General features: G+C 65.3%; 53 protein-coding genes and 1 tRNA gene (2 of these 54 only partly in view). 25 read left to right on the forward strand and 29 right to left on the reverse strand.

The window, feature by feature from the left end:
- The 3 genes from ACODTA_RS01355 to ACODTA_RS01365 form a co-directional block, all read right to left on the reverse strand.
- Positions 1-949, reverse strand: partial view of an alpha/beta fold hydrolase gene (locus ACODTA_RS01355; RefSeq protein WP_489064005.1) — the 5' portion only. It extends 188 nt beyond the left edge of the window; only the first 949 of its 1,137 coding nucleotides appear in the window; its start codon is at positions 947-949; its stop codon lies off the left edge, out of view.
- A gap of 130 nt (positions 950-1,079) precedes the next feature.
- Positions 1,080-1,919, reverse strand: a complete 840-nt coding sequence (locus tag ACODTA_RS01360; RefSeq protein ID WP_489064007.1) for a hypothetical protein — start codon at positions 1,917-1,919, stop codon at positions 1,080-1,082.
- 94 nt (positions 1,920-2,013) lie between these two features.
- Positions 2,014-3,219 carry a S8 family serine peptidase gene (locus tag ACODTA_RS01365; RefSeq protein WP_489064009.1) on the reverse strand — a complete coding sequence of 402 codons (1,206 nt, stop codon included), beginning with the start codon at positions 3,217-3,219 and terminating at the stop codon, positions 2,014-2,016.
- Between the two features lie 187 nt (positions 3,220-3,406).
- Between ACODTA_RS01365 and ACODTA_RS01370 the strand changes: the two genes are divergently transcribed.
- Positions 3,407-3,895: an RNA polymerase sigma factor gene (locus tag ACODTA_RS01370; RefSeq protein ID WP_489064010.1), complete on the forward strand. Its 489-nt coding sequence runs from the start codon at positions 3,407-3,409 to the stop codon at positions 3,893-3,895.
- Positions 3,892-4,590 carry an anti-sigma factor family protein gene (locus ACODTA_RS01375; protein ID WP_489064011.1) on the forward strand — a complete coding sequence of 233 codons (699 nt, stop codon included), beginning with the start codon at positions 3,892-3,894 and terminating at the stop codon, positions 4,588-4,590. Before ACODTA_RS01370 ends, ACODTA_RS01375 begins: the two co-directional genes overlap by 4 nt.
- Before the next feature lie 6 nt (positions 4,591-4,596).
- On the opposite strand, the gene ACODTA_RS01380 is transcribed toward ACODTA_RS01375, so the two are convergent.
- The 6 genes from ACODTA_RS01380 to ACODTA_RS01405 form a co-directional block, all read right to left on the reverse strand.
- Positions 4,597-4,998 carry a DoxX family protein gene (locus ACODTA_RS01380; protein ID WP_489064012.1) on the reverse strand — a complete coding sequence of 134 codons (402 nt, stop codon included), beginning with the start codon at positions 4,996-4,998 and terminating at the stop codon, positions 4,597-4,599.
- Positions 4,995-5,426 carry a VOC family protein gene (locus ACODTA_RS01385; protein ID WP_489064013.1) on the reverse strand — a complete coding sequence of 144 codons (432 nt, stop codon included), beginning with the start codon at positions 5,424-5,426 and terminating at the stop codon, positions 4,995-4,997. The genes ACODTA_RS01380 and ACODTA_RS01385 overlap by 4 nt, the downstream gene beginning before the upstream one ends.
- Before the next feature lie 15 nt (positions 5,427-5,441).
- Positions 5,442-5,930, reverse strand: coding sequence for an SRPBCC family protein (locus ACODTA_RS01390; protein WP_489064014.1), 489 nt, complete (start codon positions 5,928-5,930; stop codon positions 5,442-5,444).
- Entirely contained in the window at positions 5,914-6,261 is a 348-nt protein-coding gene (locus tag ACODTA_RS01395; protein ID WP_489064015.1) for an ArsR/SmtB family transcription factor, read from the reverse strand. The genes ACODTA_RS01390 and ACODTA_RS01395 overlap by 17 nt, the downstream gene beginning before the upstream one ends.
- A 134-nt stretch (positions 6,262-6,395) precedes the next feature.
- Positions 6,396-6,929, reverse strand: a complete 534-nt coding sequence (locus ACODTA_RS01400; RefSeq protein ID WP_489064016.1) for a hypothetical protein — start codon at positions 6,927-6,929, stop codon at positions 6,396-6,398.
- A 136-nt stretch (positions 6,930-7,065) separates the two neighbouring features.
- Positions 7,066-8,508: a sigma-54-dependent transcriptional regulator gene (locus ACODTA_RS01405; RefSeq protein WP_489064017.1), complete on the reverse strand. Its 1,443-nt coding sequence runs from the start codon at positions 8,506-8,508 to the stop codon at positions 7,066-7,068.
- A 282-nt stretch (positions 8,509-8,790) separates the two neighbouring features.
- Between ACODTA_RS01405 and ACODTA_RS01410 the strand changes: the two genes are divergently transcribed.
- The 6 genes from ACODTA_RS01410 (at position 8,791) to ppk2 (ending at position 13,852) form a co-directional block, all read left to right on the forward strand.
- Entirely contained in the window at positions 8,791-8,916 is a 126-nt protein-coding gene (locus ACODTA_RS01410; protein ID WP_222988015.1) for an aa3-type cytochrome c oxidase subunit IV, read from the forward strand.
- 10 nt (positions 8,917-8,926) lie between these two features.
- Entirely contained in the window at positions 8,927-10,054 is a 1,128-nt protein-coding gene (locus ACODTA_RS01415; RefSeq protein ID WP_489064018.1) for an NAD(P) transhydrogenase subunit alpha, read from the forward strand.
- Positions 10,051-10,839 carry a hypothetical protein gene (locus ACODTA_RS01420; protein ID WP_489064019.1) on the forward strand — a complete coding sequence of 263 codons (789 nt, stop codon included), beginning with the start codon at positions 10,051-10,053 and terminating at the stop codon, positions 10,837-10,839. The genes ACODTA_RS01415 and ACODTA_RS01420 overlap by 4 nt, the downstream gene beginning before the upstream one ends.
- 180 nt (positions 10,840-11,019) lie before the next feature.
- Positions 11,020-11,301 carry a proton-translocating transhydrogenase family protein gene (locus ACODTA_RS01425; protein ID WP_489064020.1) on the forward strand — a complete coding sequence of 94 codons (282 nt, stop codon included), beginning with the start codon at positions 11,020-11,022 and terminating at the stop codon, positions 11,299-11,301.
- A gap of 4 nt (positions 11,302-11,305) precedes the next feature.
- Positions 11,306-12,763: an NAD(P)(+) transhydrogenase (Re/Si-specific) subunit beta gene (locus ACODTA_RS01430; protein WP_489064021.1), complete on the forward strand. Its 1,458-nt coding sequence runs from the start codon at positions 11,306-11,308 to the stop codon at positions 12,761-12,763.
- Positions 12,764-12,913: 150 nt separating this feature from the next.
- Entirely contained in the window at positions 12,914-13,852 is a 939-nt protein-coding gene (gene ppk2 / locus ACODTA_RS01435; RefSeq protein WP_489064022.1) for a polyphosphate kinase 2, read from the forward strand.
- Positions 13,853-13,912: 60 nt separating this feature from the next.
- Here ppk2 and ACODTA_RS01440 read toward each other — a convergent pair whose 3' ends face one another.
- Positions 13,913-15,517 carry an inorganic phosphate transporter gene (locus ACODTA_RS01440; RefSeq protein WP_489064023.1) on the reverse strand — a complete coding sequence of 535 codons (1,605 nt, stop codon included), beginning with the start codon at positions 15,515-15,517 and terminating at the stop codon, positions 13,913-13,915.
- A gap of 191 nt (positions 15,518-15,708) precedes the next feature.
- Between ACODTA_RS01440 and ACODTA_RS01445 the strand changes: the two genes are divergently transcribed.
- The gene (locus ACODTA_RS01445; protein WP_489064024.1) at positions 15,709-15,861 is read left to right on the forward strand and encodes a hypothetical protein; all 153 of its coding nucleotides are present in this window, start codon (positions 15,709-15,711) and stop codon (positions 15,859-15,861) included.
- A 231-nt stretch (positions 15,862-16,092) separates the two neighbouring features.
- Positions 16,093-17,016 carry a hypothetical protein gene (locus ACODTA_RS01450; RefSeq protein WP_489064025.1) on the forward strand — a complete coding sequence of 308 codons (924 nt, stop codon included), beginning with the start codon at positions 16,093-16,095 and terminating at the stop codon, positions 17,014-17,016.
- A 13-nt stretch (positions 17,017-17,029) separates the two neighbouring features.
- On the opposite strand, the gene ACODTA_RS01455 is transcribed toward ACODTA_RS01450, so the two are convergent.
- From ACODTA_RS01455 to ACODTA_RS01475, 5 genes are all read right to left on the reverse strand, one after another.
- A tRNA-Val gene (locus tag ACODTA_RS01455) sits at positions 17,030-17,105 on the reverse strand.
- A gap of 141 nt (positions 17,106-17,246) precedes the next feature.
- Complete coding sequence (locus ACODTA_RS01460; RefSeq protein WP_489064026.1) at positions 17,247-17,927, reverse strand: murein L,D-transpeptidase catalytic domain family protein; 681 nt, start codon at positions 17,925-17,927, stop codon at positions 17,247-17,249.
- Between the two features lie 103 nt (positions 17,928-18,030).
- Positions 18,031-18,333, reverse strand: a complete 303-nt coding sequence (locus tag ACODTA_RS01465; protein WP_489064027.1) for a hypothetical protein — start codon at positions 18,331-18,333, stop codon at positions 18,031-18,033.
- A 2-nt stretch (positions 18,334-18,335) separates the two neighbouring features.
- Positions 18,336-19,817 carry a L,D-transpeptidase family protein gene (locus ACODTA_RS01470; RefSeq protein ID WP_489064028.1) on the reverse strand — a complete coding sequence of 494 codons (1,482 nt, stop codon included), beginning with the start codon at positions 19,815-19,817 and terminating at the stop codon, positions 18,336-18,338.
- A 109-nt stretch (positions 19,818-19,926) separates the two neighbouring features.
- Entirely contained in the window at positions 19,927-22,032 is a 2,106-nt protein-coding gene (locus ACODTA_RS01475; protein WP_489064029.1) for a TonB-dependent receptor plug domain-containing protein, read from the reverse strand.
- A gap of 111 nt (positions 22,033-22,143) precedes the next feature.
- On the opposite strand from ACODTA_RS01475, the gene ACODTA_RS01480 reads away from it, so the two are divergent.
- Both ACODTA_RS01480 and ACODTA_RS01485 read left to right on the forward strand, forming a co-directional pair.
- Positions 22,144-22,662, forward strand: coding sequence for a homogentisate 1,2-dioxygenase (locus tag ACODTA_RS01480; protein ID WP_489064030.1), 519 nt, complete (start codon positions 22,144-22,146; stop codon positions 22,660-22,662).
- 8 nt (positions 22,663-22,670) lie between these two features.
- A complete protein-coding gene (locus ACODTA_RS01485; RefSeq protein ID WP_489064031.1) occupies positions 22,671-23,681 on the forward strand; it encodes a cytochrome-c peroxidase in 1,011 nt (336 codons plus the stop codon).
- Here the strand turns inward: ACODTA_RS01485 and ACODTA_RS01490 are convergent.
- Positions 23,654-24,052, reverse strand: a complete 399-nt coding sequence (locus ACODTA_RS01490; RefSeq protein WP_489064032.1) for a winged helix-turn-helix domain-containing protein — start codon at positions 24,050-24,052, stop codon at positions 23,654-23,656. The two genes, ACODTA_RS01485 and ACODTA_RS01490, sit on opposite strands and share 28 nt — an antisense overlap.
- Positions 24,053-24,134: 82 nt before the next feature.
- Positions 24,135-24,767, reverse strand: coding sequence for a TetR/AcrR family transcriptional regulator (locus ACODTA_RS01495; RefSeq protein ID WP_489064033.1), 633 nt, complete (start codon positions 24,765-24,767; stop codon positions 24,135-24,137).
- A gap of 110 nt (positions 24,768-24,877) precedes the next feature.
- On the opposite strand from ACODTA_RS01495, the gene ACODTA_RS01500 reads away from it, so the two are divergent.
- Both ACODTA_RS01500 and ACODTA_RS01505 read left to right on the forward strand, forming a co-directional pair.
- Positions 24,878-27,079: a TonB-dependent receptor gene (locus ACODTA_RS01500; RefSeq protein WP_489064034.1), complete on the forward strand. Its 2,202-nt coding sequence runs from the start codon at positions 24,878-24,880 to the stop codon at positions 27,077-27,079.
- Positions 27,080-27,098: 19 nt separating this feature from the next.
- A complete protein-coding gene (locus ACODTA_RS01505; protein WP_489064035.1) occupies positions 27,099-28,427 on the forward strand; it encodes a sulfatase family protein in 1,329 nt (442 codons plus the stop codon).
- Positions 28,428-28,432: 5 nt separating this feature from the next.
- On the opposite strand, the gene ACODTA_RS01510 is transcribed toward ACODTA_RS01505, so the two are convergent.
- The 5 genes from ACODTA_RS01510 to ACODTA_RS01530 form a co-directional block, all read right to left on the reverse strand.
- Positions 28,433-29,755 (reverse strand): MFS transporter, encoded by a 1,323-nt coding sequence (locus ACODTA_RS01510; protein WP_489064036.1) that lies wholly within the window; start codon positions 29,753-29,755, stop codon positions 28,433-28,435.
- Complete coding sequence (locus tag ACODTA_RS01515; RefSeq protein WP_489064037.1) at positions 29,752-30,597, reverse strand: polysaccharide deacetylase family protein; 846 nt, start codon at positions 30,595-30,597, stop codon at positions 29,752-29,754. The genes ACODTA_RS01510 and ACODTA_RS01515 overlap by 4 nt, the downstream gene beginning before the upstream one ends.
- Positions 30,594-31,868: a family 4 glycosyl hydrolase gene (locus ACODTA_RS01520; protein ID WP_489064038.1), complete on the reverse strand. Its 1,275-nt coding sequence runs from the start codon at positions 31,866-31,868 to the stop codon at positions 30,594-30,596. Before ACODTA_RS01520 ends, ACODTA_RS01515 begins: the two co-directional genes overlap by 4 nt.
- Positions 31,865-32,833 carry a BadF/BadG/BcrA/BcrD ATPase family protein gene (locus ACODTA_RS01525; protein WP_489064039.1) on the reverse strand — a complete coding sequence of 323 codons (969 nt, stop codon included), beginning with the start codon at positions 32,831-32,833 and terminating at the stop codon, positions 31,865-31,867. Before ACODTA_RS01525 ends, ACODTA_RS01520 begins: the two co-directional genes overlap by 4 nt.
- Before the next feature lie 179 nt (positions 32,834-33,012).
- Positions 33,013-33,807: an alpha/beta fold hydrolase gene (locus ACODTA_RS01530; RefSeq protein ID WP_489064040.1), complete on the reverse strand. Its 795-nt coding sequence runs from the start codon at positions 33,805-33,807 to the stop codon at positions 33,013-33,015.
- A 140-nt stretch (positions 33,808-33,947) separates the two neighbouring features.
- On the opposite strand from ACODTA_RS01530, the gene ACODTA_RS01535 reads away from it, so the two are divergent.
- Positions 33,948-35,432: a CRTAC1 family protein gene (locus ACODTA_RS01535; RefSeq protein WP_489064041.1), complete on the forward strand. Its 1,485-nt coding sequence runs from the start codon at positions 33,948-33,950 to the stop codon at positions 35,430-35,432.
- Between the two features lie 20 nt (positions 35,433-35,452).
- Here the strand turns inward: ACODTA_RS01535 and ACODTA_RS01540 are convergent, their stop codons facing one another.
- The 3 genes from ACODTA_RS01540 to pal are packed head-to-tail and all read right to left on the reverse strand — an operon-like array spanning position 35,453 to position 36,442.
- Positions 35,453-35,755 carry a hypothetical protein gene (locus tag ACODTA_RS01540; protein ID WP_489064042.1) on the reverse strand — a complete coding sequence of 101 codons (303 nt, stop codon included), beginning with the start codon at positions 35,753-35,755 and terminating at the stop codon, positions 35,453-35,455.
- Positions 35,752-35,928: a hypothetical protein gene (locus tag ACODTA_RS01545; protein WP_489064043.1), complete on the reverse strand. Its 177-nt coding sequence runs from the start codon at positions 35,926-35,928 to the stop codon at positions 35,752-35,754. Before ACODTA_RS01545 ends, ACODTA_RS01540 begins: the two co-directional genes overlap by 4 nt.
- A 1-nt stretch (position 35,929) precedes the next feature.
- On the reverse strand, positions 35,930-36,442 hold the full coding sequence (gene pal / locus ACODTA_RS01550) for a peptidoglycan-associated lipoprotein Pal (protein ID WP_489064044.1): 513 nt from the start codon (positions 36,440-36,442) through the stop codon (positions 35,930-35,932).
- Positions 36,443-36,737: 295 nt separating this feature from the next.
- Here pal and ACODTA_RS01555 point away from each other — a divergent pair, with 295 nt between their 5' ends.
- From ACODTA_RS01555 to ACODTA_RS01575, 5 genes are all read left to right on the forward strand, one after another.
- Positions 36,738-38,279: a sensor histidine kinase gene (locus tag ACODTA_RS01555; RefSeq protein WP_489064045.1), complete on the forward strand. Its 1,542-nt coding sequence runs from the start codon at positions 36,738-36,740 to the stop codon at positions 38,277-38,279.
- On the forward strand, positions 38,276-38,956 hold the full coding sequence (locus tag ACODTA_RS01560; protein WP_489064046.1) for a response regulator transcription factor: 681 nt from the start codon (positions 38,276-38,278) through the stop codon (positions 38,954-38,956). The genes ACODTA_RS01555 and ACODTA_RS01560 overlap by 4 nt, the downstream gene beginning before the upstream one ends.
- Before the next feature lie 79 nt (positions 38,957-39,035).
- Positions 39,036-41,138: a PA5441 family protein gene (locus ACODTA_RS01565; protein ID WP_489064047.1), complete on the forward strand. Its 2,103-nt coding sequence runs from the start codon at positions 39,036-39,038 to the stop codon at positions 41,136-41,138.
- 19 nt (positions 41,139-41,157) lie between these two features.
- Positions 41,158-41,847 (forward strand): DUF3142 domain-containing protein, encoded by a 690-nt coding sequence (locus ACODTA_RS01570; protein WP_489064048.1) that lies wholly within the window; start codon positions 41,158-41,160, stop codon positions 41,845-41,847.
- A gap of 123 nt (positions 41,848-41,970) precedes the next feature.
- Complete coding sequence (locus ACODTA_RS01575) at positions 41,971-42,666, forward strand: hypothetical protein (RefSeq protein ID WP_489064049.1); 696 nt, start codon at positions 41,971-41,973, stop codon at positions 42,664-42,666.
- A gap of 6 nt (positions 42,667-42,672) precedes the next feature.
- Here ACODTA_RS01575 and ACODTA_RS01580 read toward each other — a convergent pair whose 3' ends face one another.
- A complete protein-coding gene (locus tag ACODTA_RS01580) occupies positions 42,673-43,698 on the reverse strand; it encodes a CapA family protein (RefSeq protein ID WP_489064050.1) in 1,026 nt (341 codons plus the stop codon).
- Between the two features lie 170 nt (positions 43,699-43,868).
- On the opposite strand from ACODTA_RS01580, the gene ACODTA_RS01585 reads away from it, so the two are divergent.
- The 4 genes from ACODTA_RS01585 to ACODTA_RS01600 are packed head-to-tail and all read left to right on the forward strand — an operon-like array spanning position 43,869 to position 51,087.
- Positions 43,869-46,757 carry a TonB-dependent receptor gene (locus ACODTA_RS01585; RefSeq protein WP_489064051.1) on the forward strand — a complete coding sequence of 963 codons (2,889 nt, stop codon included), beginning with the start codon at positions 43,869-43,871 and terminating at the stop codon, positions 46,755-46,757.
- Between the two features lie 29 nt (positions 46,758-46,786).
- Positions 46,787-48,340, forward strand: a complete 1,554-nt coding sequence (locus ACODTA_RS01590; protein WP_489064052.1) for an AbgT family transporter — start codon at positions 46,787-46,789, stop codon at positions 48,338-48,340.
- A gap of 2 nt (positions 48,341-48,342) precedes the next feature.
- Entirely contained in the window at positions 48,343-50,160 is a 1,818-nt protein-coding gene (locus ACODTA_RS01595; protein WP_489064053.1) for a CocE/NonD family hydrolase, read from the forward strand.
- A 9-nt stretch (positions 50,161-50,169) separates the two neighbouring features.
- A complete protein-coding gene (locus ACODTA_RS01600; RefSeq protein WP_489064054.1) occupies positions 50,170-51,087 on the forward strand; it encodes a LysR family transcriptional regulator in 918 nt (305 codons plus the stop codon).
- 3 nt (positions 51,088-51,090) lie between these two features.
- Here the strand turns inward: ACODTA_RS01600 and ACODTA_RS01605 are convergent, their stop codons facing one another.
- The 3 genes from ACODTA_RS01605 to ACODTA_RS01615 all read right to left on the reverse strand — a co-directional run bounded on the left by ACODTA_RS01605 (position 51,091) and on the right by ACODTA_RS01615 (position 55,932).
- Complete coding sequence (locus ACODTA_RS01605) at positions 51,091-52,323, reverse strand: aminotransferase class V-fold PLP-dependent enzyme (protein ID WP_489064055.1); 1,233 nt, start codon at positions 52,321-52,323, stop codon at positions 51,091-51,093.
- A gap of 75 nt (positions 52,324-52,398) precedes the next feature.
- On the reverse strand, positions 52,399-54,261 hold the full coding sequence (gene mdoH, locus ACODTA_RS01610) for a glucans biosynthesis glucosyltransferase MdoH (protein ID WP_489064056.1): 1,863 nt from the start codon (positions 54,259-54,261) through the stop codon (positions 52,399-52,401).
- 162 nt (positions 54,262-54,423) lie between these two features.
- Positions 54,424-55,932 (reverse strand): OpgD/OpgG family glucan biosynthesis protein, encoded by a 1,509-nt coding sequence (locus ACODTA_RS01615; RefSeq protein ID WP_489064057.1) that lies wholly within the window; start codon positions 55,930-55,932, stop codon positions 54,424-54,426.
- A 167-nt stretch (positions 55,933-56,099) separates the two neighbouring features.
- Between ACODTA_RS01615 and ACODTA_RS01620 the strand changes: the two genes are divergently transcribed.
- Positions 56,100-57,085, forward strand: partial view of a putative bifunctional diguanylate cyclase/phosphodiesterase gene (locus ACODTA_RS01620; RefSeq protein WP_489064058.1) — the 5' portion only. Its footprint extends 769 nt past the window's final position; 986 of the gene's 1,755 nt are visible here — the first part of the coding sequence; it begins with the start codon at positions 56,100-56,102; its stop codon lies off the right edge, out of view.

The following is a 57,085-nucleotide window of genomic DNA, read 5'->3' on the forward strand; positions in this document are numbered from 1 at the left end:
TTGAAGGCGTCGTGTAGTCCTGGCGGCCGAGCAGCATCAGCACGGGCACGTCCAGCCGATCGAGCTTCGCGAAGCTGACGTCTGCAAGCTGCGGAAACATGGTCGTGATCGTGAAGGCGCTGCCATCGTCCCAGGCCTTGCGATCGGCGGGCGTATATTCGGGCGAGAGGCGTGGCGCGCGGAAATAGAAATCGGCATTGTCGCGACCGGCGGCGAGCGCGCCATAATGGACGGACCATTTGCGCTCGGTCGTCATCTTCGCGATGTCGAATGCGCCGGGGCCGGGATAGGGGCGGATCGCCTCGAGCTCGCGCACCGCCTCGGTATTGCCCGTTTCCCTGGCGCGCTTGAGCGTCCATTCGTAGCCGACGCGTTCATTCTCGCGGAAATCGATCACCTGGCCCATGCCGATATAGGCGTGGAGCAGGTCGGGCCGCTTCACCGCGACGCTCAGGCCGACGATGGAGCCCCAGCTATGCCCCATCAGGAAGACCTTGCGTTGGCCATATTTGCGCAGCAGCAGTTCGATCAGCTCGATCGTATCGTCGCGATAGCGATCGGGCTTGAGCGTTGGCGCGATCGCCTTGGGATCGTTGAGCGGGAAGGAGCGGCCGGCGCCGCGCTGGTCCCATTGCACCACGGTGAAGAAGTCCTCCCATGGCCGCTGGAACGACCAGGCGATCGGCATCTCGACCGCGCCGGGGCCGCCATGGACGAACAGCAGGATCGGATTCGCCCGATCGGCGCCGCGCACATTCACCACCTGGCGCGCGCCGCCCAGCACGGCTTCGAAGGTCTCCTGCACGCCATTGGGCGTGACGATCCGGTTGATATCGGCAACCACGGCGCGGCCGGGGGCATAGATATCGTCGGTGGGTGCCGTTGGTGTCTGCGCCGTCGCGGAAGCGGCGGCGGCGAGAAGCGGGAACGCTGTCAGGAAACGGAACATCAGCGCCAATCTCCGGCGATTTCATCGTGATGCCGGGTCCATAGCGGGAAGGGGCGCGACCGCACATAACCAATCGGGCCGAGCTCAAGAAAACCCGACCCGATCGGCCCATGGGATAAGCCTGCCGCGATTATTCGCTGGATTGTTCGCCACCCCCAGCGTTCGGCGCCGCGCCTTCCTGGCGTTTCGCTTCGGACTTCACCTCGCCCTTCGACATGGCGGAGACCAGCGCATCGCCCGATGCCGTGAAATTGCCCGCGGGCAGCGCGACGCTGCGGTCGCCCACGGTCATCAGCAGAGCTGTCGCCGTGCCGTCGGCGCTGGTGCGAAGTGACTGGACGGTGCCGATCGCGCGGCCCCTCGCATCCTCCACCATCATGCCGGGCTGGACGGCGAAATTGCCTGCGCCATTGGCCGCGCCGCTGCCCGCCGCGGTGAGCTGGCCCAGGCCGCCCTGTGCGCTGCCGGCCAGCGATCCGGCTGCATTTGCGCTGCCGCCGATCGCATTTGCGCTGCTTCCCGCCGAAGCTGCCGTCGCGGACGCCGCGTTGCGCGCGCCGCCGGCGGTGTCGCGCACCAGGCCGACCGTCGGCTGCACGGCGCCGCGGACCGCATCGGTGCCGATCGCTTGCGCGGTGATGTCGGTATCGGCCGAGCCGCTGCCGCTTCCCGATGCCGATCCGCCGATCGTCCGGCCGATCACATCGGTACGGCCGTTGGCGTTGCCATCTGCCGACTGACGCGTCGAGGCACGCGTGCTCGCGCGGCCTGAGCGGCGATCGACACTGCGATCGAGCCGGGTTTCCCCGCTGCGGCCGATTGTTCCACCCATGGTGGAGCCCAATCCACCAGACAGCCCGCCAGAAAGGCCGCCGATGGTCTGGCCAAGGCCGCTGCCGCCGAGCAATTGCGCCGAGGCCGGCGTGGCCAGTGCGAGGACTGCCGTGCTCGCGATCAGGAGAATCTTCATGATGATGTCCTTCCCTTCAGTCCGGCGGTCAGGCCGCCGTCACTGGGAGAACGGAGCGCGCATCGGATTTAATCCCGGACGGCGCTTTTTTCTTTCAGCGAACCCGGCAGGTGCCGCAGATCAGCCCCTGGCCATAGAGTTTGTCCGAGCCTTTGGTGCCCAAATCGATCGCTTCACGGGCGAGCGCGCGATAGGCTGCGTCGCGTCGCGCGGGATCGGGGCTGGGATAATGCGTGAGCAGCGATGCGGCGACGAGCGGCGCGGCGAACGATGTGCCGCGAACCGCGCCCATGCCACCCCGGCCATCGGCGGCGCGCATGTCCGCGCCGGGGGCGGCGAAATCGAGGTGAAGCGCGCGGCCCGCTTCGATCAATGCGCGATTGCGCCCATCGACGCCGGTGACCGCGATCACCCCATCATAGGATGCGGGATAGGCGGGCGGCGCGGCGGGGCCGTCATTGCCGACCGCAGCCACGATCATCATGCCGCGCGCTTGCGCCGCGCGAACGACGCGCTCGAGCAGCGGATTGCGCGGGCCGACCAGGCTGATCGTGACTATCGGCACCTGTTGAACTGAGAGCCAGCCCAGCGCCCGGGCGATCGCGGCGGCGTTGCCGCCGGCCGGATTGCCGCCATAGACGTCTGCCACGAACAGCCGCGATCCCGCAGCGGGACTCCGCATCGGTGCGCCGCCGACAAGCAGCGATGCGATCGCGGTGCCGTGATCGCTTGGTTTGGGCGGTCCGGCAAAGCCGCGCTGTTCGATCGATCCGCTAAGCGCGGGATGTCGTGCGACACCCGCATCGATCATGCCGATCGATGTGGCGGGCCGGGGGGAGGCGGATTGGCCGACCATGGCGAACAGGGGCATGGGCGCCGACGCGCCGCTGTGGAAGTGAAGCTGGTCCGCGCTGACCGCCGCATCACCGGCAATGGCGCGCAGTCTTTTCTCCGCGCGAGCAAGCTTCATGCCCTTGGGCGTGGCGAGGCGGGTGTAGACGATGTCGAGACCATCGATGCGTTCTTCGCCGATCAGGGTGAATCCTGCCTCCGCCGCTCGCCGCAGCATATCCGGCGCGGCATCGACGAGCATCAATTCGCCGCGCACGGCCGGATCCCCGTCGGCGTCGAGTTCGAGCGCGTCGGGATGCGTGGAAACAAGGTCGCGCAATCGCCTTGTCCTGTCGCCGATCAATGTTCGCGCCGCCGTCGTGACGGGTTCGACCCGATCGAGCGTGCCGGCGATCGTGCGATCGATCGCATCGGGCAGGCGTTCCACCACCGGGGGAAGCGCGGTCACGAGTTGCGCGTGCAGGGGGGCGGCCGTGACGGCAATGACGCATGACAGGATCATGGGGGATATGCGCCGCATTTTGAGCATTCTAGCCGCTGGCGTTGGAATTCGTGTGATCTTTTTCGTCATGATAGGATGAAACGCGCGAGTTCGACCGTTTCATCCCTGAAGGACATGACATGGTGATGCGTTGATGGCGTTCGAAAGCGACTTGCTCACGCTGCTGCCGCGGCTGCGGCGCTTCGCCTTGAGCCTGTCGCGCGATGCGATCGATGGTGACGATCTGTGCCAGATGGCGGTGGAGCGCGCTCTGAGGTCGCGCGACCAATGGCAACCGGGCACGCGACTGGATAGCTGGATGTTTCGGATCATGCGCAATCTGTGGATCGACGAGGTGAGGATGCGCGGCCGCCGCGACCGGACCTTCGCGCCCGAAGAAGCCGGGGCGATGGTGGGCGACGATGGCGACCGGCGCATCGAGATGGCGGTCGAGGTCACCGATGTCGGCCGTGCGATGGACCGGTTGCCGCCCGAACAGCGTGAAGCCATCGCGCTGGTGCTGGTGGAGGGCTTCGCCTATCGCGAGGCGGCCGAGATCCTCGACATACCGATGGGCACGCTGACGTCGCGACTGGTGCGCGGGCGCGAGGCATTGATGCGCGAGTTGGGGGAAGCGGCATGACGATCGATCGCGAGACGCTGATGGCCTATGCCGATGGCGAATTGGACGAACTCACGCGCCGCCGCGTCGAACAGGCGATCGCGGCCGATCCGGCGCTCGCCGCCCAGGTCGATGCGGATCGTGCGCTGCGCGCCCGTATCTCTGGTCATTATGCCGGAACGATAGACCAGCCGGTTCCCGACCGGCTCAGGGCTTTGCTCGACACCAGTGTCACAGACATCGCGGAAGCGCGTGCGCGACGCGCGCCCATCCGGCAATGGTTCATGAACGCAGCGGCGATCGCGGCGACGCTGGTGATCGGCGTGTTCGCTGGCCGGATGGCGAACGACCCCGGGCCCGTGCATATGAGTGACGGTGTCGTGGTCGCCCAAGGGGCGCTGGCCGATGCGCTTGACACCCAACTCGCATCGGCCCAGCCCGCTGATGCCGCCACACGGATCGGGATCAGCTTCCGCAGCGTCGACGGGGTTTATTGTCGAACCTTCCAGACCGAACGGATCGACGGGCTCGCCTGCCGATCGGGTGAAAACTGGACGCTGCACAACATGGTGAGCGCAGCCAGGAAGGCGGCAACCGAGTATCGGCAGGCGGGCTCGATGGATCCGGCGGTCCTGGTGGCCGCGCAGGCGATGATGACGGGCGACCCGCTCGACACCGCCGGTGAGGCGGTTGCGCGGGATCGCAATTGGCGTTGATCCGACTCAGCCTCTCCGCATCGGAAACAGCGCGCGCAGCGCCGGATCGCGCAGCCACAGGCCGCCCCACATGAAAAGCCCAAGGTAGAGGCTGAACAGGATGTGGCTGAATAACGGGCTGCCGGCGCGGATCTGTGTCGCCATTGCGCCGCCGAGCAACGCCATCATCAGTACCGCGCCCAGCACACTCGTGCGCGGCACCAGATACAGGATCAGGCAGGCCAGTTCGATCAGGCCGATCGAAAAGGCGTAACCGGGAGGCCAGCCGAGCGCGGCCATCGTCTCCTCCGCCACCGGCATCCCCAACAATTTGGGTGTCACCGATGCGCCGATCATGAATAGCGCGAACAGGCCGGTCAGCGCTCGACCGGTCCAGAGCATCGCGTTGCCGCCGCTTTTGGTGCTCATGGCTGGCCCGGAGTCCAGCCTTCGGCCGGGATTGTGTTGATCATCCACGGCACGCCGAACCGATCGGTCAGCATGCCGAAGGCTGGCGACCAGAAGGTGGGGCCGAATGGCATCTCCACGCTGCCACCATCGGCCAGAGCATCGAATATGGCGCGGTTCCTGGCGGCGTCCTCGTCATGATAGGACACGCTGAAGCCGCCCATTTCCTGTGCGTAATCGGCCGGGGCATCGCAGCCCATGATCGCCTGCTCGCCGATCTGCAGCCAGGCATGCATGATCAGACCGCGATCCTTCTCGTCGATCGGGACGTCTTCCGGCGCGTCGGCAAACGCGAACATTGCGGTGATCCCTCCGCCCAATATCTCGGCGTAGCGCTCGAACGCTTCCCGGCAATTGCCCTTGAAGACGAGATTGTTGATGAGTTTCACAGCCGATTCTCCCTTTTATCGAAGCCTCGCGTTCCCATTGGCCAGCCATTGGTCGAGCCGGCCGAAGCTGCTGGTCCAGCCATGGCGATGGCCTGCTGCGCTCTGTGTCGATTTGAGCCCCTGATGCATGAAATCCATGCGCGTGCGCCCGTCTGGCAGTTCGCTGAGCGCGATGGTGACGAGGGTATCGACGGGCGGGCCGTCTTCGTGATCGCCCTCCCATTTGAAGGTGAAGGCCAGCCGGGCAGGTGGATCGATCTCACGATAGACGCCGCGCTGCCACAGCAATGCGCCCGTCTCCGGCGATTTGAGGCAGGCGCTCCAGGCGCCGCCGACGCGCAAATCCTGCTCGGCGTGGATCGCGGGAAATTCTTCGGGGCCCAGCCAGGCGATCAACATTTCCGCTTTCGTCCAGGCAAGCCAGATCAGCTCGCGCGGCGCGTCGAATTCGCGGACGAGATGAAGTGTCTCTCGCGCGGAGAGGCCATCAGCTTGGTCGGACATCGCCGTCTCCCGACTGTATGCGCTTCAGATAGGCGTCGAGTCGATCGAAGCTCGCATCCCAGAAACGGCGATACTGATCGAGCCAGTCGCTGACGGGCTTCATCGCCATCGGCTCCAGCCGGGCGGGGCGCCATTGCGCGGCCTTGCCCCGGCTGATCAGACCTGATCGTTCCAGAACCTTCAGATGCTTGGAGATCGCCGGCAGGCTCATTTCGAACGGGGCGGCGAGATCATTCACCGACGCTTCCCCCTCGCTCAACCGGGCAAGGATGGCGCGGCGGGTGGGGTCGGCAAGCGCCGCGAAGGTCGCGCTGAGAGGGTCGGTCTGCATGACGGTAGGCTTGTATTTAACTTATCGGTTAAATTCAAGCCTGGATATGCTCGTGCGGCAATCGCACACATCGCGATTGAACGTATGATGTTGGAAGAAAGTGTATCGGTGGAGCGAAACCCTCGGCGGGCGCGTCAGGGTGTGACGCTCAGCGAATCCAGCACGCGCGTCGCGATCGGATCGAGGGTCGACGCGCGCGATATCGGGTAGCGCACCATGGCGCTGACCATCGCGCCCTTGGTTGTCTTGAGCAGGCGGATACGGATACGGTCGCCCTCCGCCGTGGCCGAGCCGCGATATTCGCGTTCGCCTATCATCGCGCCTTCGGGATTGGTGGTGCCGTCTCGCAAGGCCTCGATCGCCTGCTGGAAATCCGTATCTCCTTCATTGTCGGCGCCATAGGCGCGGAGATCGGCGTCCACCGTCTTGTCTTCGAAGATGCTGCCGTCCTCGTTGGCCGCTGCGGTCAGTTGCTTCCACCCCTCCGGAATCATGACGGAGAAGCCGTATTTGCTGTTGGCATAGGTGCCCACAGGTTCGTCCGGTTCGCCTTCCAGCGCCACGGGTTCGCTATCGACCGGAGTCACCTTCTGCGCGGCTTCGGTATTGCCATTGCCGGGCGTTGTGGCCTGGTCGCAGGCTGCCAGGCCGACGATGGCTGCCAGCAAGCAGATGGATGAAAGTGCCCGGTCCCGCATGGTCGATTTTCTGACATGCCGAATCAGCGGCGGTCAATCGGCTGGATCCTCTGCTTCCGGAAAAATGACGAAAATCGCGGGTTGTATGGCGATGCCAGGGGTGGCGTCAGGCCGCGTCGCCGATCCCGAGTTCGCCCAGCTTGCGATAGAGCGTCGAACGGCCGATCCCAAGGCGACGTGCGACCTCGGTCATGCGGCCGCGATAATGGCCGATGGCGAGGCGGATCACATCGGCCTCGATCTCCTCGAGCGGGCGGAGATTGCCGTCGGCCCGGTAGAGCGCGACACCTGCGCCGTCGGCTGCGGCGGTCAGGCGATTGCCCGCCATGCGCTCGGCAAGCGGACGGGGATCGGCTGCCTGACGGGCGATCTCCGGAAAATCGGCGCGGGTCAGCGCATCGCCGTCGCACAGCACGGCGGCGCGGAACAGCGCGTTCTGAAGCTGGCGGACATTGCCCGGCCAGTCATAGGACGTCAGCAACGCCAGTCCTTCATCGGTGATGCCGAGACTGCGCAGGCCCGGCTGCTGCGCGATGCGCGTCAGCATATGGCGGGCAAGCGCAGGAATATCCTCGCGGCGTTCGCGCAAGGGCGGGATCGTCACCTGGACGACGTTGAGGCGATAATAGAGGTCTTCGCGAAAATGTCCGGCGGCCACTTCGTCGATCAATGTCTTGTTGGTCGCGGCGATCACGCGCACGTCGACATCGGCGACCGCGCGACCGCCGATCGGCTGGATCTCTCCCGACTGGAGCACGCGCAGCAGCTTCACCTGCGCGTCCAGGGGCAGCTCGCCGACTTCGTCGAGGAACAATGTGCCGCCATCGGCTTCCTGGAACTTGCCGGTATGGCGTTCGAACGCGCCGGTGAAGGCGCCGCGTTCATGCCCGAACAGTGCCGATTCGACGAGGTTGCCTGGAATGGCCCCGCAATTGACCGCGATCATCCGCTTGCGCGCGCGTGGCGACGCCGCATGGATCGCTTCCGCCACCACCTCCTTGCCGACGCCGCTTTCGCCCTCGATCAAAACCGGAACGCGCGCGCGCGCGGCTTTGGCTGCGATGGCGAGCGCTGCGCGGAAATCGGGGGCCGAGCCGACGATCTCCGCGAATGCTAGCGGCTGGCTGATCTTTTCGGTGAGCGGGCGCAGTTCGCCGGCCGACGCGCCGCTGCCGACCGCGGCGTCGAGTGCCGCTAACAGCCGATCGGGCGCAATCGGTTTCACGAGGAAGTCGGTGGCGCCTGCGCGCATCGCTTCGACCGCGGTCGAAACCGAGGTGACCGCGGTGAGCATGAGGATGGGCAACGCCGGGCGGCGCGCGCGGATCTCGGCGATCAGATTGCCGGCGTCGCCATCGGGAACCCAGTGATCGAGCAGGATGGCGTCGAGCATCATGCCGTCCTGCGTGCCGAGCATGGCGATCGCGGTTTCGGAATCACCCGCGAAGACGGTGCGCCAGCCGGCGCGAGACGCGAGAGCCGAGACCAACCGGCGCTGCGCCGGCTCGTCGTCGATCAGCATCAATACGCGTACCCCGTTCGGCGTCATTTCTGCTCCATCCGTCCCGTAAGGGGACGATATGCCATGCGGGTGGTAAAGACAGGTTTAAAGCCGGCGGTCGATCGACCGCTTTGGTTCCCTGACCAACATCGCGCTGGAAATGGCATGAACCATATTGAGCGCCGGTTCGGGATGCATCGGCTTCATTGGGACGAAATATGGCTTCTGAAGAGAAGATGACCTCGCAAAGTTGCCATCAGCAGGGCTTGAGGCGGCCGACTTTGCTGGCTAAGGCACCCCGGACTAAAATGTTGGCAGGGGAACATGAGCATGGCTGGCAATGGCGACATGAAGGCGCATCAGCAGACCTATGACGGCTTTATCGGCCTGTTCAAATGGGGAACCGTCGCGAGCGCGCTTGTCGTGATGCTCGTCGTCTATCTCCTCGCTAGCTGACGCTAAGCACATGAAAATCGCGGTCCTTAAGGAGGACGCGGCCGGCGAGCGTCGTGTTTCGGCGACGCCGGAGACGGTGAAGAAATTCATCGCACTGGGAGCCACGCTGGCGGTCGAATCGGGCGCCGGCGGCGACGCTTCGATCTCTGACGCCGATTATACGGCGGCGGGCGCGAGCGTGGGAACACGCGCGGCCGCCTTGAAGGATGCCGATATATTGCTCGGCGTCCAGGGGCCGTCGCCTGCCAGTCTGAAGGGCGCCAAGCCTGGGGCATGGTTGGTCGCGGGGCTCAATCCGTTTGGTGAGCGCGCGCGCGTCGACGATTATGCCAAAGCAGGCGTCGAAGCGCTGGCGATGGAATTCATGCCGCGCATTACGCGTGCGCAGTCGATGGATATCCTGTCCAGCCAGTCCAACCTTTCGGGCTACAAAGCCGTGCTCGATGCGGCGGGCGAATATGGCCGTGCTTTTCCGATGATGATGACGGCGGCGGGGACAGTTTCGGCCGCGAAGCTGTTCGTCATGGGCGTCGGCGTCGCCGGGCTCCAGGCGATCGCGACCGGCCGGCGGCTGGGTGCGCAGGTCTCCGCGACCGACGTCCGGTCGGCGACCAAGGAGCAGATCCTGTCGCTCGGCGCCAAGCCGATCTTCGTCGAGAATGTCGCGGGGATCGAGGGCGAAGGCTCCGGCGGCTATGCCACCGAGATGTCGGAGGAATATCAGAAGGCGCAGGCCGAACTGGTGTCCGCGCATATCGCCAAGCAGGATATCGTGATCACCACGGCGTTGATCCCCGGCCGCGCTGCGCCCCGGCTGATCAGCGATGCACAGATCGCGACGATGCGGCCAGGCAGCGTGATCGTCGATCTCGCAGTCGAGCAAGGCGGCAATGTCGAGGGTGCGGTCGCCGGCGAGATCGTGGTGAAGCACGGCGTCAAGATCGTCGGCCATCGCAACGTGCCGAGCCGGCTGGCGGCCGATACCTCGGCACTGTTCGCGCGCAATCTGTTCAATTTCCTCAGCGCCTTCTGGGACAAGGAAGCGGGACGACCCGTCCTCCCCGACGACGATGAGATCACCCAGGCGATCCGGCTGACCAAGGACGGCGCGGTCGTGAACCAGAGGCTGCTGGGGTGAGGCTTCGGCCTTTCTTTGTAGTTATAGCGCTCGTTTTTGCTTCTGGCGCGGCGCAGGCGGAAAAGCTCTATTCCTATTGGACATTGGAGTCAGTGGGGCCGATAGGCGAGTTGCAGGTTACAGCCGATGTGCCATTTCTGGAGCAGCGGCTGCTTCCGCTTCGCTTGGTTCGGCTGGTTGAGCCCGCGCAGATTAGCCAGTCAAAACGGCTCGCTGCGGAGGCTTATCTATTTCTGGTATATCAACCAGATGGCAATACTGCCTTCTGCACGATCAAGGATCAGTCCGATAGCAGTGCCGCCAAGTCGCTGTTCATTCCGATGTTGGATAAGCGCCCTTGTCTGATCGACAAGGACCGTGATGGCTCCTTCGATTCGACGTTTTCGGTTTTCGATGGATACGGCAGCGCTCTCACGCCGAGCGGGAATCCGAGTTCCGCGAAGCCGCTCATCGCACCGGCTAGGTACGTCAATGTCTCGCCAGCAGAGTTTCCGGTGGTTCGCCGCCTGTCGTATGCGCTGACGTCACTTGGAGATGTTCAAAAGCGTAAGCTTTCGGTCGAATATGACAATGGGCGTGGTTTTGTCCCGTGGGTCAACGAATCACCGCTGAGCCCTGCCGCTCCGACTGCACTGAACGTTCGTGCCGAGATCGTTCAGGTTGACGGCAATCAGGCGCGCATTCGCGTCTTCATGGATTCAAGTAAAGGGATAGTTGGAAATAGTTCCGGGGTATTTAAAATCGCTGACCCGCCTTCTAATATTGATAATTTCATTTCAAATTGATGTATTTATTGGTTTGCGGTTGCCTTCGTATTTTTGAGTTTTCAATAAATTACTCGAATTAAATGTCGTGAGTAATGGGTGGGTGTGCTGGATTGTCCTGTGTGGATTGCCGTTTTTTGAGTGAATGGCGTACTATTTTATTGTTGATATTTTTTGCGGATTTCTAAAGGGGGGTTTCCGATGGACTTCATCAGCATCCTGTCGATCTTCGTGATGGCGTGCTTCGTCGGCTATTATGTCGTCTGGTCGGTCACGCCGGCGCTGCACACGCCGCTGATGGCGGTGACCAACGCGATTTCCTCCGTCATCATCGTCGGTGCGCTGATCGCATCGGCGGCGCTCGGATCCGCCAGCGCGACATGGCTGGGGCTGGTCGGTGTGGTGCTTGCCAGCATCAACATCTTCGGTGGCTTCGCAGTGACGGCGCGCATGCTCGCCATGTACAAGAAGAAGGAGCGCTGAGACCATGCACGAGGCTGCTCCCGTAAACCCCTGGGTCGCGCTTGCCTATCTGGTGGCCGGCATCTGTTTCATCCTGGCGCTGCGCGGGCTTTCCAGCCCTGCGAGCAGCCGGCGCGGCAATCGTTTCGGCATGTTCGGCATGGCGCTGGCGGTTGTCACCACGCTGGCGACGCATCTGCCGGGCACGGCGCTGGCCGATGGCACCGGCTTCGCCATCGACTGGAAGGCCTTCGGGCTGGTGCTTGGCGCGATCGCGCTGGGCGCGGTGATTGGCATCACGACAGCGCGCAAGATCGCGATGACCGCGATGCCGCAGCTTGTCGCCGCCTTCCACTCGCTGGTCGGTCTTGCCGCGGTGCTCGTTGCCGCCGCCGCCTATCTCAACCCGGAAGCTTTCCATATCGTCGATGCGGCGGGCGAGATCTTCCCCGTCAGCCGGATCGAGATGGGCCTGGGTATCGCGATTGGCGCGATCACCTTCTCGGGATCGGTCATCGCCTTCCTGAAGTTGAACGGGAATATGTCGGGCGCACCGATCATGTTGCCCGCGCGCCACGTGATCAATCTGGGCACGCTGGCCGCGATCCTGGGCCTGATCGCCTATTTCGTGACCGACCAGAGCCCCTGGGTATTCTGGACTGTCACCGCGCTCAGCTTCCTGATCGGTTTCCTGCTGATCATCCCGATCGGCGGAGCGGACATGCCCGTCGTCGTCTCGATGCTCAACAGCTATTCGGGCTGGGCCGCCGCGGCGATGGGCTTCACGCTGGGCAACAGCGCGATGATCATCACCGGCGCGCTGGTGGGCTCGTCGGGTGCGATCCTGTCCTACATCATGTGCAAGGCGATGAATCGCAGCTTCATCTCGGTCATCGCCGGCGGTTTCGGCGCCGCGCCCGAAGCATCGGGCGGCGCGGCCAAGGTCGACCGCCCGTGGAAGCGCGGTTCCGCCGAGGACGCCGCGTTCCTGATGGGGCAGGCCGAACAGGTGATCATCGTCCCCGGCTACGGCATGGCGGTCGCCCAGGCTCAGCATGCGCTGCGCGAGATGGGAGATATGCTCAAGGCGCAGGGCGTGCGTGTGAAATATGCGATCCACCCGGTCGCCGGCCGCATGCCCGGCCATATGAACGTGTTGTTGGCCGAAGCGAATGTGCCCTATGACGAGGTGTTCGAACTGGAGGACATCAACTCCGAATTCGCGCAGACCGACGTCGCCTTCGTCATCGGCGCCAACGATGTGACCAATCCGGCGGCCAAGACCGACAAGACCAGCCCGATCTATGGCATGCCCGTGCTCGACGTCGAAAAGGCGAAGACCGTGCTGTTCGTGAAGCGTTCGATGGGCGGCGTCGGCTATGCCGGTGTCGACAACGATGTCTTCTACATGGACAATACCATGATGCTCCTCGCGGACGCGAAGAAGATGGTCGAGGAAATCGTCAAGTCTCTGGGGCACTAGGACCTATTCCCCGTCCGTCATGCCAGCCTGCGCTGGCATGACGGACGGGAGTCTGTTTGCGGTGTGAACAGCTCCGCTTCGGCGACAAGCACCGTCACACCGCCGTCACCATCCGTCGCGATGATGATGCGTCACTGCAGGACGCATCGCATGTTTGGCCCTTCCGACCGCTCATCTTCACCCGAACTCGACAGGATCAAGGCGGAGATCGCCGACAGCTTCGACGAGGAGCTGGAAATGGAGATCGACGAGAGCCGGCTTGAGGCGCTGCTTGGCGATCTTTCCGACCATCCCGACCGTGAGCAGCTCGAACGGCGCGTTTATTTCCGCGAGCTCTTCAGGCTGCAGCATGAACTGGTGCGATTGCAGGACTGGGTTCAGCACAAGGGGCTGAAGGTGGTCGTGATCTTCGAGGGGCGGGATTCAGCGGGCAAGGGTGGAGCGATCAAGCGGATCACCCAGCGCCTGAATCCCCGCGTCTGCCGTGTCGCCGCCTTGCCCGCGCCCAATGAGCGCGAGCGGAGCCAGTGGTATTTTCAGCGTTATGTCGCGCACCTGCCCGCCGCAGGCGAGATCGTGCTGTTCGATCGCAGCTGGTACAATCGCGCCGGCGTAGAGCGAGTGATGGGCTTCTGCGCAGAGGATGAATATGAAGAGTTTTTCCGCTCCGTTCCAGAATTCGAGCGGATGCTGGTGCGATCTGGGATCGTCCTGTTGAAATACTGGTTCTCGATCACCGATGAGGAACAGCAATTCCGCTTCAACATGCGGATCCACGATCCGCTGAAGCAGTGGAAACTCTCCCCAATGGACGTTGAATCTCGCCGTCGCTGGGAGGATTATACCCGCGCCAAGGAAACCATGCTGGAGCGCACCCATATTGCCGAGGCACCGTGGTGGGTGGTGGAGGCGGTCGACAAGAAGCGTGCGCGACTCAATTGCATCGCACACCTGCTTGACCAGATTCCCTATGAGGACGTGCCCAAGCCCGTCGTGACCCTGCCCGATCGGATGCGCCACGACGACTATATCCGGCATCCGGTACCGACGGAGATGTACGTTCCCGATCGCTATCCCGGAACGGTTTGAGATATCCGGGGCGGATCCCGGACATCCCGATCTCGCTCGGGCAGAGCGTGCCGATCGGTTCTAGATGATCAGCGAGAAGATCATGTAGAGCCCGCCCGCGAGCATGATCGACATGGGCAGCGTCAGCACCCAGGCCATCAGCATGTTGCGGATCGTGCTCATCTGCAGGCCTGATCCGTTCGCCGCCATGGTGCCTGCGACGCCCGATGAAAGGACGTGGGTAGTGGATACGGGGAGGCCCAGCATGTCGGCGCTGGCAATCGTGCCCATCGCGACCAACTCGGCGGACGCGCCCTGCGCGTACGTCAGGTGCGATTTGCCGATCTTCTCGCCGACGGTGACGACGATCCGCTTCCAGCCGACCATCGTGCCCAGGCCGAGCGCGAAGGCGACGGCGATCTTCACCCAGGTCGGGATGAAACGCGTGCCCGCGTCGAGCGAAGCCTTGTAGGTTGAGAGCGTCTTGACGCCGGCCTCGGGCACCACTGCCGTCTTTTCCTTGCCCAGCCGCTTGATGGCTTCGGAGGCGAGATACATGTCGTTGCGGATATTGCCGACCGCAGCCGCCGGGATACGCGTGAAGGAACCGTGATCCATGACCTGCTTGTCGACATCGCCGATCAGCGTGGCCAGCGCGGGGATCGTGTCGGGGCTCAGCGTCTTTTCCGAGATATAGCTGGTCACCATCCGTCGCGCTTCGGCCGGTGCCGGCGCATCGACGGGGCGACCGCCAAGCGCGCTCGCGGCCGCGACCGAATTGCTGTGGAATTCCGCGGTATATTGCGCCGGCACCGCGCGATTGAGCGCGTAGGCGGTGGGCACGGTACCGATCAGGATCAGCATGATCAGGCCCATGCCCTTCTGCCCGTCATTCGATCCGTGCGCGAAGCTGACGCCGGTGCAGGTGAAGATCAGCAGCGCGCGGATCCAAAGCGGCGGTGGGACGCCATCCTTAGGCTCCTGATACAGCGCCGCATTACGGATCAGCAGCTTCATCGCGATGAAGAGCAGCGCGGCGACGCCGAAGCCGATGAGCGGCGACAATAGCAGCGCCTGGCCGATCTCGGTCGCCTTGGTCCAGTCGACGCCCGAAGTTCCGCTTTTGCCGTGCAGCATGGCGTTGGCGACCCCGACGCCGATGATCGAACCGATCAGCGTGTGGGAACTGGATGACGGGATACCTAGCCACCAAGTCGCGAGATTCCAGACGATCGCGGCGATCAACAGCGCGAACACCATCGCGAAGCCGGCATTGGAGCCGACCTGCAAGATCAGTTCGACGGGCAGCAGCGAGACGATACCGAACGCGACAGCGCCGGTGGACAGCAGCACGCCCAGGAAATTGAAGAATCCGGACCAGACCACGGCGACATTGGCGGGCATGGCATTGGTGTAGATCACCGTCGCGACCGCATTGGCGGTGTCATGAAAGCCGTTCACGAACTCAAAGCCCAGCGCGATGAGCAGTGCGACGAACAGCAGGATGAAGGGGAGATACGTGGTGGCGTGCACGCCGACCGCGCTGGCATCGGCATAGATGCTATAGGCGACATAGAGAAGCGCGGCGATAATCGCCGCGCCGAAACCGATATTGCCGATCTGCCCCAGCCCCTTGTCGAGATTGGGCCGTGCGAAATGTCCGTCTGCGGTCGTGCTGGCATTCATCGGTGCCGGGCCCCTTCTTGGTCGAGGATGACGGCCTAGGCGCGTTATGTGACAGGTGCGTGGCGACAGGAGATTGATCCGGAATGGAGCGGGTGGCTTCACTCCGCGCGGCATGGGCTTAAATGCGGGATATGAAGCGATCCGGAATATCCGTTGCGGGCGAGCCGCGTGCCTATTCAGCCGCGGAGGGCGTGGCCTGGCTGTCTTCGGCACGAGGGCCGCTGACGCGGGCGCTGAGCCTGAGCGAAATCCTCGATTTCCGGGGCGATCTGCCTCAGCGGATCGCTGCCGCCCTGGTCGAACTCGATGCGCTGGAGCAACGCCTGCGCGAGCATGGACTGTAGCCGCGCAAGCCAATATATCCGTTCCGGAGGAATTGCGGGTGAGCCATGTGCCGGCCGTGGCCAGCACCGGTCCCGCCTGGAACAGTGACGATGAGCGGGGGATATCGGGGAACTGGTTCCATTCGCTCCATTTTGGAGGTTTCGCGGCTTTGATCCATCCGGTTCGGCTGCGATTTGCGATATGGGGCGAACCGGGCAAACCGGACCCTCGGGGGTCGACAGGAGGACGATTTGAGCGACGGGGGTGCCGGCTCGGCCGCGTATGAGGTGCGGGCCAATGTGCTGATCCTGGGCGAGAATGCGCTCGCGACCGCGGCGGCCTTGGCGGCCGTGCACGCGGCCGGATATCATGCCGATGGTCCGCTCGACCATGAACGGGGTTCCGCGTTGATCGCGGAGGGCGGGCAGCGCCTGATCGTGCTGGCGGCCGCGGCTGAAGATGGTCCCGCGCTCGATGTCCTGCTTGCGGAAATGGATCAGGCGGGGGCGCATGGGCGTTGCCGTGGGCTCGTCATACTGGCGCCGGATATGATCGATCGTGTCGCGGCGGCGATCTCGCATCCTGCGATCGAACTGCTCTGTGATCCGACGCCGGTCGAGATCGCGGGCGCGCTCGCGCTCCATCTGGCGCGGCCGCGCCGGGTCGCCGATCTGTCGGGAGACGATACTAGGCGGCTGCGCGATCTGAGCGAGGAGGTGGGGCGGATCGCCCAGGCGCTTGCTTCACTGTCGGAAGAGACGCAGGCCGGGCAGGGGTTGCGTGAGCGCCAGCGCGGCTATGAGGTGGAACCGCTATCATATGAAGGCGGCATGGTGACGGCGGACGATGTCCGCCGCCTCATCCGCGCCCGACGGATGCGCGCGCGCTTCTTCGATAGCGAGCTGTTCGCCGATCCGGCCTGGGACATGCTTCTCGATCTGGCTGCGGCGCGACTGGAGGGTGGATCGGTTGCGGTATCGAGCCTGTGCATCGCGGCGGCGGTGCCGCCAACCACGGCATTGCGCTGGATCCGGATGATGAGCGACCAGGGAATATTCGTGCGGTCGGCTGATCCGATGGATGGCCGCCGTGTCTTCATCGGGCTTTCCGATCGTGTGGCCCGCGCCATGAACGCCTATTTTTCCGCCGTGAAGGAAGCGGGCCTGCTGGCGTGAATGCGGGAAATCCTGGTGGGCGCTGACGGGCTCGAACCGCCGACCCTCTCGGTGTAAACGAGATGCTCTACCAACTGAGCTAAGCGCCCCAGGGATTTTCCCCATGCCAGCGGCATGGCTGCGGAGCAAGCCATCGCTCCCGGATAAGTCGTTCTTTTTGGCCTAGGGCGATCTGTAGCTCGAAGGAATCATCGCGTGGCTCGCAAATCGCGGCAAACCGACGGTATGTTCTAGACCTTGTCGGCGTAGAGGAGCCGGCCCGGCCCCAGCATGCCCAGAACCTGCGGCAGCATGTGCGGCGCGACGGCGAAACACCCTTCGCTGCGGCCGAGTTTGCCCCAGGTCGCGATCTGGTTTTCGCTTACATAATCGGCGCCATGGATCACGATCGCGCGGGACTCAGCGTTGTTGTTGCGCGAATCGAGCCCGATGAGCCGCATCGCGGCACCATGGACGCCATGATAGATTTCACCGGTCTTGTAAGCGCCATCGGATGTCGCGAGCGATCCGGGCTCGTTCGAGAAGCTGCGGAGCCAGCCCGAATGTTCGGGGTCCGAGCCGCGACCATGGGCGACCAGGTAAGAATTGGCTTGGCCGCTGACGAGGTCGACAATGTGAAAGCGCAACGTGCGCGAGGCCATGCTGAAATCTGCGATCGCGACGCGATCGCGCAATGCGAAGGTGTCGGCATGCGTGTCTAGCATCGCACGCGCGCGGTCGAGCAGGCGGGCATAGGGCTTGTCGGCAACGCCCGGTGTGCGCACCGAGGGCGGCGCCCATGACGAGAGCGGCGCGGGTTGCGTGCCCTTGGCTGCGGTCAGGTCTTCAGGTTCGGCGCGCGTAACCGATGGCGGCAGGACGGCGATGCCCAGCCCGGTCAACGCAAGCCTGGAAAAGGTGCGGCGGTCCATATGCAAGATATAGTATCAAAATTCGGCTTCGCCAATTCCCCGGCCGGCGACGATGCGCCGGGCCGGGGCTGGTCAGAGCCGATTGACGCGTGGGCTTCGCGGCTTACCGCGCGGCGGCTTCGTTAGCGACAGGCGCTTCGGTGTCGTTGCGCGGCAGGCGGGCCGTCAGGCCTGTGGCGTCGGCATCGTCGTGCATCTGCTGATCTTCGGTGAAGGCCGGCGGCGGCGCGGCGGGCGCCACTTCGTTCACGACATTCTCGGGCGGCAGAGTTTCGTTCACCGGCGCTAGGTCTTCCGGCATCTCGACGACATTGTTTTCGACCGCGGGCGCTTCGGGTTCCTTGCTGCCGCAGGCAGCGAGCGAGAGCGTGGCCGCCGCGGCGGTCAGAAGCAGAACGATACGCATGGTTATTTCCCCTTGGATGCAACGGCAATGGTGGCCGCACGGCGGCTGGATGCTTCGATCTTTCCGGCCAGCAGCTTGTCCCAGCCATAGGGATCGGCGCGGAAGTTCATCGCGCCGTTGCCGCTGGCAAAGGCCGTCCAGTAAAGCAGATAGACCGCGACCCGATTGGGCAACTGGACACGCTGGGTCTTGCCCGTATCGATCGTGGCCTGGATTTGTCCGCCGAACTTCGGATCATCCTTCATCATCAGCTCGGCGAGCGGAATCGGCTTTTCGAGACGGACGCAGCCATGGCTGGCAAGCCGGTCATAGCTTGAGAATTTCGTGCGCAATGGCGTGTCGTGTAGATAGACCGCGAACGGATTGTCGAAGTCGAACTTGAGTTGTCCCAATGCACTGTTCGGCCCGGCGGGCTGGACGATGCGTTCGCCCGTCTGCGGCGTGCCGACGATCTTGTATCCCTGGCGCAATAGCGTGGCACGGCCCTTGGGCCACAATTCGCGCTTGGCGATCGAGCTCGGCACATTCCATGGCGGATTGAGCACGATCGAATGAATGCTGGAAACGAGCATCGGCGTCTCGTTGCCCGGGCTGCCGGTGACGGCGCGCATCGACGCGACGGGCGCATCGCCCTCGAACACCGTCAGCACGGCGGCGGCGATGTTCACCTGGACGCGATTGACCGGCAGTTCGCGCGGCAACCAGCGCCAGCGCTCCATATTCGCCATGATCGCGGCGATCCGGTCGGCGACCGGCACGTTGAGCGCGGCGAGCGTGCGCGCATCGAGCTGGCCCGTGGGGTTGAGGCCGTAACGCCGCTGCGCGCGCTGGATCGCGTCGGCCAGCTTCTCGGTCGCGGTGACGCTTTTGTCCTCGATCAGCAGCCGATCGCGCACCGCTGCCGGGGCGGAGGCGGCGACAAGCTTGGGCCAGCCACCGGCGTCACGGATTTTCTCGTAATTGGAAAGGCCGGCCTTCAGCCCCTCATAACCGGCATAGGGCGGGGTGAGATCGGTCGCCCATTGCGGCAGGCGATCGGCGGCCACCGCGGCGGCGAAGGCGGGCAGGGGATCGTAAGCTGCGGGGCGCAGCGCCCAGATTTCGAGGAAGTCGCCGGTATCGACGCGGCCGACATGCAGGGCGCGAGCGCGATCGAGCGCCGCGCGTACCAGTGCTTCGCCGACCGGCGCCTGCTGTTTAGCGGCGCTCGCGGTCAATCCGTGCTCCGCGCCGTCGCCCAGCCAGTCTGTCAGCCAGGCAGCCTGAGCCGGCGACAGGGTCGGCAACGGCATGACAGGCGCGACGGGCGTCACCACCGGAGGCGTGACGCGTTGCGCGGCCGGCGCGGCAGGCGGAGCGGGTGGCCCGCCCGGTTGGCCCGGCACAAGCTGCGTCGGCGCCGATTGCGCGAAAACGGGACCCGCCAGCGCGATCGCCGGCAGGATGGCGGTACTCAGGGTACGAAGGACACTATGGTTACGCATGGGCGCACAGATAGCGCGTCTCGCGGCCCGATCAAATCGGGATTTGAAGGAAATTCGGTGCAACGTCGGAGCCGGGAGGTCCATTGGTCCCCCCGGCGCGCCGTTAGGGTCAATATCGGGCGCGAATGCTGGCGAACAGCGTGCGGCCCGGCTCGGGGAAGCCATCGGCCAGCACGTACTTGGTGTCGAACAGGTTGCGGCCGCCCACGCCCAGGGTGATCCGTGATGTGATCGCATAATCGATCCGCAGTCCAGCGGTCACATAGCTGCCGGTATCGTAATAGACGGGCGCGAGGCCATTGGCCGATGCTGGCGTCACGGTGGTGCGGTCCGACGCGAATTCAAGGTTCGGCACGATCTCCAGCCCGTCGATCGGTTTCCATGACAGCCAGGCGAAGCCCTTGTGGTCGGGCACGTCGGTCAGGCGGAACGGCCGGATGAGCCCGCCGGTGGGCGGCGTGCCGACATCGAAGCTGCGATGGATGTAGCTGTAGTTGATGCCGATCTGCAGCGCTGGGCTCAGCTCGGCGTCGATCGCGAGTTCGCCGCCATAATAATCGGCCGAGCCGTAATTTTCGCGGCGATTGAGATTGGCGGGGGTACGCACCGACACCAGCGCATCGTCAAGCTTGCTGTAGAAGATCGCGGCGGATGCGCGGATGATGCCGAAGCGGTGCTCGCCGCCCAGCTCGACGGTGGTTGCGCGCTCGGGCCTCAGGTCCGGATTGGCTTCGGCCGTCCCGAACTGGCTGCTGAACCGTTCGAACAAGGTCGGGAAACGCACGCGCGAGGAGACGCTGAGATGCGCCGCCGCGCCAGAATTGCTCCGCCAGTCGAGCCGTCCCTGAGCGTTCCAGGCGCCGGCATTGCGCAGCGGATAGCTGTAAAGGCGGTTGGCGCCGGTCTGGCCCAGCGGCACGCCATATTCCTCCGCGGCATCCAGGTCTCGCCAGTCATAGCTTGCGCCGACCGTCAGGCTGAGCGCCTCGTTGAACGCGTAGCGATTTTCCGCCGCGATGCTCCAGGTCCGTTCGATGCTGGTCTGTTCCGGTTCGGGCACGCTTGTGGGCAGGCCCGGCCGGCTGGTCTGCGATTCATTGTGCTCGTCGCGGCGATAGTGGAAGGCCAGGCTGAATGTGTCGGCCGGGGTCAGCGCCACCGCCAGTTCGGCGGATCCACCATAGGCATTGTCGTCATAAGGGCTGTCGAACGCGCGCCCCAGGATCTGCGTGGTCTGTGTGCGATCGTCGAACGAGCGCAGCATGTTATCGAGTTTGTTGTAATAGGCGCGCGTCTTCAGCCTCGCCTTGTCGCCGAGCGCTGTGGTCGACAGGAAATAGATGCTTTCGATGTTCCAATAGGGCCACGCCCAGTTGCGCAGGCTGACATTGCTGGTGTCGGTCAGGTGCAGGGGCGCGTTCTTCGAACCTTCCTGCCGTGTATAGCTGATCGCATATTCGTCGGTGGCATTGGGGGTGAAGCCGATCTTGGCGTTGACGCGCCAATCCTCGGTACGGCTGAAATCGCGTTCGCCGCCATTTTCGTTGACGGTGGGCGTGAAGCTGCCCGCGAGATCCCAATGATCCTGGAAATTGCGCGCGAAGCTGGCCTGCGCGTACCAGCGCTCCTGACGCGTGCCGACCAGTCCGAACACGGTATAGCCGTTATAGTCGGCGCCGCGGCCGAGGTTGAGCACGCCGCGCGCCTCCGCCTCGAAAGCCTTTGTCGGCTTGCGCGTCACCAGATTGACCGCGCCGCCCATCGCGCCGGGGCCGTCGAGCACCGAGGCATAGCCCTTGGCGACCTGGATCTCGGCGATGTCCGGGGTCAGGAACCGGCCATAGTCCAGCCGGTTGTCGGCGGGCAGGTAGACGCGGATGCCGTCGATCGACAGCGGCACCTGGAACCGGTCGAAGCCGCGCACGAACAGCAGGCGTTCGTTGCGCGATCCGCCGCTGTTGCCGGCGGTGACGCCGGGGATCAGGTTCGCCGCATCGTCGAGCGAATTGCGGTTGAAGGTCTCGATCGCCTCTTGCCCCAGCGTATGGATGCCGATCGCCAATTCTTGAGGGGGTTGACCGTCGGGCCGCTGGCCGGTGACGATGATCTGGCCGAGTTCGAAGCTGCCATTCGAGGACTCCGCCTCGTCCTGGGCCAAGGCTGGCGAAGCGAACAGGGCTGCGGCGCAGCTCGAAACAAACGAGATGGTGCGCATGCGGACTCCCTTTCGTGGCGTCGATTGCCGACCTTCGGGGCGCCGTATATGGTGAGATATAGTTCGCTGTATATAGCGGAATATCGTGTTCCGATCCGGAGGCCCAAGATCATGAAATCCATGTCGGCGATCGTCGCGGCGATGTTGCTCTCCGCCAGCCCGGCCGTTGCGCAGAAGGCGGAGCCTTCATGCCCGGCCGATGCCGCGCCGCTACCCGCCGAACTGGCCGGTTGGGCCGGGCGTGCCGGTCTTGCCGCCGCCGTCGATCCCGCTGCACTCGACACGGCGATGCTTGCCATCGGCAAGGGCGCCGATCTTTCGCTCCAGCCGACGCCCAGCGTGCGCTACGCGGTGCGTCCCGAAAATCCAGGTGGCTCGGTCAGCCATGGCGGGCTTGTCGGCTTTGCCGTCGATCGGGCTGGCACCTATCGGGTGGCGATCGGATCGGCTGCCTGGATCGACGTGGTGCGGGCTGGCACGGCGGCGGTGTCGGTCGCCCATGGTCGCGGCCCCGCCTGTTCGGGCATCCGCAAGATGGTCGATTTTGTGCTCGAGCCCGGGCGTTATGTGTTGCAAATCGCGGGCAATGGCGGGCCGAGTCTGCCGGTCATGATCGCACGCCTGCCCTGATTACGCGGGTGAAGCGCGGTGGAAGGCTGTGGCTGGCGGTCGCCGGGCTGCTACTCGGCGCCGCCATTGCCGGACCGCCGCATTGGCCTTGGCCCGAGGGGCGCCCCGCGCCGCGCGTGCCGGCGGGCAATGCGATGAGTGCGGCAAAGGTCGAGCTTGGCCGCAGACTGTTCTACGACGCCGATCTTTCGATCGACGGCAGCATGGCGTGCGCGACCTGCCATGTGCAGCGCCGCGCCTTTGCCGACGGCAACACCACGCATCCGGGCGTCCATGGCGATCCGGGGCGGCGCAACGTGCCCGGCCTCGCCAATGTCGCCTGGGCGAAAAGCCTGACCTGGGGCGATCCGCGCGTGCGGACGCTGGAGGCGCAGGTGCTGATCCCGGTGACCGGCCTGTCGCCGGTCGAGATGGGCATGAACGGCAAGGAAGGCGAGATCGCGATGCGGCTGCGCCGCGATGCCTGTTATGTTCGCATGTTCCGCGATGCCTTTCCCGAAGTGGACGGCCGGATCGACATGGCGGGCGTGGCGAAAGCGCTCGCGGCGTTCCAGCGCACGATGATCTCCAACCAGTCGTCCTATGATCGATGGCGGAGCGGGGCACACGATGCCTTGAGTGAGATCCAGCAGCAGGGGGAAAAGGCGTTCGCCAGGCGCTGCGCTGCCTGCCATGCCGGACCGGACCTGAGCGACGGGCGGTTCCATCGGATCGAGCCAGGTGCAAGTGATCCGGAAGCAGGTGACCCGGGGGTGGGCGAAATCACCGGGCGTGCCGCCGACATCGGCCGTTTCCGGACCCCGGGGCTGCGCAACGTCGCGCTGACCGCGCCCTATCTCCATGACGGCAGCGCGCCGACCATCACGGCTGCGATCGATCGTCACGCCGGTATCTCGCATCGGCTGGATGCTGCGGATCGACGGGCGATCGAGGCGTTTCTTGATGCGTTGACCGATCGCGCCTTCACCGGTGACCGGCGCCTGTCGCTGCCTCAGTCCGCCTGCGGGGTGGCGCTGTGATGCTTCGCGTCCAGCGGAGCCGCGCGCAGCAGCGCCGATAGCTGCGCGAAGGACTCGCCCGACGCGACGGATTCGAACTGATGCTCGATCGCGCGATAAAGGCGCAAAACCTCGTGGCCGCAGGGTGTGAGCCGCGCGCCGCGATTGCGGGCGCCGCCGGAAATGGTCTCCACCAGCCGTTCGGACCAGCAACGGTTCATCGCATCGACAAGCAGCCAGGTGCGGCGATAGCTCATGCCCATCGCCTGGCCGGCGCGCGAGATGGATCCTTCTCGCTCGATCGCTTCCAGCAGATCGGCCTTGCCCGGGCCCATCGCGATCTCGTCGCCGCAATAGAGCTGCGCCTTGAGTTTCAGGGGGCCGATCTGCATCCGGATTGTCCTGCGTTGAACGGTGATGTCGCACCGATCTTTTCCAGATAGCGCGGCTTTCCGCGCGATCAATCGGCTTCGGTCAGGCCCGGAGGCGGGCGATCACGCCGCGCACATAATCGCGCATATTCTGCGCCATCGAGATCGACCCACCGCTCAGCAGCCATTGCAGCCGCAAACCGTCGATCACGGCGGTCATGTTGACCGCTTCGGCGGCGGGATCGAGATCGGCGCGCAGGTCGCCTGCCCGCGCGGCATCTGCGAACGCGGTCTCCAGCATGGTGCGGAACCGCTCGTAACGCGCGACGAAATAGCGGTTCACTTCCGAATCTTCCTGCAGGTGCTCGGCCGAAAGCGTGACGTCGAGTGCGGTGAGCAGCGGATCGGCTTCCAGATCAGCGCCGAACTCCGCCATGCGCTCGATCAGCGGCAGACCCTGTGCGGTCTGCACCTTTTCCAGCGCTTCGTCCTGTTCGCGGTCGCCCTCCGCCACCACTGCAAGCAGCAGATGGTTCTTGCTGGGGAAATGATAGAGCAGGCCGGCGTCCGTCAACTCGGCCTCCTGTGCGATCGCAGCCAGGCTCGCCCCCTTGAAGCCATTTTGGGCGAACAGACGGCGCGCCGCGGCGAGCACCGCCGCGCGCCGTGCGCGGCCGCGCGACTGGCGGGTCCCGGGCGGGGCGCTGCTCGCCATCTTGCTCTGCTTTTCGCTCATGGAATTGGCTCTTGCACATATTTCTAGTGACTGCTAGCAATTCAAAAACCTAGTGATCACAAGGAATATGAGAATCACGGGGCTGCGGGGCGGATGAGGGGAGGGCAGCAATGAACCGGTATCTTCTGTGCGGGACCATGTTGAGCGCGTTCGCCGCCGCGTCTGCTTCGGCGCAGACGGCGCCTGCGGAGACTGAGGACAGCGCGGGGCTGAGCGAGATCGTCGTCACCGCGCAGAAGCGGAGCGAGAATCTGCAGGACGTGCCGATCGCGATCAGCGCGGTGGGCGGTGATCGGGTCGACGCGCTTCATGCTACGCGTCTGTCGGACCTGACCGGCGTCGCCCCGAATTTCAGCGTCGAGCGTGCCAATGGCGCTGTCTATATCCGCGGCGTCGGCGGCGGCGGTCGCAATATCGGTTTCGGCGGTCGCGCCGGGGTCTATCTCGACGGCGTCTATATCGGCCAGGTGGCGTCGCTCAATCAGACGCTGCTCGATATCGACCGGATCGAGGTGCTGCGCGGGCCGCAGGGGCATTTGTTCGGGCGCAACACCGTGTCCGGTGCGGTCAACATCGTCACGCGCGCGCCGTCCAACGACTTCGGCGGTGAGATCAGCGGCGGCGTCGGCAACAGCGATTATCGCAGTGTCGGCGTCCAGCTCAACCTGCCCGTGGTCGAAGACAAGATCATGGCCAAGGCGTCGTTCGGTTACGAACGGCGCGACGGATTCACGCGCAATCTCTTCAACGGCGATCGCACGATCGGCTCGCTCGATACCCAGTCCTACCGCTTCGGCGTGCGGCTGAAGCCGACCGAGCGGCTGACGATCGACCTGAGCGCCGATTATATGCGCGACTTCTCGTTCCGTGGCGGGCCGGAGGCGATTTCAGGGCTCACCGGCGGCGGTACGATCGATCCGGGCGCGCCGGCGCCCTTCGAAACCAACACCAACACGCCGCGCTTCAAGCACGCCAAGACCGGCGGCACATCCGCCAATATCGATTATGAGATCGGCGATCATGTGCTGACCTCGATCACGGCCTTTCGCGACAGCCGTCTCGCGATCCAGGCCGACAATGACTATAGTTCCGCCGATTTCATCCATACGCTTTATGTCGACAGGTTTTCGCAGTTCTCGGAGGAATTGCGGATCGCCTCGCCCACCGACGGCCGGCTGCGCTATGTCGCGGGCGTCTTCTACATGGACGAGACGGCCAAGACGCGGCGCACCGCCTTCTGGGGCGTCGCGGCAGGCGCACTGGGGCTAGGCATCCCGCTCAATTCGAGCACGCCATCCTCCGCCAGGATCGGCACCCGATCGATCGCCGCGTTCGGATCGATCGATTTCGACCTGCTGGATCAGCTCACGCTCAATCTGGGTGGGCGCTATACTCATGAGCGGCGCAAGATCCTGTTCAATCTCGACGGATCGAACAGCGGCCTGGTGGGCATCGCTACGCTCAACAATTTCCGCGACCAGGATACGGAGAACCGCTTCACGCCCAGCCTTGGCGTGACGTTCAAGCCCGTCGAGACCGTGAATATCTATGCCAAATACGCCACCGGCTTCAAAAGCGGCGGCTGGAACGTCGATTTCCTCAATCGCAATCAGGTGCGCGACCTGAACGGCGATGGTCGCGCCGATTTCGCCTTCGATACCGAAACCGTCAAATCCTACGAGATCGGGCTGAAGGCGGAGATGTTCGACCGCAGGCTGCGCACCAATCTGGCGGCCTTCATCGCCGATTACGACAATTACCAGATCAACCGATTCTACCTGTTCCCCGGCGGGATCACGGTGATCCAGCTCAGCAACGCGGCCAAGGTCCATACCAAGGGCGTGGAGGCCAGCATCGAGGCGGCGCCGGTGCGCGACCTCAAGCTGACTTTCGATGCGGCCTATATGGATGCCAGCTTCAAATCCTTCCCCGGCGGCGGTGCCGCAGGTGCGGACGCGTCGGGCAACAGGCTGCCTTTTTCTCCCAAATGGTCGGGCAGCGTATCCGCCGAATATGGTCTGGACCTGCCGGGAATGGATTCGCGGCTGTCGCTGTTCGGGCAGTATAGCTATCGTTCGCGCACATTCTCGGGCCAGGAGAATCTGGCGAACCAGCGGCTGGAGAACCGCAAGCTCGTCAATGCGCGCATCACCTTCGCGCATATGGGCAGCGGGCTCGAGTTCAGCCTGTGGGGCGTGAACCTCACCAACGATCTGTTCACCGTCAACCGCGCCGCCGATTTCCTCGGTGCCCGCTTCGTCGAGCGCGGCGAGCCGCGCACCTATGGTATCGAGGCGAAATACAGATTCTAGAGAATCGGGTGGAGGGCAGGTGAGGCGCAGGGAGGTCATCGGCGCGGGCGTGGGCGCTCTGGTGTCGGCGATGCTGCCCGGCTCCGGCTGGGCCGCCATGGGCCGGAAGCCCAATATCGTGCTGATCCTGGCGGACGATCTGGGCTGGGGCGATCTGGGCAGCTACGGCGCACGGCTGATCCGCACGCCCGCGCTGGACCGGATGGCGCGCGAGGGCATCCGGCTGACCGATGCCTATGCCTCAGCCAATGTCTGCACCCCGTCTCGCGCGGGGCTGCTGACCGGGCGCTATCCGATCCGCACCGGGCTCGCCTATGATGTGATCCGCGCCAGCGACACGATCGGCCTGCTGCCCGGCGAAGTGACGATCGCCGAAATGCTCAAGCCCGATTATGCGACCGCGCTGATCGGCAAATGGCATCTCGGCCATGTCGCGCCCTATTGGCCGCCGACGGTGCAGGGGTTCGATCTGTTCTTCGGCCTGCCGTACAGCCACGACATGACGCCGCTCTCATTGTACGAGACGCATGCGCCGGGGGTGGAGCTGACGCGCGAGGATGTCGATTTCGCACGGCTGACCGAGCGCTTCTTCGAGCGTGGTTTCCGTTTCATCGAAGCCAATCGGGCGAAGCCCTTTTTCCTGATGATGGCGCTGACCGCGCCGCATTATCCGCTGGTGCCCAATCCCGATCATGCGAGCCATTCGCCCGCAGCCGCCTATGGCCAGGTGGTGGAGGAGGTGGATGCGGGCGTTGGCCGGTTGCTCGGCGAACTCGCTCGCCTCGGCATCGATCGCGACACGTTGGTGATCGTGACGTCGGACAATGGCCCCTGGTTCGAGGGATCGTCCGGCCCCTTGCGCGATCGCAAGGGCGGGGGCGGCTGGGATGGCGGTTTCCGCGTGCCCTTTATCGCCCGCCAGCCCGGCACGATCGCGCCGGGGCGGACGAGTGGGGCGCTCAGCATGAATATCGATCTGCTGCCGACGGTCGCGGCGTGGACGGGGCAATCATTGCCGGGCGTCGAACTGGATGGACGCGATATTGGCGCGCTGCTGCGCGCGGGCGGACCATCGCCGCATGACGAGCTATTGTTGTTCGACAATGAGAGTGTGGCGGCGATCCGTACCGCGCGCTGGAAATATGTGCGGCGATCCTATTATCGCACGGTCGACCTGCCCTTGTCGCAATATGGTTATGACCTGTTGTTCGACCTGCGTGTCGATCCGGGCGAAACCTATAACGTCGCCAGCCTGCATGCCGATGTGATGGCCGATATGCGCGCCCGTGCGGCGCGTGCCGATGCGCGGTTCCAGTCCTTTGCGCGCGGTCCGCGCAAGGCCGGGTAGCGAATTCAGCGGCGGCGGCGGGCGAGCGCGCGCAACAGGCGATGGTGGAACGCTTCGTCGATCACATAGAACCACATGAACGCCATCGAGATCGCGCCGCCGAGCAGGGTGGGGACGGTCAGCATCAGATGAAGCCCCGTCAGCGTCTCGGGCGATTGGCGCGCCGCCGCGACATAGCCGATCAGATCGAGCAGCACGCCGCACAGCGCGATGGCAAGGCCGGTCGCCACCTTCTGCACCAGCGTGACGATGCCGAAGGTCATGCCTTCCGCGCGGATGCCGGTGCGCCATTCGGCGACCTCGACGGTGTCCGGGATCAGCGACCAGAGTGTGACCGGGATCGCCGCGCCGCCGAGCCAGGTGAGTGCCAGCAGGATCAGCACGATGGCGGGATCGCCGCCCGTATAGGCGATGAACGCCGCCTGGCCCGCGCAGGAGAGGCCTGAACCCCAGAGCCAGGCGAGCCGCTTGGAGAAGCGCCGGCCCACCCAGCCCCAGACGGGGGTGAGCAGGATCACCGCGGCCACCTGCACCGCCAGCCCATAGCTCGCCAGTTCGGGGCTGCCGACATAATAGGTGAAGTAGTAAACGATCATCTTGCCGCTGATCACCGTGCCGATGCTCATCGCGGTGATCGCGGCGAGCAGCAGCAGCAATGGCCTGTTGCCCAGGATCGCGCGCATCAGCGTGGCGATGGGCGGGGGCGCCTGATCGTCCGCCGCGATCTCGTGCGTCGCCAGCACCATGAAGAGCAGGGCGGCGAAGGCGAGCACGCCCCAGAGCAGGGCGAGCGCGAACCATCCAAGCGCGGGATCCTGCCACAGCGCGATGAAGGGCTGGCTCGCCAGCGCGACCGCGAGCGCGGCAGCGGCCCCGCCCAGCACCTTGAAGGTGGCGAGCGTGCTGCGCTCGCGCATGCTGGTGGTGAGCGACGCCGAGAGCGAGCCATAGGGGATGGAAACCACCGCATAGGCGGTCCGGAACAGCATCTGCGCAAGCAGCGCGAACCAGATCGCGCCGGACAGGCCGAGCAACGGCTGCGCGAAGACGAGGATGAAGGACAGCGACAGCGGCGCCGCGCCCACCAGCACCAATGTCCGATAGCGGCCCAGCCGCGATCGGATGCGATTGGCGAACATGCCGACAAGGGGATCGATCAGCCCGTCCCAGATCATCGCCGCGCCGAAGATCAGCCCGGCGGCGGCATTGGGCAGGCGCAATATGTCGGTATAGTAGAAGAGCAGGTAGAAGCTGGTGCTCTGCCAGAACAGGTCGGTGCCGAAGCACCCAAGGGCATAGCCCGTCCGCGTGCGCGCGGCGCCGGTCAAGCAAGGCCCCGCTGCACATCGCGCAAGGGGCGATAGCTGATCCGGGTGAAGCCCTGCGCATCGACGAATCCGGCGATTCCGGCATCGTGCGCGCAGCCATGATCAGCGACGCGGATATCGGCTTCGCGCTGATCATAGCCACGCAGTTCCGGACCTTCGAGCACCGGATGGATGTTGATTTCGGTCACGCCTGGCAAAAGGCCCGGAAAGCGTTCGCGGATCACGTCGCTGGTGGCGCGGCCCCATTCGGCGATCAGCGTATCGGGAAATTCCACGCCATGGGCGACGGCTTTCGCGCGGCCGGCATAACCCAGCCGAACCTCGTCCTCCGCGCTTGCCATCCTCAGCGGCAAACGAAAGATCTCGGCCATCTCCAGATAGATCTCGAACAGGCCGGCATCGAAATGCGTCGCGCCCATATGCGAGTCGAGATGGGTGACGTCGACGCCCCAGTCGAGCGCCTGTTCGATCTGCGCCCGGCATTCGCGGCGGACATCGTCGGGCCGCATGCGCGCATAAAGCTCGGCGACGGTCGCGGGCATATAGCCCTCCGCATCGTGCAGCGATGCGGCACCGGTCAGCGTGCGCCAGCGATAGCCGGGATATTCGGCGGTCAGCGTCAGGTGCACGCCCAGGTCGAGCCCCTCGAACATGCCGACGGCCTCGCGCGCCCAGGGGCAGGGCACCATCAGCGTGCCGCTGGTGGCGAGCCCGTCGCGCATCGCCTGCTCGCAGGCGAGATTGGCGGCATGGCTCGACCCGACATCGTCGCAATTGACGATCAGCAGCCGTGCATCGGCGGCGAAGCCGAGCCGTTGGTGGAGGGGCGGGCGGACCGTCACCGGAAATCCAGCGCGTGCGCAGCCAGCATCTCGTCGAGCATCGGCGCCGCGATATCGACATCGCCGACCAGCGGATGCGCGACCAGCGCCTGGAGCGCGACATCGCGCCGCCGCGTCACCGCCGCTTCCACCGTCAGCGTCTCATGCGCCTTCACCGCCTGGACGAGTCCGCGAAAGGCGATCGGGATCTCGCCGGCGGGCAGCGGCACGGCGCCCTGGGCATCGACGCGGCAGGGCAGTTCGACGGCGGCATTGTCGGGCAGGTCGCGAACCGCGCCGCGATTGAGCGTGCTCATCACGATCTCCCGCCCGCGATCGTTCAGAATGGCGTCGAGCGTGTCGAAGGTGACGCTGCTATAGCCGTCGCCGCCCCGGCGGCGCAGCGCTTCGGGTTTCGTGTCCACGCGTTGGTCGGCGGCTTCGGCCAGCACCTCCGCCTCGATCTCCGCCACCGCCTGCGCGCGGGTGCGGGGCGCTTTATGCATCGCCGCCACTTCGGCGCGGCGATGGAAATAGAGATCGCCATATTTCTCGACCGGCAGCGCACCCAGCACCGCCGCCGTGCGCAGCGCGGAGGAGAAAAGCGGGTCCTCGCCACCGTCGTGGCGGGCAAGCGCGGCGAGGGCGTCCGCCGTCACATCTCGGCCATCCGCTTCGATCCGATGGATGAAGCCCAGATGGTTGAGGCCGATACAGGCCGTCCGGATATCGCCGAAGCGGGGCGCAAGCAGATGCGCCAGCCGCTGCTGCATGGTCGGGATGCTCGAACACAGGCCCAGCATACGCGCGTCGCTGTGATTGAGCACCGCTTCCGTCACCACGCCGCTGGGGTTGGTGTAGTTGAGGATGAAGGCCGCCGGCGCGACGTCCGCGATCGTCCGCGCCATGTCGATCATCACCGGGATGGTGCGCAGCGCCTTGAACATGCCGCCGGGCCCCGTCGTCTCCTGTCCGATCACGCCATAGCGCAGCGGGATCGCCTCGTCGGCGGCGCGGGCGCGCATGCCGCCCACGCGGATCTGCGTCACGACGAAATCGGCGCCGGCAACGGCTGCCCGCAGATCGTTTTCCGCCCGCACCGCGATCCGCGCCCCTCGCGCGGCGATCATCCGCCGCGTCAATCCCGCCATGATTTTCAGCCGATGGGGATCGGCGTCCGCCAGACCGAGCGCGCGAACCGGAAGGGTTTCGGCGCGATCGAGCAGGCCTTCGACGATCTCGGGCGTATAGCTGCCGCCGGCCCCGACGATGCAGATGTTCAGGTCTCTCATGCCGGGATCTCCGTTTTTGCGCTGGCGTCCTGCGCCGCGAGCGTTTCGAACAATGCTGCCGGATCGACGCCCCAGGGGCGGGCAGCGAGCAGCGCCGCGCCAAGTTCGGGCGGAAGGCGGATGCCGGTCATGTCGGCGCGCGGGCAGATCGCGGTCAGCTCTTCGCATAGCAGGCGCTGGAAGTCCGCCTGACCCTCCAGGATAGTGCCGCCGCCAAATGCCGTGGCGAAACGCGCTTTGCCGGGCAGGCGATCGCCCATCACCTTCGCGATCAGCGCATAATCCCGCGCGGCGGCATGGACCATCCCGGTCGCGGCGGGATCGCCTTGCCGCCAAGCGGAAAAGACGATGCGCGCCATGCCGGTCCGCCGCGCCGCGGCCTCGGGGGAACGCAGATACCAGGCCGCGAAATCAGCGGCGGGAACGCCGCAATATGCGAGCACCGCGTCGAGAAACGGAGTGGGATCCGCGCGGCCGTCGATCATGCGCGCGGCCAGCGCGATCGCCGCGTCGCGGACGTCGTAGATGCGGCCGACATCCAGGCTGTCATGGACGGTCTCGCCGCCGGGTTCGGCGCGATAGGCACTGGTGAGACCGGTGCCGAGCTGGACGAGAACGAGCCGCGCCTCAGGCGACACGCCGCACAGCGCGACGATGCCGTCATTGACGAGCGTCAGGCGCGATTCCAGGCCGTAGCGATGCGCGATGGCAGCCTGTTGCTCAGCCTGTTCATCGGCGAAATCGACGCCCGAAAGCCCGATCGCGACATGTTCGATATTGGCGAGCGTCGCGCCCGCATCGCCGCAGAGGGTGTCGAGCAGGCCGGTGATCGTCGCGAAAAAGCGTTCGCCGGGCGCTCCGACGATCGCCGCGCCTTGCGCCCTGGCGCGTGCAAGGATCCGCCCCTGCCGGTCGCAGATCGCGCCCGCGGTCTTCGCGCCCCCGCAATCCAGGCCGATGATCAAGCTTCCCCTCCCGCCGCATTATTACCTAGTAAGCACTAGGTTTTGTGTATAGCCATTTGAACAGGTGTGACAAGCATCGATTCCGTGATGCGGAACGGACACGATGATACCCGCCACGGCCAGGGCGCGCAGCGATATCGGCAGCATTGTTGATGGCGCCGGGCGTTCCGGGCAGGCTCTCAGATCGCGGCGAGGAAGGTGGCGAAAAGGGCGGTCACTTCGGTTTCCCGTTCCCGATGCGGCACATGGCCGCAGCCGGCGATGATATGAGCGGTCGCCGGGCCGCTGGTCAGCGCGACGATGCGCTCGGCATGGATCGGCGAGCCGAACTCGTCGGCCTCGCCATGAATGGCGAGCACCGGGCAGACCGGACGGATTTCACTGCCGTCGAGCCGCCAATCGGCGAAGATGGGCGAGAGCCAGCTCTGTACCCAGGAATCCAGCACCCAGCGCGCCTTGTCGCCGTGATAGCGGGCCAGCCTTTCGATCTGCCCGGGCTCGGCGAAGCCCCGTTCGGCATCGCGGATGCCCTGGAGTGTGCGATCCTCGACAAAGGCCTGGGCGGATTCGGTGATCAGCGCGCGGCAGCTCTCGCCGAAATCGCTGGCGATCCAGGTCGCCATGCCGCCGCCGACGCTATGGCCCAGGATCACGAAATCGTCGATCGCGAGCGCTTCGCGTACCGCCGCGAAGCCGCGCTGCGCTTCGGTGCGGATGAAGTCGGTTTCGATCGGGCCGGGATGCGCGTCGGACTGGCCGAAGCCGAGCCGGTCATAGGCGATCACGCGCCGGCCGGCCGCCTGTGCCAGCACCCCCGGAAAATCGCGCCACAGCGCGACGCTGCCGAGCGAATCGTGAAGCAGCACGACAGGAGCCGTCCCTTCGCTGCCGTCGACGGTCCAGCTTCGCGCGAACAGTCGCCCCCTTGGCGTTTCGATCCGGTGATCTTGGATGGATGGATCGGGCAGGGTCATGTCGGGTCCGGGGCAAGGCGGGTGATAGCCGGCGACGTGGACCAGCCGGGCCGGCGATGCAAGCGTTGCAGGGGGCTATTGCCCGCCGGCGGCGGGACGTTCATGTCTGTGTTGTTCATGGCTTGCTTGAAAGGACAATGATGAGGCGTGCATCGGCCCTTGCCTTGTTGCTCCCCTTTGCCACCGCCGCGGCCGCCCAACAGGCTCAATTGCGGTTCGAACCCGTGCAGGGCGCGCTGTTCGCCATGCCTGGAACGCTCGCCAATGCCTGGGCTGATTATGACCGGGACGGCGATCTCGATCTCGCGCTTGTCGGCCAGTCGGGCGCGGTCAGCCTGTATCGTAACGATCGCGGCAGCTTCGTCAGTGTCGGCGAGACGGTCGGCCTGCCGCTTTCGGGGCCGGAAATGCGGTCGGCGAGCTGGGGCGACTATGACGGCGATGGCTGGCCGGATCTGCTGGTCGGCCCCACCGACAAGGAACATTCCTCGCGCCTGTTTCGCAATGCCAGCGGCCGGCGTTTCACCGATGTGACGACGGAGACGGGCCTGGCGATTCCCGGCCGCTCGGCGCGTCACACCAACTGGATCGATTTCGACAATGACGGCGATGTCGATCTCTACGCGACCGATCGCGCGGGCGAGAACAGGCTGTATCGCAACGATGGCGGGCGGTTCGTGCTGGTGCCGTCCGATCGGGCACCGGCCGACACGCGGCCGACGGTGGGGGCGTGTTGGCTCGACTATGACCGCGATGGCGATCTCGACCTGTTCACCGCCAATCAGGCTGGCGCGACCGATGGGCTGTGGCGCAATGATGGCGACCGCTTCGTCGATGTGGCGGCGGCGCTGGGCATGGACAATGCCGGCCGCACCAAGGACGAGGGCGGTGTGGGTTGCGCCGTCGGTGATTATGACAATGACGGCTATCTGGACCTCTTCGTGCCCAATTACGGCCGTAACGCGCTCTATCGTGGCGGTCCGGGCGGCAGCTTCACCAATGTCGCGACGCAGGCCGGCGTGGGGATCGACAACCATGCGGTCGGCGCCGCCTTCGGCGACTACGACAATGACGGTTGGCCGGATCTGATGGTCACCTCCTATGTCCGCGTGGGCAGCGATCTGCGACCCAGGGACGCTCTGTTCCGTAACGGCGGCGGCGCTTTCGTCGATCTGCTGGCGGATGGCGGCATCGTCAATGTCGCCGATCATGGCGTGCAATGGGTGGACTATGATCGCGACGGCGCGCTCGACCTGTCCCTGACCGACAGTTTCGGAAAGGAAGGCGGGCATATGTTGTTCCGCAACACGATATCGGGAGATGCCGCGCGACGGTCGTTGAGCGTGCTCGTGCTGGACGCGAGAGGACGATACACGCGCGCTGGCGCGGAAGTTCGGCTCTACGACGCGACCGGCAGGATTCTGGGTACCAGGCAAGTGGAGACGGCGGGCGGCTACAGCAGCCAGAGCATGGGGCCGGTCCATTTCGGGCTGAAGACACCCGATCCGGTGACGGTGGAGGTGAGTTTCATGGCCAAAGGCGGGCGGCGGACCGTGAAGATCGGCAGCATCCATCCCCAGGCCTATGCTGGCCGATCATTGGTCGTCCGGCAGCCCGCGAAATAGGGCCATTCTCCAGCTCTACGTCAAGCCAACCGGCACTTCAGATAGCGTGGCTCGCCGTCGATAACCAGGGAAGCCGCTTCCTCGTCGACGACCAATGCAGCGATCGCCGAAGTGTAGCGCCGGCCGATCGATGACTCGATCTGCGATAGGGTATAATTGCCCCTGGCGGTTGTGACATGGGCCAGAGTATCGGCGTAGCGCACTTCGAAGCCGAGATTGTTCGCGCAACCATAAACAGCGTCGGGCGGTTCGCGCGCCACGCCGCAGCCCGCAGCAAGCGGCGCGAGGCAGAGCGACATGACGATCGATCTCAACCGGATCATGCCGTTCGTTCCCATGGTCGCGTGCACGCCGCATCGATCGCCGCGATCCGGCGTGCATAGCCGCTCGCCAGACGATGGTGCCTGTCGACCGCCTCTTCGCAGCCGGCATGTTCGGCCGCGCGCAACTCGTCCTTCCAGCGCCGGACCAGATAGGCCCTGTCGCGATCGCTCATTTTAGAGCGGTGCGATGACCAGCGAGACGGCGCGGCGATTGCGCGCATAGGATGCTTCGTCCGAACCGAGCGCTTCGGGCCGTTCCTTGCCATAGGAGATTGTCGACAGGCGCGAGACGGAGACGCCCTGGCCTGCCAGGAAGTTCTTCACGCTGTTCGCGCGACGCTCGCCGAGCGCCAGGTTGTATTCGCGCGTGCCACGCTCGTCGCAATGCCCTTCGATGGTCACGCCGATATTGGGGTTGGCCTGGAACCATTGCGCCTGGCGCGCCAGCACCTGCTGCGCCGCCGGGGTGAGCTCGAACCCGTCAAGGTCGAAATAGACGCGGTCGGCGCCGGCCTTCGCGACCAGATCGGCCTGAAGCCGCGCGGTCGGATCGCCTTCTTCCTGCGTCGCTGTATGTTCGCTGGCGCCGGGTGCCTGGCTGGCGACGGTTTCGGGGGCGGGCTTTTTCGCGCAGCCCGATGCTAGCAATGTTCCAACGAGCAGCGCGGCGGCGATATGTGTCTTCACGTCGATCCCCAAGATTGAATCATGTCCGGGTCACGAGCCTAGGCGCTGTCGGTACGGCGGCGTTACTATAGGATTTAAATGCATGGACCCGGCGGGCCAGGGGGCCTAGCCCGGATCCTGCGTGGTGCCGGTCTCACCCCCCAGATGTGAAATCGATCCCAGACATCGCGCGTCCCACCACGACAGCGGACTGCTGTCAGCTCCCGGCATCAGCGCCGCTGTCGTGGACCAGAAGACATGAAGCTGGAGCACGCGCCCAAGTGGAGATCGGTTTTTCGCACCGGACGCGTTCCAGATGATACTGTCCAGTTCCTATGGACAGATCCAGATGACTCCGGGCTTCGCCAAAGACCGCTTTTCGCTCGCGTCGTTCCGCCCGCAATTCGGCCTGAAGGAGTTCGCGGCAACGATCGTGATCGTGCTCGCCTCTTCGGTTGCCGCATTCGCGGTGGAACCCGAATATGGAGAGGCTGCCAGCGCACTGATCTTCATGCTCGGCATCACCCTGGCGGGCGCATTTTTCGGGCTTGTCGCGGGCTTGCTCGCCGCGATCTCCGCCTTTCTCCTCTATAATTTCTACCTGACCGAGCCGGTATTGACGCTGCGCCTAGCGACGGGGCGCGACGTAGCACCGCTGGTCGTGTTCAATCTCTGTGCGATCGTGACCGGTGTGCTCGCGGGCCGATTGAAGGATCGCGCCCAGGCAGCGAGCCGCAGCAATCGCAATCTCTCCACATTGCTCGGTGCCAGCCAGACGTTGCAGCGCGCGGTCAGGCCGCAGGATGTGGCGGAATCGCTGGACAGGGCAGCCGGACAGCTCGGCCTCGACATTTCGCTGTTCGTCTTGCGCGGCGTGGCCTTGATCGCACTCGATGCTGCCGCCGACAAAGATGAACGCCGGGCTTTGGCGGAAGCCGCGCTTGCAAGCATGGACGGCTATGCGGAGGCGGGGGCGTTCGTCGCGCACCGGCTGGATGGCAGCGACGGAATGATGGGGGTGATGACGGTCTCGGCCGGTTCGGAGCGTTTTGATGCGCCCTTCATCGCGGCGCTCGCCAATCTCCTGGCGCTCGCGCTGGAACGTGCGCTCCTCTCCGAACGCATCGCCGAAACCCGCGCGGCGGCGCGCACCGAAGAATTGAAGACCGCTTTGCTGTCTTCTGTCAGCCATGATTTCCGTACGCCGTTGACCGCGATCAGCGCATCGGCATCAAGCCTGATTGATTATCGCGACCAGCTCGACGAACCCACATCGCTGCGTTTCCTGCGCGGCATCGTCGACGAGTGCGACCGGCTGAACCGCTTCACCGCCAATCTGCTGGAGATGGGCCGGCTGGAAGCGGGGCAGGGCAGCGCACGGCTGCAATTGCTTTCGGTGGGCGACATGCTGGGCACCGTCATCCATCGGGTGCGCACCCGCGCGGGCGACCGCGAGATCGTGCGATTGCCCGGCGGCGGCGATCCGCTGGTGCATGCCGATGCGTCGCTGTTCGAACTGGTGCTGATCAACGTGCTCGACAATGCCGTGACGTATAGCGCGGATGGATCGCGGATCGAGGTGGATTGCGTGGAAGAAGACGGATTTTGCAGCATCACCGTGGCCGATCAGGGGCAGGGCATTCCCGATGCCGATCTTGAGCGGGTGTTCGAACGCTTTCACCGCGTTGCCCGGCCCGAACCATCGCCGCGCGGCAGCGGGCTGGGGCTGGCGATCGCGCGCAGCTTCGTCGAAGCCTTGGATGGCGAGATTGTCGCGCGTACGCCGGGGATCGGTTCGGTGGGAACGCGGATCGTGATCCGCCTACCCGTGGTGGAAGGCGGGGAGGTGCCGGCATGAGCATGACGCGGATTCTGCTTGTCGACGACGAGCCGTCCCTGCTCGCCGTGCTCGAACCGGTGCTGACCGCCGCCGGCTATGCCGTCTCGGTGGCGAGCACGGGCATGAACGCCCTGGCGCAGGTGAATCACGACCGGCCCGATGTGATCCTGCTCGATCTTGGCCTGCCCGATATGGACGGCAAGGACGTGATCCGTAGCTTGCGCGGGCTGGAAGGCGTGCCCATCATCGTCATCTCCGCGCGCCATCAGGAGGCGGAGAAGATCGCCGCGCTCGATGAAGGCGCTGACGATTATGTCGACAAGCCCTTCGAGATCGGCGAGCTGATGGCGCGCATTCGCGCCGCGCTGCGCCGCCATTCGCGCCAGCCTGCGACCTTCGCTGCCGGCCCGCTCGCGATCGATTTCGCGACGCGGATCGTGACGCTGGATGGCGACGTGCTCAAGCTTTCGCCCAAGGAATATGAATTGCTGCGCACGCTGGCGCTGAGCGCCGGGCAGGTGGTGACGCACAAGCGGCTGCTCGCAGCCGGCTGGGGCGCGAGCGCCACCGACACCCAATATCTGCGCGTCTATATCAGCCTGCTCAGGCAGAAGATCGAGGAAGACCCCGCCGATCCGGAGATCCTGCTGACCGAGCCGGGCGTGGGGTATCGCCTGTCCGCGCCGATGGGCTGATCTCCGAACTTCCCGCTGGCGAAGCGACCGGTTGCGCGGCAATGGGCTGTGCCGCATCTTGCGTTTCGGGAGGATCGCCATGCAACGCGTCTGTTTCGCTTTCGCCTCGCTGCTTCTCGCCTTCGCCTGGTCGGCGCCGGCCGAGGCGAGCGGGGACTATGGCTGCTATTCGTCGTGGAAGCTGGCGCATCGCGACCGCAGCGGTTGCGACAATATGGCGGCGCTCGGGCCGGGCAACGACACACGCGTGAACCTGACCCTGTTGATGCAGGATGCGCGCTCGGATGCGCCGCCCGTAGCACCCAACGCGCCGACGCCGGATCCGCTGTTCGAATGGTATGGTTTCCGCGAGAGCCTGGTGCCGCGCGCGGAAAGGGCGGAGGATGCGCGCTATGCCGATGGCGAGGGATCGCGATGCCGCAGCAATTCCACGGGAACGGCTGGTTTCGAGGCTGCGGTCAATGCCGCCAAGAAGCTTTCCGCCGGGGAACGCACGGCGCTGATCGCCGCGCGGCGCGGCCTGCAGCCCGATTGCGCGGGCGCTGGCGGCAGCCGCGCGGCGCTGGCGGGGACGGCGGATGCGCTTCGCTCGCCGCTGGCCGGCGCGTTCGGCCATTATCTTCAGGGCGCGGCCGCCTTTTACGATGGCGACTATGATGCGGCGTCGGCCGAGTTTCGCGCGCTCGGTTCCGCCGGCCAGCCCTGGCTCAAGGAAACCGCGCGATACATGATCGGCCGCGTCGAGGTGAACCGCGCGCAGATCGGCGCATTCGACGACTATGGCTATCCGCGCGAGGCCGCGCAGAATGACAGCGCCGCGATCGCGGGCGCCGAAACAGCGTTGCGCGCCTATCTCAAGGACTATCCACGCGGTACCTATGCCGCGTCGGCACGGGGGCTGCTGCGCCGCGTGTACTGGCTGGGCGGGCAGACCGACCGATTGGCCGCCGAATATGCGACCGCCTTCGTGCAGAGCCCTGCCGCGCGCGATATCGACGATGTCACCCTGGCGGAGGAGGTAGACAACAAGCTGCTGGCGCAACTCAAGCCTGAAGCGGTGAAGGATCCGATCCTGCTCGCCACGCTCGATCTTGCCCGGATGCGCAGCGATGCGATGGCATCGGACGGCATGTGCTGCGGCGGTGCGATCAGCCGTGAGGAACTGGAGGGGCAGCGCCCCCTGTTCGCGGGCAAGACCGCGTTGTTCGATTTCCTGCTGGCGACCCATGCCTTTCATGTCGCCAACCAGCCGGCGGAGGTGCTGCGCCTGATCCCCGATGCGGCGCGGCAGCAGCGTTTCACGCCGCTCGCCTTCAGCCGGCAGATACTGCGCGGCATGGCGCTGGAAGCGAAGCGTGATCGCAATGCGCGCGGTTTCTGGCTTGAAATGCTGCCGGGGGCGACGCAGCCGCATCAGCGGGCGGCGATCGAACTGGCGCTGGCGATGAACGAGGAGCGCGGCAAGGGCCTGGCGCGCGTCTTCGCGGCCGGCTCGCCGGTGCGCAACGCCACGATCCGCGAATTGCTGCTCGCCAATGTCGCGGATGCCGCACTGCTCCGGCAGCAGGCGAAGGACGCCAATGCCCCCCGGCACGAACGTGACGTCGCGCTCTTCACCTTGCTCTACAAGGGCGTGACGCGTGGCGCTTATCGCGACTTCCTGGGTGATCTCGCGCTGGTTCCGGCCGACGCCAAGGCCGACTCCTATCTTTGGGGTTTTCCCGCCGTCGAACAGCCGCCGCTCGGCATCTTCGCCCGTTCCACCGCACTTGGCGATATCGGCTGCAAGCCGCTACGCGATACCGCGACGCGGCTGGCTGCCAACCCGCGCGATTCGGGTGGATTGCTCTGCCTGGCCGACTTCATGCGCGCCAACGGTTTCGACGGTTTCGCGCTCGACAGCGAGCGGCCGGGTGACGAACTGGCCGGCACGCCGTCGCTGTTCGCGGGTGGATCCTTCTCGCGCCTGGAGATCTACAAGCGCGTGATGGCGGATCCCAGGGCGGGCGCTGACGACAAGGCCTATGCGCTGTATCGCGCGGTCAATTGCTATGGCCCATCGGGCAACAACACTTGCGGCGGCACCGAAGTGCCGATCGAACAGCGCAAGGCCTGGTTCCAGCGGCTGAAAAAGGATTATCCGGCGTCGTCATGGGCGAAGGCGCTGCGCTATTATTGGTAAGGGCGCGCTCCGCTATCTGGTGGCGGCGCTGTCGCCGATGCTCGTCGCGGCGTCCGCGCCGGCGGACAGGGTGGATGCACGGCATCATGACGCCTTCTGGCTTTGGGCCGGGGTGCGGCCGCAGCCGGTGCTGGAGCGGGCGAAGCGGGTCTATATCCTGCAAGGGCAAGTCAGCACGCGCGATACCGTCCGGCTGATCGCGCAGCGCCCGGCGACCCCGAGGATCGCGCATGCCGATGTCTGGATGGTCGTCCGCGTGGAGACGCTGCGCTGGCCGCCCCAGCTCTACGATCAGTTGCTTGTCCAGCTCGATCGCTGGCGTGCGGCGGGCAACAAGGTGGTCGGCATCCAGATCGATTTCGATGCCCGGACCCGGCATCTGGAGGGCTATGCCGGTTTCCTCGCTGGATTGCGCGCGCGGCTGCCCGCCGATTGCCGGCTGGGGATCACCGGCCTGCTCGACTGGAGCGCCAATGGCGATCCCGCCGGGCTCGACGCGCTGGCGGGCGTCGTCGACGAGGTAGTGCTGCAAATCTATCAGGGACGCCGCGTCATCCCTGGCTATGCCGGCTATCTCGCCCGGCTCGACCGGCTGAAGCTGCCTTTTCGCATCGGCTTGCTGCAGAATGGCGAATGGCGGCCGCCGCCGGGACTGGAAACCAACCCGAATTTCGGTGGTTATGTCGTGTTCCTGACCAACGATCGCTGAAACCACGGCGCGGCGGGTTGTCGCCCGTGGGGCCAGTGCTTAATGTGGTGTACGATGCGTTCGGCGTATTCTCATTCTTCGCCGGACCGCGCCCGCGAACCGCTTGGACGGCGGGCGATCGCGTTGCTGCTGGCGTTCGCGATTCACGGTCTTGGCCTGCTGCTGCTGTTCATGCTGGCGCCGCCGCAGATGTTCGTGCGCAGGGAGCCTCCCAAGAGCTTTCAGTTGCAGTCGGTTTCCGAAGGGCCCGAAGCGCCGAAGCAGAGCGAAAAGGGGGAGCGCGCCAAACCCAAGGCGGGTGAGGCCGCCGCGCCGCCACGCCCCGTCCTGCCTGTGCCGCCGCCCGTTCTCGCCAAGCCGGTGGAGCAACCGCCGCCACCGCTCGACATGATCGTCCTGAGCAAGAAGGATTTCGCCGCTGCGGACATCTCGAAACTGGCGAAGGCCAATAATGGCGGGGCGGACAGCGGCGCGGGCAAGGACAGTGCGTCCGCGATCGGCCCGGGTGAGGGGCCGGGCGGTGCGCGGCTCTACAATGCCGAATGGTACCGCGAACCGACCGATGCGGAGATCGCCTACTACCTGCCGCCTGGCGGTGCGCGGGTGGGCTGGGCGATGATCGCGTGCCGGACGATACCCGACTACCGCGTCGAGGATTGCCGTCAGCTCGGGGAGTCGCCGCCAGGATCGGGCCTGTCGCGCGCGCTGCGCCAGGCTGCCTGGCAGTTTCGCGTGAAGCCACCCCGGCTCAATGGCAAGCTGATGGTCGGCGAATGGGTGCGCATCCGCTTCGATTTCACCGAGGGCAAGGCGAAATAGCGGTATCTATCGGCTGGCTATCAACCGGGTCGAGCGTTCCTTGGCGAGCACTGGATAACCCGCCGAATATTCCCCGCCATATTTCTGCGCGTCGAGCTGCACGGGCACCAGATCGGCGCCCTGGAAGCGGCCGTCGCGGAAACGGGCATCGACGATCAGCGACCGCCATGTGGCGGGGCCATAGGCACCGTCGGCCTTGCGCGTCTGGAAGATGAAATTGCCAAGGCCGTGGAAGAGCGGTGCCCCCTTATACTGTTCCATGCCCTGCATCAGCGGCGTGCCGTGCGCGACGAAGGTCGAGGCCCCGGCATCGATGCAGGCGCGTGCGAAAGCGCGCTGCCATTGGGGTGTGTCGGCCTGAACCTTCTCCCAATAATGATTGTGCAGGCAGAAGATCACCGTCGCCGCGTGCGCGCGGGCGGCGCGGATGGAGTCGAGCGTGCGTGCGACGTCGCCGGGATCGAGTTCGCCCGATGCCAGTCGCCTGATCTCCGCGACGCCGGGCCTTTGCGGCGTGGCGGCGGCGCCGTCGCGGATCGCGCCGGCGGCGGCCGAAACCAGCGCGACGCGGCCGGCGCGCGTATCCTGAAAGGCGGCGCGCGATGCCGTCTCCAGGTCGCGCCCGGTGCCGGCATGAACGATCCCGCGCCGGTCGAGGGCATCGATCGCGGCCAATATGCCGCCGCTGCCCAGATCCCAGGCATGGTTGTTCGCGGTCGTCACCATCGTCACGCCCAGCGTCTTCAGGCAATCGATCACTTCGGGCTGCGCTGCATGGAGCACTTCACCCGTGCGGGTCGGCGGTCCGGCGCCGGGCCCGTCGATCGCGGTCTCGAGATCGGTGAAGATCACGTCGGCACCCGCCATCCGGCGCGTGATCGCGTCCATGCCCGGCCAGGGCGGAGCGCAGAGATTTTGCTGGATCAGCGACTGGCCGAGCAGGATGACGCGCATGTCGCGCGGGCGGCGCGCCTGAGCTGTGGGAATGCCGAGCGCCAGGCCGGCGGCGAGCAGGCTGCGTCGATCGAGCATCATGCCGGATAATCCCCCAAAACCGCTATTCTGCAACGGGCATATCCAATCGCGCCGAATGCGGGCAAGGTCATGCCCGATCTGATATGAGCAGATGAAAAGCCGTCATCAGATTTCGCCGTGGCGCCGGATCGTTAAGCCAATAGGCCGAATCGGGGATGGAGGGAAAAATGACGGATTGGCTTTGGGCGCGGTCGCGTGCGGCACGGATGGGTGGCGCGCTGATCGGCAGCAGCCTGATCGCGTTGGCGATCGCGACACCGGCCTTTGCCCAGGCGGCCGATCCGGCACCGGTGGAAGAGGCGGCGGAGGACCCCGTCGATATCGTCGTCACCGGCTCGCGCATCCAGCGCCGCGATGCCGAAACCGTCGGCCCGCTGCTGACCCTGACCGCCGACGACATCTCGAAATCGGGCACCGCGTCGCCGGGCGAGTTGCTGCAGCGCCTGCCCTCGGCCGGCGTCAGCCTCAACTCCAACGGCACCCAGGGCACCTCCTATGGCGCGGCGTCGATCAACCTCCGCTATCTGGGTGGCGGCGAAGGCAGCGGCAATCGCGTGCTGGTGCTGGTGAACGGCCATCGCTGGGTGGATGCGGTGGGCCAACGCGGTTTCCGCGACTTCGTCGACCTCAACACCATCCCGATGGGCATGATCGATGGCGTCGAAGTGCTGAAGGATGGTGCGTCCGCCATCTATGGCGCCGACGCCATTGCGGGCGTCGTCAACATCAAGACGATCCAGCCATTTGACGGCATTCGCGGCTCGATCCGTGCGGCGACCACCGACAAGGGCGATGGCGAGGAATATACCGCGATCCTCAATGTCGGGAAGCGCGTGGGCCGCGCCTCGTTCATCCTGTCGGGCAGTTATTTCAAGTCGCAGCCGATCCTGACGAGCGCGCGCGATCTGACGACGCTGTCGCTGGTGCCGGTGACGGCGCCGGGGACGAGCCCCAACGGCCTGTTCATCCTGCCCGGCCTTGCCAATAGCGGCTATTTCGGCACCGCCGCCGGCTTCGGCAGCAGCGCCAGTCCGATCGCCTTCAATGGCGGTGCCGGCTATGGCGCGGGCAATCTGGCCGACAACAGCTATCACGTCGCGTCGCTGCCCGGCGATTTCTACAATACCCAGGCGCAGGGCATCTATTCGACCGGCCCGTCGGAGCGCTATGGCATCTATGGCCGCTTCGGTTACGAAGTGACCGACGACATCAATTTCCATGTCGAAGGGCTGTACAACCGCCGCAAATCCAACCAGCTCTTCTCGCCGGTGCTGCTCGACATCGGTGGTACGGCGGGCACGGTGCGGGGTTTCTCGATCCCCAACAACCACGCCTATAATCCGTTCGGCACCGCCAATGGCGTGCCCGTGGCGAACGCGCTCGCCTTCGCCGCCAATTCGGCGTTCCGTATCCGCAAGGTGATGAGCGACGTCGGCAATCGCGACAATCGCCAGGATGTCGAGACGATCCGCATCGCCGGCGGGCTCGATGGCGGGTTCGAGCTGTTCGGCAATCGCTGGAACTGGGACATGTTCGGCAGCTATGCCAAGAACAAGATCAACTCGATCGCGCTCAACGGCATCAACTACGACAATCTGTTCCTGGGGCTCGGTAGTCCCGCCGCCTGCGCGGCGGTGGCCGGCTGCGTGCCCGTCAACCTGTTCGGTCCGATGACGGAGCAGCAGGCGGCGTTCATCCGCTTCACAACGCGCGAATCCAACTATACCGAGCTTTGGAATGCCTCGGTCAACGCCACGGGCAGCCTGTTCGCGCTGCCGGCGGGCGATGTTGCTCTGGCCGTCGGTTACGAATATCGGCGCAACAAGGGCGTCGACAATCCCGACCCGATCGCCAACGCCGCGCCGACCTATCTGAACGCGTCGCTCTACACCAAGACGACGGCGCAGACGCGTACGGCGACCTCGGGTAGCTACGACCTGCACGAAGTTTATGGCGAGTTGTCGATCCCGCTGCTCAAGGATTCGGCGCTCGGCAAGGCGCTCGATCTCAGCTTGGCCGGCCGCTATTCCGATTATTCGACGGTCGGTGGCAAGGCGACGTTCAAGGCGGGCGCGGGCTATCGTCCGTTCGACGGGCTGCTGATCCGTGGCACCTATGCGCAGGGTTTCCGGGCGCCCTCGATCCTCGAACTCTATCAGGGTGCGCGCCAGACCAGCTTCCAGGGCACCGATCCCTGCAATGGCGGTTCGGCCGCCAATGCGGGCAAGCCCGGCTGCGCGGGCGTTCCGGCGGGCTACAATCAGATCAACTATAATCTCAACGGGCTAATTCCTGGCGTGATCAGCGGCAATACGACGCTCAAGCCCGAGACGTCGGACAGCATCAGCGTCGGCGTGGCGGTGACGCCGCTTTCCGGCCTGTCGCTGACCGTCGATTACTACAAGATCAAGATCAAGAACGCGATCGCCGCCCAGTCCGCGACGCAAATCCTGCAGCTCTGTGCGCTCCGGTCCGGCGTATTCTGCGATCTGGTGAAGCGCGATGCGAGCACCGGTGCGATCCTGGAACTGCTCCAAGGCGCGCAGAACCTCAATTCGATCAGCACCGACGGTGTCGATGCGACGCTGCGCTATGACTTCCGCACCGATATCGGCAAGTTCGGCGCGGTGCTTGACGCATCCTATCTCGGATCCTTCCGCACCGTCTCGCCCGATCCGGCGACGGGGGCTACGATCATCGACGATCGCGCGGGCAAGGGCGACCAGCCACGCTCGACCTATCCGCGCTGGAAGGGGCAGGCGTCGCTCAGCTGGGCGGGCGATGCAGTCGATGCGGTGCTGCGCGCGCGCTATATCGGCAAGACCACCGATATCGTGAACAGTGTCAAGAGCGCGCGCACCAGCGCCGTCACCTATATCGACGCGGAAATGGGCTTTGATGTCGAGGACGGGCGCGCTCGTTTTGGCATCGGCGTCAACAACCTGTTCGATCGTGCGCCGCCCGCATCCTATGCCAATGCGCCGATCAACTACGATATCTACACCTATGATGCGCGCGGCCGGTTCCTCTACGCCCGTTTCTCGGTGAAGATGTAGGATCGACCGGGGCGGGCGGAGACAGGCGCATGGACGATCAACCGGCGGTCGGGCGGCGAAGCTGGCTCGATCGCGTGGAACGGCTGGGCAATGCCTTGCCCGATCCGGCCTTTATCTTCGTTGCATTGATCGGGCTGGTGATGGTGGCCTCCGCCATCGCGGCGGCGGCGGGCTGGAGCGCGATCAATCCGGCGACGGGTGAGAGGATCGCGGTCGAGAGCCTGTTTTCGGCGGACAATCTGCGCAAGCTGCTGGTGGAGATGCCGAAGACGCTCGCGGCCTTCCCGCCGCTCGGTTTCGTGCTCGTGGTGATGCTCGGCGCGGCGGTGGCGGAGCGGGCGGGGCTGTTCACCGTGCTGATCGGCCGCGCGGTACGCAACCTGCCGGTGCGCTGGCTGACGCCCTGCACCTATTTTGTCGGGTTGATGTCGCACCATGCCGGGGACGCGCCCTACGTAGTGCTGATCCCCCTGGCGGCGATCGTCTATGCGGAGGCCGGCCGCCATCCCCTCGCCGGGATCGCGGCGGCCTATGCCGGCATTTCGGGCGCCTTTGCCGGCAATGTCCTGCCCGGCCAGTTCGACGTGCTGATCCTGGGCATCACCCAGGCGGCGGCGCACCTGATCGCGCCCGGCCATGTCCTCAATCCGCTCGGTAACTGGTGGTTCACTGCCGCGCTGGGCCTGATCGTGCTGCCGATCGTCTGGTTCGTCTGCGATCGCATCGTCGAGCCGCGCCTGGCGCGCTGGCAGGCCGATGGCCCCGATGCCGGGCTCGCGGCGCCGGTGGGTGAACTGCATGTGCCGCAGCGCCGGGGATTGCGCCGGGCCGGCCTGGCGGCGCTGGTGGTGGTGGCGCTGTTCGCCGCGCTCACGCTGACGCCCGGGTTCCATCCCTTGATCGACGATACGGCCAGGGGCGCGGCACGGCTCACGCCCTTCTACGGCGCGCTGATCGCGGCCTTCTTCCTGCTCTTCCTGGCATGCGGCTGGGCCTATGGCGCGGCGGCCGGCACGATCGCGTCGCACCGCGACGTGGTGGCGATGATGGGGCAGGGGATGCGCGATCTGGCCCCTTATATCGTCATCGTCTTTTTCGCGGCGCACTTCGTCGCGCTCTTCGCATGGTCCGGTCTGGGGCCGGTGATGGCGATCAAGGGCGCTGAATTGCTGCGCGGAATGGCCCTGCCGGTGCCGCTGCTGCTGATCGTGCTGCTGCTGATGTCGTCGGTCTTCGATCTGCTGATCGGTTCGGCCAGCGCCAAGTGGAGCGTGATGGCGCCGATCGCGGTGCCGATGCTGATGCTGCTCGGCGTGTCCCCCGAAATGACGACCGCCGCCTACCGGATGGGGGATTCGATCTTCAATATCGTGACGCCGGTCGCGTCCAATTTCGTGCTGGTTCTGGTGATGTGCCAGCGCTGGGTGAAGGGCTTCGGTGTCGGATCGCTGATCGCGATGATGCTGCCCTTCTCGATCGTGATCGGGCTGACCGGACTGGTGCTGGTGGCGGGCTGGGTAACGCTCGACCTGCCCGTCGGTCCCGATGCCCCCGCGCGCTACAGCCTGGTGGCATCGCAATGAATGTGATTTCCGATGCAATGGTGCCGATGCGCGATGGCGTGCGGCTGGCCACCGACATCTATCTGCCGCCCGACTGGAGGGAGGGGGATCGGCTGCCCGTGCTGATGGAGCGCACCCCTTATGACAAGCGGGGATCGAACCATGGAGATTTCACGCGCGACGAGCCCCGGTTGCGCAGCAAGCCGGAGATCGCCCGCTGGTTCGCCGAGGTCGGCTATGCCTTTGTCCTCCAGGATTGCCGGGGGCGGTACGGCTCCGAAGGCGTGTTCACCAAATATCTGAACGAGGCGGAGGATGGCGCGGACACGCTCGCCTGGCTGCTCAAACAACCATGGTGCGACGGGCGCGTCGGCACGATGGGGCTTTCCTACGGCGCGCATGTGCAGAGCGCGCTCGCCTGCCTCGATCCGCCGGGACTGGTGGCGATGTTCCTCGATTCCGGCGGTTTTTCGAGCGCCTATCATGGCGGTGCGCGCCAGGGCGGGGCGTTCGAGTTGAAACAACTCACCTGGGCACGCAAGCACGCATTGCTCGCGCCGGAGAGCGAAGCGGACCCCGTGCGCCGCGCCGCGCTGGAGGCGGAGGATATCGGCACCTGGACACGCCGGCGCTGGCGCTGCGGCTATTCGCCGCTCGCCGCCGCGCCGGAATATGAAGCCTTCATCCTCGAGCAATGGGACAACGACCGGCTCACTGATTTCTGGAAGCAGATCGGCATCTATGCGCGCGGCTATTATGACCGCTACGCCGATGTGCCGATGGTCCATATGGCGAGCTGGTACGATCCCTATTCGCAGACCGCGATCGACAATTTCATGGGGCTGGCGCCGATCAAGCGCGGCCCGGTGAAGCTGGTGCTCGGCCCCTGGACGCACGGCCAGCGATCGGTGACCCATGCCGGCGACGTCGATTTCGGGCCGGAAGCGACGCTCGACGGCCATGTCGGCACCGATTATTTCACGCTTCGCCGGGACTGGTTCGACCGCCATCTGCGCGGCCGCGACGTTGCCGAACCTTTGCCTACGCCGGTGCGGATCTTCGTGATGGGCGGCGGTAGCGGACGGCGCAATGCCGATGGGCGGCTCGATCATGGCGGGCATTGGCGTGACGAACAATCATGGCCGATCGCGCGCACCGTGCCGACGACGCTTCATCTGCACGGGGACGGCGCGTTGAGGCCGGCAGCACCGGAAAGCGGCGCACCACCGCTCGCTTATGATTTCGATCCGGCCGATCCGGTGCCGACGATTGGTGGCGCGATCGCGTCGGGTGCGCCCTTGATGTTCGCCGGCGCCTATGACCAGCGCGAGACCTACGAACTTTATGGCGCGACGAAACCGGGCCGGGCGCTGGGCGATCGGGCGGATGTGCTGGTGTTCGAAACGCCGCCGCTCGATGCCGATGTCGAACTGACCGGCAGCGTCGTCGCGCATCTTCATGTCGCTTCCTCGGCGGTCGATACCGATTTCACGATCAAGCTGGTCGATGTCCATCCGCCAAGCGCGGATTATCCGCAGGGCTATGCGATGAACCTGGCGCATGGCATCCTGCGCGCGCGATTCCGCAATGGCTTCGAAACACCCGAGCCGATGGAGCCCGGCAGTGTCTATATGCTCACCATCCCGACCTTCCCGACGAGCAATCTCTTCCTTGCCGGCCATCGCATCCGGATCGAGGTATCGAGCAGCAATTTCCCGCATTTCGACGTCAACCCGAACAGCGACTGGCGCCTGCCCGGCGCGCCGCCGCAAGTGGCGCGCAACCGCATCCATGTCGATCGAGAGCACCCGTCCCATGTGGTGCTGCCCGTCATTCCCTGAGTTGATGTCATGACGGCGGCACGGCGCTCGGCCGCTTCATTGGGCGTGCGGGCGCTTGGCACCTTCGCGGAGGTGATCCGGACGGGGTCGGCCACCGTCGCCGGCCGCAATCTCGGCATGACCCAGCCGGCGGTCAGCCGGATCATCGCGCAGCTCGAGGCGAATGTCGGCTTCGAGCTTTTCTATCGCGATCGCGGCCGGCTGATCGCCACCAAGGACGGGCTGGCGCTCGCCGAGGAGGTGGAACTGGCGCTGGCGGGCCTGCGCCGTGTCGACAGCCTTGTCAGCGATATTGCGACATCGGCGGTCGGCGAGCTGCGCGTGGTGGCGCCGCCCAGCTTCGCGGAGGGGCTGTTGCCCGAGATCGTCGCCGCCTTTCTTGAACGTTTTCCCGGCGTGCGTTTCAGCCTGGATTCGCGGACGACCGAAACCGCCAAGGCGATGATCGCCACGCGCGTCGTCGATTGCGGCTTCATGAAGCTGCCCGTCGACGACAGCGATCTGCGCTGCGAACCGCTGATGGCCAATGGCTCGGTCTGCGTGCTCGCCGCCGATCATCCGCTGGCGTGCCACGCCACGCTGACGCCCGAACTGCTGGCGGATCAACCGCTGATCCTGCTTGGATCGGGGCGACAGTGGCGCGTGCAGGTGGACAAGGCCTTTGCCGGATATCGGCTGCGTCCACGCGTCGCGATCGAAACCCATACCCATGGCTCCGCCTGTGCGCTGGCGGCGCGGGGTGTCGGGATCGCGATCGTCAACGAACGGCTGGCGCACAGCTATCTGCGCGATCCGCTCGTCGCACGCGCGTTCACGCCACCGATCATGCACGAATATGCCTTCGTCACCTCCGCGCTCTCCCAGCCTTCGCGGCTGGCGCGCGAGTTCCACGATCAGGCGCGCGCGCTGCTGGCGGGTCAGGGCTGATCTTCAGCCACGGGCAAGCATGTCCGCCACGAGCGCGATCTCGTCCTCGCTATTGTAGAGATGTGGAGAGAAGCGGATGAGCGGCTGGCCATCGGCTTCGTTCTGCGCGGTGGCGATCTTCGCGGCGCTCCACAGCCGGGCGCGGATGGCTGCGACATCCTTGCCCGGAAAGGCGACGGTGATCACGGGGCCGGACAGGTCGGGATGCGCCGCGCCGACGATCCTGGCACCGGGCACGCGCGACAAGGCCGTCCGCATTGTCCTGGCGGCATGGCGCACGCCGCCTTCGATCATGGTTTCGCCGATCCCGTCCATCATATCGAGCGCGGCTTCGATGGCCTCCAGCTTGGGATCGTCGCGCTGGCCGAGAATCTCGTATTTTTGCGCGGTTTCCAGATTCTTCGGATCGGTCAGCCAATAGCCATGACTCAGCATCAACGGACTGAGTTCCGCTTGCCGCTCGCGCTTCACATAGAGCACGCCACCTTCCAGCGGGCCGAGCAGCCATTTATGCGTGCTCGCCGAATAGGAGTCGACGCCGAGCGCCGCCATGTCGAGGCGCAGCCAGCCAAAGGTCTGGGCACCGTCGACATGAAGCCAGGCACCATGCTGGCGCGCCAGGGCGGCGATGTCGGCAATGGGATAGGCAAGGCCGGTGACGTTGGTGATATGCGACAGAAACACGGCGCGCGTTCCCGGCGTGATCGCCGCGGCGAACGCATCGACGATCTGCTGCGGAGAGGCCGCGTTGACGGGCACGGGCAGCACAACCAGTTCCAGCCCCTCGCGCCGTGCGCGCAGCCGCCAGGTATCGAGCGTCGATTGATGGTTGTGCGCGGTCAGCACGACGCGGTCACCACGCTTCAGGTCGAGACCCAGCACCGCGACGCTGTTCGCCTCGCTCGCGTTGCGGACAAGCGCGATCTCTTCGGTCCTGGCGCCGATCCGCGCCGCCAGCCGGGCGCGCAGCCGGTCCGCGATCAGGGGATAGCGTTCTCGGAACTCGCGCGACGGGTTGTCCTGAAAGGCGGCGGTTCCACGCGCCTGCGCTTCCGCGACCTTGCGAAAGCTCGGCCCGATATTGGCGGCGTTGAAATAACGGATATCGGGTGAAAGCAGTAATTGCCGGCGCAGTCCGGCGGGGGTGAAGCCGGGCTTGTTGGCCTGAACCAGTGGCGAAGACAATGCTGGCGCCGCGCTCAGGGCGAGCGGCGCCAGCGTGGCGCCGTGCAGCATGTCCCGCCGCGAAATTCCGCCCGTCCCCGTCGATCCCATGATGGCCGCCCCCGATTTCCCGTTCGGGGCGCAGCCTTATCGCAAGGGGGGCGGTGCGGATAGGGTGATGCGGTCGCCATCGGTCGCGGCGCGCAAGGTTCCGATCTCGACCAGATCGTTCGAGACGGGCAGGGCGGGCGCGTCTTCGTCCACGGCAAGCACGCCGCGCATTGCAAGCCGTTCGCCCCAGTCGGCGCGCGCGGTGAGCGACGCGGTGACGGGCGCGAGCAACAGGCTGAAGACGATCGGCAGCAGCCAGGGCGTGGAGCCGCCAGCGACCAGGATCATGACCAGGAAGGTCAGGCCGATACCGACATGATAGCGATAATCGGCGATTGCCTGGCGCAATGGAATGCCGTGCGCGTCGCGGCGCTGCGGCCGCCAGCCGCTCGGCTTGCCGCATAATATGTCGAACACCGCGATCGTCTGGCTGATCATGGTGACCGGCGCGACCAGCATCGCGAGCGGCACTTCCAGTCCCATGCTGCGCAGCACGTTTCGCATGCCGCCCAGCTTGTCGCGCTGTTCGCGATCAATGACGATCCAGGCCAGCGACAGCAGCTTGGGGCCGAACAGCAGCGAAAGCGTCAGGATGATCGGCCAGAGCGATGGTGCGAAGGATGATGCATCGACCAGGCCGACGCCCTGGAGCAATGTCACCAGCGCCAGCATCAGCCAGAGCGGTGACGCGAGATAGGCGGAAGCGCCCATCAGCAATTGCAGCCGGTTGAGCCAGTGGAAACCGGCAGCGCCGAGCAGACGGATATGCTGGAGATTGCCCTGGCACCAGCGCCGGTCCCGCACCGCATGGTCGTTCAGTGTCGGCGGGAATTCCTCATGGCTTCCCTCGATAGAGACCATATGGACCGCCCAGCCGCGCCGGCGCAGCAGGCCCGCCTCGACCATGTCGTGGCTCATGATATGTCCGCCGAACGGCTCGCGTCCGCGCAGTTCGGGCAGGCCGCAGCTTTCCGCGAACGCCTTGACGCGGATGATCGCGTTATGCCCCCAGAAAGTGGCCTCCGCGCCCGACCACCAGACCAGCCCGGCCGTCGAAATCGGGCCATAAGCGGCGGCGGCGAATTGCTGCCAGCGTGCGAAGATCGTGCGACCGCCGACGACGCTCGGCACGGTCTGGATCAGCGCGATGCCGGGGCTGCGGTCCATCACGCCAGCCAGCCGTGCCATCACCTCGCCGCGCATCAGGCTGTCGGCATCCAGCACGACCATATAGTCGTAAGCGCCGCCGAAGCGGCGGACCCATTCGGCGATATTCCCGGGCTTGCGCGCGATATTGTGCGATCGCCGCCGGTAATAGACGGGCAGGGGGCAGGCATCGCGCAGCGCGAGATAGGCGGCATGTTCGGCCTCGGCCGCATCCGCGCCCGAATCGCTGAGCAGGAAGATGTCGAACTGGCGCGTGACGCCGGCTTCGGTCAGCGTTTCGGCCATGGTCCGCACGCGCGCCGCGATCGGCCCCATATCCTCGTGATAAACGGGAATGAGCACCGCGGTCCGGCGGCGCGGGATGGCGGCCGGCCATGTCGATAGATGCGGTTGGGCGCGCCCCGCCAGCAGCACGCAGAAACCGATCACGGCGTTCACGAAACCCAGCGCGATCCAGCAGAACAGGCTGAGCGTGAGCAGGAACAGCGCGCCGTCGAGCAGGCCCGGCAGTCTGAGCCCGGCGAGCGGGCGCATCATCTCGGTTGCTGCGAACATGCCGAGCGCGAGGGTGGCGACGACCACCAGGATCCGTCGCTCGATCATGTCGTCGGGCGTGGACACCACCCGGCGGCCGGGGCGGGGGGGCTCCCGGAATGACTGGATGGGCATTTCGATCGGGGCTTCGGCGGGCAACTCTCCGGCCACGCCCGCCGGCTGGATGGGCGCCAGCATATCTGCCGGCAAGCGTGGGTGTGTGGAACCGTCCGGCAATGTGCGACCTGTTGGGTTGTTCTTTATGGCAATTCGTCCCTTTCCTGAGGGAAGGGACGATGTCGGCTCAAAACTGTCGGGCGGGTGGGGCGTTCCGTAAAACTGCCCCGTTTTTCCAACACTTCACCCAAGCAGATAGAGCCAAGTCTCTGTAAGTGACTGATTTTGCATATCGAGTATCGCGCGCACGTCCAGCGGCTGCCCGCCGTCCCGTTGGATATCCAGGATAAGCCGCCAAAGATTGGGCTGGCCGTCCACCGGATAGCAGCCCCGGTTGACCACGCGGCCGCCGCTCACGCTCGCGCGCGGCGCGACCGGGGATTTATGGGTGAGGCCGGCGAACCGGTCGCCCGCGAAGTCGACGACGAACTTGACGATATCGGGCGAGGGCGGCTTGCCGGGGATATTGCCCTGGCCGATGCGGCAGGCGACCGCGCGGGCGACCGCCATCCGCTCGGGTTCACCGCCGATCCAGCGCATCCGATAGTCGTGAACCAGCCGGTCGCCGGCGCGGGGAGATCGTTCGGGCGTCCAGAACGCCACGATATTGTCGGCATATTCGGTGTCGGTCGGAAATTCGTAGAGCGTCACCGCGCCCTTGCCCCAGTTGCCCTGCGGCTCGATCCACAGGCTCGGGCGCTTCTCGTAGAAGACACCATCATCCTGATAATGACCGAAATCGCGGTCGCGCTGCATCAGCCCGAAGCCCTTTGGGCCGGTATCGGCGAAGCTGCTGGTGCGCGGGCGCGGCGGGTTGGCGAGCGGCCGCCAGATCCGTTCCCCCGTGCCCGTGCGGATCGCGAGACCATCGGAGTCATGGATTTCCGGCCTCCAGTCGCGCGCCGATCCACGATCTCCCTCGGCATACCAATACATGCTGGTGAGCGGCGCGATGCCCAGGCGTTCGACCGATCGGCGCATATGCAGCACGGAGTTCACCGACTGGATGGTCTCGCCCGCATGCCGCTCGCTGACGATCCGATAGGCACCGGCCACGCTTGGCCCGTCGAGCAATGCATAGACGGTGATGGCGCCGTCCTGGCCGCGCTCCAGCCAGACATGCGTGAAGACCGGGAACTCTTCGGGCGCATTGGTGCCGGTGTTCACCGCCAGGCCGCGTGCGGACAGGCCATATTGTGAGAGCGGCCCGGCGGCGCGGAAATAGGACGCGCCCTGGAACGCCAGCCAATCGCCGCGTCCGCCGGGGTTCATCACGCGAAAACCCGAAAAACCGCCGCCCTGGCCGATCGCTGCCATCGGATGATCGGCCGGATGGCGATACAATTCCGGATCATAGGCGAAGGGGCGGGCAACGCCGTTCTCGACCACCGCGATCGAGACGGGATGGCGTGCGGTGCTGGTCAGTGGAAAGAAGCGGACGCCACCATCGCCCCATAAGGTGCGGTCCGGCCGGTATTCGACATCGTTGGCGGCGTCATAGCCCATCTTGTCGAGCAGCGCGCCGGCATCGGCGGGCGGACGCCATGCCTGGCGATGCAATGCGAGCGCGCGGCGCTGCAGCAGTTCCCAGGAAAAGGGCTCTCCGCGTCCGGTTGCCGCGTGCAAGGGGGCCAGCCGCGCCAGCGCCGCCATCCCGACCAATCCAGCAATCGCTTCGCGCCGTGTCGTCATGCATCGCCCCGGTTATGGATACATAACGATATGGAAGCTGAACGGCTCCCGACCGGGGCGATGTGTGGCGATTCCAATCGTATCGTTCGGCACAGTCGCTTTCCAAAATGGTCGTTATTCAGAGTTGCGTAACGTTGATTCGGCAATCTCCCCTGAAAGAGGTGCCATTGACCCAGCTCGACGCCAAAGCCGAAACAATCGGCACCCGCCCGCAGCGCATCGATTGCCGCAATCGCGATCGGGTGGCCGATATCCTCATTCCCTTCGCGCGTGTCGCCTATCAGGCGCTGATCACGACCGATGCCGCCGGCCGCATCACTTTCTGGAATCACGGCGCGGAGAAGATGTTCGGTTATGACAGCACCGAAGTCGAAGGGCGGTCGATCGAACTGATCGTGCCGGAGCGATTCCGCGCCGCGCATCGTGAAGGCATGGCGAGAGTGGCGACAGGTGCGCCTTCGCAAATGGCAGGCCGGCCGATCGAAGTGATCGCTATCCGCCGCGATGGCACCGAATTCCCTGCCGAGATGTCGCTGTCGATCTGGGTTGGGCCGCTTGGCCTCGGGATCGGCGCGCAGTTGCAGGACATATCGGAACGGCGCGCGCGTGAGGAACGGCTTCACCATCTTGCGACGCATGACGATCTGACGGGCCTGCTCAATCGCAACAGCTTCAGGCTGCGGATCGAGGATCAGCTCGAGAAAACCGGAGCAGCGGCGGTGTTCGTCGTCGATCTGGACGATTTCAAGGGCGTCAACGATGGATTGGGCCATAGGGTGGGCGACACGCTGTTGCAGGCGCTTGCGCTCCGCCTGTCGGCATCGATCGCAGCCGACGAAGCGCTGGCAAGGCTGGGTGGCGACGAGTTCGCGATATTGCTGTCCCAGACGCAGGATCCGTGCGGGATCGGCATGCGCGCGCAGGCGCTGCTCGAACTGATCAGCCGCCCCTTCAACGTCTGCGGGCACCAGCTTCACCTGTCCGGCAGCGTTGGTATCGCGTTGGCGCCGCTTCACGCCCGCGATGCCGAGGAACTGGTGGTGCGCGCGGATCTTGCCTTGTTTCGTGCCAAACACGATGGTGGGCGCCGCTATCGGCTGTTCGATACCGGCATGGAACGACAGCTCTCGGCAACTCGCGCTTTCCAGGACGA

Source organism: Sphingomonas sp. FG14, from assembly GCF_057809675.1.

What these genes read in the sequence shown, in the direction of transcription:
- ACODTA_RS01605 (WP_489064055.1), bottom strand. Translation starts at nt 52,323, where the DNA reads ATGCTGCACGGCGCCACGCTGGCGCCGCTCGCCCTGAGCGCGGCGCCA.
- ACODTA_RS01395 (WP_489064015.1), bottom strand. Translation starts at nt 6,261, where the DNA reads ATGCAGACCGACCCTCTCAGCGCGACCTTCGCGGCGCTTGCCGACCCC.
- ACODTA_RS01460 (WP_489064026.1), bottom strand. Translation starts at nt 17,927, where the DNA reads ATGGACCGCCGCACCTTTTCCAGGCTTGCGTTGACCGGGCTGGGCATC.
- ACODTA_RS01500 (WP_489064034.1), top strand. Translation starts at nt 24,878, where the DNA reads ATGAACCGGTATCTTCTGTGCGGGACCATGTTGAGCGCGTTCGCCGCC.
- mdoH (WP_489064056.1), bottom strand. Translation starts at nt 54,261, where the DNA reads ATGCTGGCGCCCATCCAGCCGGCGGGCGTGGCCGGAGAGTTGCCCGCC.
- ACODTA_RS01590 (WP_489064052.1), top strand. Translation starts at nt 46,787, where the DNA reads ATGGACGATCAACCGGCGGTCGGGCGGCGAAGCTGGCTCGATCGCGTG.
- ACODTA_RS01600 (WP_489064054.1), top strand. Translation starts at nt 50,170, where the DNA reads ATGACGGCGGCACGGCGCTCGGCCGCTTCATTGGGCGTGCGGGCGCTT.
- ACODTA_RS01565 (WP_489064047.1), top strand. Translation starts at nt 39,036, where the DNA reads ATGCAACGCGTCTGTTTCGCTTTCGCCTCGCTGCTTCTCGCCTTCGCC.
- ACODTA_RS01480 (WP_489064030.1), top strand. Translation starts at nt 22,144, where the DNA reads ATGAAATCCATGTCGGCGATCGTCGCGGCGATGTTGCTCTCCGCCAGC.
- ACODTA_RS01415 (WP_489064018.1), top strand. Translation starts at nt 8,927, where the DNA reads ATGAAAATCGCGGTCCTTAAGGAGGACGCGGCCGGCGAGCGTCGTGTT.
- ACODTA_RS01430 (WP_489064021.1), top strand. Translation starts at nt 11,306, where the DNA reads ATGCACGAGGCTGCTCCCGTAAACCCCTGGGTCGCGCTTGCCTATCTG.
- ACODTA_RS01490 (WP_489064032.1), bottom strand. Translation starts at nt 24,052, where the DNA reads ATGCAGATCGGCCCCCTGAAACTCAAGGCGCAGCTCTATTGCGGCGAC.
- ACODTA_RS01495 (WP_489064033.1), bottom strand. Translation starts at nt 24,767, where the DNA reads ATGAGCGAAAAGCAGAGCAAGATGGCGAGCAGCGCCCCGCCCGGGACC.
- ACODTA_RS01370 (WP_489064010.1), top strand. Translation starts at nt 3,407, where the DNA reads ATGGCGTTCGAAAGCGACTTGCTCACGCTGCTGCCGCGGCTGCGGCGC.
- ACODTA_RS01580 (WP_489064050.1), bottom strand. Translation starts at nt 43,698, where the DNA reads ATGCTCGATCGACGCAGCCTGCTCGCCGCCGGCCTGGCGCTCGGCATT.
- ACODTA_RS01555 (WP_489064045.1), top strand. Translation starts at nt 36,738, where the DNA reads ATGATACTGTCCAGTTCCTATGGACAGATCCAGATGACTCCGGGCTTC.
- ACODTA_RS01375 (WP_489064011.1), top strand. Translation starts at nt 3,892, where the DNA reads ATGACGATCGATCGCGAGACGCTGATGGCCTATGCCGATGGCGAATTG.
- ACODTA_RS01380 (WP_489064012.1), bottom strand. Translation starts at nt 4,998, where the DNA reads ATGAGCACCAAAAGCGGCGGCAACGCGATGCTCTGGACCGGTCGAGCG.
- ACODTA_RS01410 (WP_222988015.1), top strand. Translation starts at nt 8,791, where the DNA reads ATGGCTGGCAATGGCGACATGAAGGCGCATCAGCAGACCTATGACGGC.
- ACODTA_RS01585 (WP_489064051.1), top strand. Translation starts at nt 43,869, where the DNA reads ATGACGGATTGGCTTTGGGCGCGGTCGCGTGCGGCACGGATGGGTGGC.
- ACODTA_RS01390 (WP_489064014.1), bottom strand. Translation starts at nt 5,930, where the DNA reads ATGTCCGACCAAGCTGATGGCCTCTCCGCGCGAGAGACACTTCATCTC.
- ACODTA_RS01615 (WP_489064057.1), bottom strand. Translation starts at nt 55,932, where the DNA reads ATGACGACACGGCGCGAAGCGATTGCTGGATTGGTCGGGATGGCGGCG.
- ACODTA_RS01540 (WP_489064042.1), bottom strand. Translation starts at nt 35,755, where the DNA reads ATGATCCGGTTGAGATCGATCGTCATGTCGCTCTGCCTCGCGCCGCTT.
- ACODTA_RS01440 (WP_489064023.1), bottom strand. Translation starts at nt 15,517, where the DNA reads ATGAATGCCAGCACGACCGCAGACGGACATTTCGCACGGCCCAATCTC.
- ACODTA_RS01465 (WP_489064027.1), bottom strand. Translation starts at nt 18,333, where the DNA reads ATGCGTATCGTTCTGCTTCTGACCGCCGCGGCGGCCACGCTCTCGCTC.
- ACODTA_RS01535 (WP_489064041.1), top strand. Translation starts at nt 33,948, where the DNA reads ATGAGGCGTGCATCGGCCCTTGCCTTGTTGCTCCCCTTTGCCACCGCC.
- ACODTA_RS01425 (WP_489064020.1), top strand. Translation starts at nt 11,020, where the DNA reads ATGGACTTCATCAGCATCCTGTCGATCTTCGTGATGGCGTGCTTCGTC.
- ACODTA_RS01475 (WP_489064029.1), bottom strand. Translation starts at nt 22,032, where the DNA reads ATGCGCACCATCTCGTTTGTTTCGAGCTGCGCCGCAGCCCTGTTCGCT.
- ACODTA_RS01470 (WP_489064028.1), bottom strand. Translation starts at nt 19,817, where the DNA reads ATGCGTAACCATAGTGTCCTTCGTACCCTGAGTACCGCCATCCTGCCG.
- ACODTA_RS01520 (WP_489064038.1), bottom strand. Translation starts at nt 31,868, where the DNA reads ATGAGAGACCTGAACATCTGCATCGTCGGGGCCGGCGGCAGCTATACG.
- ppk2 (WP_489064022.1), top strand. Translation starts at nt 12,914, where the DNA reads ATGTTTGGCCCTTCCGACCGCTCATCTTCACCCGAACTCGACAGGATC.
- ACODTA_RS01360 (WP_489064007.1), bottom strand. Translation starts at nt 1,919, where the DNA reads ATGAAGATTCTCCTGATCGCGAGCACGGCAGTCCTCGCACTGGCCACG.
- ACODTA_RS01545 (WP_489064043.1), bottom strand. Translation starts at nt 35,928, where the DNA reads ATGAGCGATCGCGACAGGGCCTATCTGGTCCGGCGCTGGAAGGACGAG.
- ACODTA_RS01405 (WP_489064017.1), bottom strand. Translation starts at nt 8,508, where the DNA reads ATGACGCCGAACGGGGTACGCGTATTGATGCTGATCGACGACGAGCCG.
- ACODTA_RS01560 (WP_489064046.1), top strand. Translation starts at nt 38,276, where the DNA reads ATGAGCATGACGCGGATTCTGCTTGTCGACGACGAGCCGTCCCTGCTC.
- ACODTA_RS01530 (WP_489064040.1), bottom strand. Translation starts at nt 33,807, where the DNA reads ATGACCCTGCCCGATCCATCCATCCAAGATCACCGGATCGAAACGCCA.